Source organism: Roseateles sp. P5_E4, from assembly GCF_054049255.1.
The window spans coordinates 168,462-225,845 of sequence record NZ_JBFUMS010000013.1 but is presented as its reverse complement, the minus strand read 5'-3'; the positions used below and the strand labels follow the sequence as shown (position 1 = coordinate 225,845).

The following is a 57,384-nucleotide window of genomic DNA, read 5'->3' as shown; positions in this document are numbered from 1 at the left end:
CTTGGCCACGGCCTCGCCGGCCGGCACGACGTACTGCACCAGGCCGCGCCGTTCGCCCTCGTTCGCGTCCAGCACACGGCCGGTCAGCATCATGTCGGTCATGCAGGCGACGCCGGCCAGGCGCGGGATGCGGGCCGAGCCGCCGCCGCCGACGAAGATGCCGCGCTGGCCTTCGGGCAGCCCGAAGTAGGCGGTCTCGTCGGCCACGCGGATGTGCGCGGCGGCCGCCAGCTCCAGCCCGCCGCCCACCACGGCGCCATGCACCGCAGCGACGACCGGCGCGCGGCAGAACTGGATGGCATCCATGACGACATGCCAGCCGCGCGAATGCAGCACGCCCTCGGCGACGCTGCGCTCGGCGAGGTCCGACAGGTCCAGGCCGGCGCAGAAGTGGCTGCCCTCGCCGCTGATGACCAGGGCCTTGGTCGACACCGGCAGATTGAGCAGGGCGGTGTGCAGCTGGCGCATCAGCTCTTCGTTGATGGCGTTGCGCTTGGCCGGGCGGTTCAGGCACAGGTGCGTGACGGCGCCGGCATGCTCGATGCGCAGCAGGTCCAGCTGGGCCAGCAGGCCGCTGGCGGGGAGGAAGTCGGTGGCGGCGTTCATGCGTGGGTCTGCTTGGAGAGAGCGGCGGCCAGGCCGCCCCAGTGTTCGCTAAAAAGGCCGGCGTCCATGGTCTTCACATTGCGCATCAGCGGGCGGAATTCCATGTGGGCCAGCACGTCGCGTTCGAGGTCGATGCCGGGTGCGATCTCGGTCAGCTCCAGGCCTTCCGGGCGCAGCGCGAACACGGCGCGCTCGGTGACGAACAGCACCTCCTGGCCACGCCGTGCGGCATCGCGGCCGTTGAAGGTGATCTGCTCGACCTGCTCGACGAACTTGCGCGAGCGGCCTTCCTGGCGGATGTGCAACTGGCCGTCGGCCACGGCGAGGTCCACGCCGCCAGCGGTGAAGCTGCCGCAGAACACGAGGCGAGGCGTGGAGGCCGTGATGTTGATGAAGCCGCCGCAGCCGACGGGCCGGCCGTTGAACTTGCTGACGTTGACGTTGCCGTGGCGGTCGGTCTGGGCCAGGCCCAGGAAGCTGCAGTCCAGGCCGCCGCCGTCGTAGAAATCGAACTGCGAGGACTGTTCGATGATGGATTCGGGGTTGTAGGCCATGCCGAAGTCGCCGCCCTGGGCCGGCACGCCGCCGTTGACGCCGCACTCCACGCTGAGGTTGAGCAGGTCGGACACGCCCTCCTCGGCGGCCACCGAAGGGACGCCGGCCGGGATGCCGATGCCCAGGTTGGTGACGGCACCCGGCTGCAATTCCATGGCGGCACGGCGGGCGATGACCTTGCGCTCGTCCAGCGGCATGGCCGGCATGCTGCCCAGCGGCACGCGCACATCGCCGCTGAACGCCGGGTTGAAGGCCGTCGTGATGGTCTGTAGATGGTTCTCGGGCTTGGCGACAACGACGTAGTCCACCACCAGGCCCGGCACCTTGACGCTCTTGGGATGCAGGCTGCCAGCCGCCACGACCGCCTCGACCTGGGCGATGACGATGCCGCCGCAGGCGCGCGCGGCCTGGGCGATGGACAGCTGCTCCAGCAGCACACCTTCCTTGTCCAGGCTGAGGTTGCCGCGCTCGTCGGCATAGGTGGCACGGATGAAGGCGACGTCGATGCGCGGCGAGGGGTGGAAGAGCCATTCCTCGCCCTCGAACTCGACCAGGCGCACCAGGTCCTCGCGGGAGGCGGCATTGAGCTTGCCGCCTTCCAGCCGCGGGTCGACGAAGGTGCCCAGGCCGACCTTGGTCAGCAGGCCCGGCGAGCGGCTGGCGATGTGGCGCGTGAGGCTGGACAGCGACCCCTGCGGGAAGTTGTAGGCCTCGACCTCGCCGGCATGCACCATGGCCATCATGGCCTTGCCGGTCTGCCCGAAGTGCCCGGCGACGACGCGCTTGACCATGCCCGCATGCGCCAGGTGGGCCATGCCGCCGCTGCCGGCGTTGCCGATGGCGCCGCAGGCCCAGGTGGTGAGCTGGCGCGGGTGGCCGGTGGCCAGGAAGTGGCGCTCCAGCCCCTGCAGCGCTTCTTCGGCCAGGCCCATCATGGCCAGGCCGCCGAGGAAGAGGGTGGCGCCGTCTTTGACGAGGGGGCCGACCTGGTCGGCAGTGATGATCTTCATGCTTGTGTGTTCTCGATGAGCAAGGCCATGCCCTGGCCGCCGCCGACGCAGGCGGAGACGATGGCGTAGCGGCCGCCGCGGCGCTGCAGCTCGCGGGCCGCGGTGAGGGTGAGGCGCACGCCGGTGGCGGCGAGCGGGTGGCCGAGGGCGATGGAGCCGCCGTTGACGTTGAGCCGGTCCAGGTCCAGGCCGAGCTCCTTCACGCAGGCCAGGGTCTGGGCGCCCTGGGCCTCGTTGATCTCGAAGAGGTCGATGTCCGACAGCTTCAGCTCGCAGCGCTTCAACAGCGCGCGGATGGCCGGCGCGGGGCCAATGCCCATGATCTCCGGCGGCACGCCCGCTGCTGCAGCGCCGCGCAGCCGGGCGATAGGCTTCAGCCCGCGATCGCGCACCTGCGCGCCCGAGGCCACGACGACGGCCGCCGCGCCGTCGACCAGGGCAGCTGAGTTGCCGGCTGTCTGCACGCCGCCTTCGTAAACCGTGCGCAGGGCCGCCAGCGCTTCGGGCGACGAGGGGCGGGGATGGGTGTCGCGGTCCGCTGCGGCCACCTTGCGTGGCAGCTTGATGCCGCGCGCTTCGTAGCCATCCAGCTCGAAGCGCTCGCTGGTCACCGGCGCGATCTCATCGGTGAAGAAGCCGTCGGCCTGGGCGCGCAGCGCGCGCTCGAAAGAGGCGGCGGCGTAGGCGTCGACTTCGGTGCGGGTGATGCCGTACTTCTTGGCCAGGTTCTCGGCCGTCTGGATCATCGAGACCTTGGCGGCGGGGTCGTCGAGGGCCTCCCAGAGGAAGTCCTTGAACTCGACCGGTGCGCCGAGCTTGAAGCCGCCGCGATGCGTGTAGGCGCAGATGGGGTTGCGCGACATCGACTCCGCGCCCACCACCAGCGCGAGGCTGGCGTAGCCGAGAGTGATCTGGTCGGCCGCCTGGCGAATGATCTCGAAGCCGCTGCCGCAGATGCGTTGCACGAGGATGGCCGGCACCTCGATGGGCACGCCGGCATAAAGGCCGACGTGGCGCGGCAGCATGTAGGCGTCGAACGAGGCCTGCGCCATGGAGGCGGTGACGACCGAGTCGACCGCGCTGCCCGGCACGCCCGTACGCTCCAGCGCGGCGCGTGCCGCCTTGATGCCGAGATCGATGGGCGAGACCTCGGCGAGCGCACCGCAGTAGTCGACCCAGGGGGTGCGCGCGCCTCCAAGCAGCCAGTGGTCTTCGAATCGGGCGGAGAAGTCGGGCATGCATCCAGCTGGCAGGAGCCAGCCCCAAGGCTGTTGATGATTAATAGTATTAACTAAATAATCGACTCTGCCTCTAGGGTTTGCACGAATTCCTGAGCGTCACGATTCAACGAGATCTGCACGGATATTGCGTCTGTATGCTACTTTCGGTTCGAGGTGAGCGCTTCATGGTGCCGGCGTTATGGTGAGGAAATTGTTTTTAAAAACAACTGTTTGGCGACTGACGCGTGCTTCAAGCACCCGCTGACGACCGACGCCGCCCAATCGTCTTGAACCCCCACATCGCCATCAAGCCGCACGCCAGCAGCGCCCAGCTCGATGTCTCGGGCACCGCCGAGATGCTGTCGGCAACGATGATCCAGTTGTCGAACGAGGCCTGATTGATCGCGGTGCTGCCGAATTCCTGGATCAGGAACAGCTCGAACTGCGCCGGCTTGGCGAAAGCGCTGTCCGACTGCGTGTGCAGCGTGACGAAGCCGCTGCCGGTATCCACTTCGTCGAAGACCGTCGTGCCGACACGGCGGATTCGCAAGATCGCGTCGGTCGCATTGAGGGACGTGATGCCCGACGTCTGGCTGTGGCCTGCAACGATATTGGCGTTGATGCCGCTTTGCCGGACGAAAAAGACATCTGCGGTGCCGGTCACTTCCGGGCTGCTGCCGAAGATGGCATTGAGCCCGGCCTCCGCGGACCCCAGGCCGACCCGGTTCGCGGTGACGGTGACCGAGAAGTCGCCCTCCACGAAGAACCGGGTGCTCAGCGCGATCACCCCGTTCGGCGTTTCCGCCGCCTGGGTCATGAATGCCTTGCCACCCGAAAGCGAAAGGCTGAACCCCGGCGCCGTCGCGAAAGTGGACAACTGGGAGTTCGGCAACCCCGAGTCGAAGTTCTCGCTGAAGCTCATGCTGCTGGCATGGCCGGGAAAAAGAACGGCGGCCAGCGAGCAGGCGATGGCGGCTGCCTTGCGAGGGCAGATGGCAAGGAGGGTGAAAAGGGGCTTCATGAGTGGCTCCAGGCGGTGACAAGCACCATGCTAGGTAGCAGCCGTCTCTGAAGCGTCTCAGCGCGACTTAGTCAGGAACCGCCACCGCCCGCTGCAGCCGGTAGGCCAGTTGCGCCCGCGTGATGCCCAACCGCCGCGCGGCGGCGGCGAGGTTGCCGTGCTCGGCCTCGGTGGCTTCCTGCAACAGCTGGCGCTCGATGGCGTCCAGCTCGACATGGCCGGCGCCGCCGGGTTGCAGCGCTTCGCCCAGCAGGTCCAGCAGGCGCGGCGGCGGCGCGGCCGCCTTTTGCAGCGTGCCATGGGCGCCGATGGTCAGCAGGGCCTCATCGCTGAGCTGTTCGCGGCGGAACATGTGGGCCACGTCGATGGCTTGGTCGTCCTCGGCCGAGATGACGCCGCGCTCCACCAGGTTCTGCAGCTCGCGGATGTTGCCCGGGAAGGCGTAGTGCAGCATGGCCCGCACGGCGCGTGGCGTGAAGCCGGTCGGGTGGCGACCGTGGCGTTGCGCTTCGCGACGCAGGAAATGCGTCATCAGCAGCGGGATGTCGTCGCGCCGCTCGCGCAGCGGCGGCAGGTGGATGGGGTAGACGTTCAGGCGGTAGAAAAGATCCTCGCGGAAGCGCCCGGCGCGCACCTCGGCCTGCAGGTCCACGTTGGTTGCGGCGACGACGCGCACGTCCAGTTGCAACGTGCGCGTGCCACCCACCCGTTCGACCTCGCCCTCCTGCAGCGCGCGCAAAAGCTTCCCCTGGCTGACCAGGCTGAGCGTGGCGATCTCGTCGAGGAACAGCGTGCCGCCGTCCGCCCGCTCGAAGCGCCCCGGGCGTGACTGGCTGGCGCCGGTGAACGCGCCGCGCTCGACGCCGAAGAGCTCGCTCTCGATCAGCGTCTCGGGAATGGCGGCGCAGTTCACGGCCACGAAGGGCTGGGCGGCGCGCGCGCTGATGCGGTGCAGCCGGTGCGCGAAGGCCTCCTTGCCGACACCCGACTCGCCGGTGAACAGCACCGTGGCGCGCGTGCCGGCCACGCGGGCCAGTTGATGGCAGGCGGACGTGAAGGCCGACGACGCGCCGACGATGTCGTGGCGCTCGGCGCTGGGCCGTTCATCCGAGCCCGCGGGAGTGGCGGCCGCCGGCGCCTCGGCGGGCGCGGACTCGGCGGCGTTCAGGCGATGGAATTCCTTGGCTTCGAGATAGCGCAGGTCTTCGCTGATGTCACCCCAGGCCGCAGCGTGGCGGCCGATCACGCGGCAGGCGCTGGCGCCCATCGAACGGCACTCGATCTCGCGAAAGATCACGAGCTGGCCGAACAGGCTGGTCACGTAGCCGGTGGCATAGCCCACCTGCGACCAGCAGGCGGCCTCGGTGCCGACACCGTAGGCGCTGATGTGCTCATCGTCTTCGCTGGAGTGCTCCCACAGGAACTCGCCCTCGTAGGTGCCGCGGTGGATGTCGAAGTCGAAGGCGAGCGGCGTCACCTTGACCACGCCTTCGAGTGCATGCAGCCGCGTGCCGGCCATGAAGACGTTGGCCGCGTCGGCATTGGGCCAGCGCTCGCGCACGAGCTGGGCGTCGCGGGCGCCGGACACATAGCCGGCCCGCGTCAGCAGGCCGCGCGCTCGCTCCATGCCGAGGGTGTCGATCAGCTCGCGGCGCAGGTGACCGACGGAGGAGCTGTGCAGCAACAGCATGCGCTGGTCGTTCAGCCAGATGCGGCCATCGCCGGGCGAGAAGAACAGCGACTCGGTCAGGTCGCCCATCGTCGGCGCCTGGTCCTCGACGAAGTGCTTGCTGTCGCCCCGCTTCAGCATGGTGCCGGTCTGGCGGGCCACTTCGGCCAGGGAGATGCGAGGTAGCTTGGTCATGAGGTGATGAATTGAGCAGGTCGGCGGCTTGTCACTCCCTCGAATTGTTTTCATTTGATAAATATCAATGTCAGGGGATAACCCGCGTTTGGTGCATCTTTTCTGGGGCCAGGGAAAGTCCCGAGGGAGGTGGATGTTTTCACTCTGAAAACGATCTGTCGTGGCGCAGTGGTGCACCTCGGTGGCGCGGCGCGCTGGCACGGCGTGGCACACGCGTTGCACTGCAAGTGGGCAAGCGAGCACCGAGTTCGCGCTTTTCGCAACCCACCTCAGCAGCCCCGCCATGACCCCTCAGCCCCTACTCGACCCCACCCTGTGGCGCGAACACCTGTACAGCAGCGGCTGGCGCGCCGCGTCCCAGGCCGCCGACCTGATCGAGCCCGCGACAGGCGCCGTGCTGGTGCGCACCGGCCGTGCCGTGGCTGCCGACGTGGCGCCCGCCACCGCTGCCGCCACCGCCGCGCAAGCCGCATGGGCCGCGCTGCCGCCGCGTGAGCGCGCCGCGGTGTTCCTGCGCGCCGCCCAGCTGTTCCAGCAGCACTTCGACGAGCTGGCGCTGTTCGTCACCCGCGAGAGCGGCGCCATCCTGCCCAAGGGCCAGCACGAGCTGCGCGAGGCCATCGCCTTCTGCCAGATCGCGGCCTCAATGCCGTTGCAGTCGCAGGGCCAGGTCTTGCCCAGCACGCCGGGCCGCATGTCCATCGCCCGGCGCGTGCCGCTGGGTGTCGTGGGCGTCATCTCGCCGTTCAACTTCCCGCTCATCCTGACGCTGCGCGTCGTCGCCCCGGCGCTGGCCGCAGGCAACGCCGTCATCATCAAGCCCGATCCGCGCACGCCGGTCAGCGGCGGTTTCATGATCGCCCAGGTCTTCGAGGCCGCCGGCCTGCCCGCCGGCCTGCTGCACGTGCTGCCCGGCGGCGCCGACGTCGGCGAGGCGCTGGTCACCGACCCGGCCGTTGCGATGATCTCCTTCACCGGCTCGGCCGGCGTCGGTCGCCGCATCGGCGAGCTGGCGGGCCGGCACCTGAAGAAGGTCTCGCTCGAACTCGGCGGCAGCAATGCCCTCGTCGTGCTCGACGACGCCGACCTCGACCTCGCCGCCAGCAACATCGCCTGGGGCGCCTGGCTGCACCAAGGCCAGATCTGCATGGCCAGCAACCGCGTGCTGGTGCACGAATCCATCGCGCCGGCCATCACCGAGCGCCTCGTCGCCAAGGCCCAGCACCTGCCGGTGGGCGACGGCGCCACCGGGCAGGTGGCCCTCGGGCCCCTGATCGACGAGCGCCAGCGCGACCGCGTGCATGCCGCCGTGCAGGCCAGCGTCCAGGCCGGCGCCCAGCTGCTGGCGGGCGGCAGCTACGACCGCCTCTTCTACAAGCCCACCGTGCTGGCCGGCGTGAAGCCCGGCATGCCGGCCTTCGACGACGAGACCTTCGGTCCGGTCGTCAATCTCGTCACCTTCAAGACCGACGAGGAGGCCGTGGCGCTGGCCAACACCGGCCATGGCGGCCTGGCGGCGGGCGTGATCTCCAAGTCCGTGGGTCGCGCCCTGGCGGTGGGCAACCAGCTGCGCGCCGGTATGGTCCACATCAACGACCAGACGGTCAACGACGACGCGGTCAACCCCTTCGGCGGCCCCGGCATCGCCGGCAACGGCAACTCCCACGGCGGCCCCGGCGATTGGGAGCAGTTCAGCACCTGGCAGTGGCTCACGGTGAAGGACACGCCACCGCAGTTCCCGTTTTAGCCCCTCGCCCAGCCTCGCATCGCTGAACGCGAGCGAGTCTGGTCGGTCCCCCGAGGGGACGGCGATGCGTGCGGCATTGAGCCGCGCGCACATCGCCAGACGGGCCGGCTTGGGGCGGCCCGGCGCTCGGCCCAGAAGACAAAGCAACGAACCATCAGGAGACAAGCATGAACTTCCAAGGCAAGACCATCGTCATCACCGGCGTCAGCTCCGGCATCGGCGCCGAGACCGCGCGCTTCCTGCGCCTGAAGGGCGCCCGCGTCATCGGCGTGGACCGCAACGAGCCGCTGCTGACGCTGGACGGCTTCATCAAGGCCGACCTGTCCGAGCAGGCCGCCGTCGATGCCGCCTTCAAGCAGCTGCCCGAGCGCTTCGACGCGCTGTGCAACATCGCCGGCGTGCCCGGCACGGCACCGGTGGACCTGGTCGCTCGCGTCAACTACCTGGGCCTGCGCCACCTCTGCACGCGCGCCGTCGAGCGGCTCCCCCAGGGGGGCGCCATCGTCAACATCGCCTCCATCCTGGGCGCCGAATGGCCGGCGCGGCTGGACCTGCACAAGGCCCTGGCCGAGACGCCCAATTTCGAGGCCGGCCTGGCGTTCCTCGCCAAGAAGCCGGTGGCGCAGGAGACCTGCTACCAGTACTTCAAGGAAGCACTGATCGTCTGGACCCTGACCCAGTCGCAGAAATGGTTCCTGGGCAACGGCGTGCGCATGAACTGCGTCGCACCCGGCCCGGTGCTGACGCCCATCCTCGGCGACTTCGTGCAGATGCTCGGCGAGGAGCGCGTGCAGAAGGACTCCCACCGCATCAAGCGCCCCGCGCTGGCCGATGAGGTCGCGCCGGTGGTGGCCTTCCTGTGCGCCGACGAGTCGCGCTGGGTCAGCGGTATCAACCTGCCCGTCGATGGCGGCCTGGCCTCCACCTACTACTGACCCTCCCGCGCACCGAGGAGACACACATGCAACACCCTCCGCACGACACCGGCTACGAGCGCAAGACGCTCGTGCTGATGGGGCTGGGCTTCGGCCTGGTCGGGCTGGACCGCTGGATCATCGCGCCGCTGTTCCCGCACATCATGAAAGACCTGGGGCTGGACTACCAGCAACTGGGCAATCTGATCGGCGTCCTCAGCCTCACCTGGGGGGCCTGGGCCATCCTGATGGGGCGGCTGTCGGACAGCATCGGTCGCAAGCGGATCCTGGTGACGACGATGGTGGCGTTCTCGCTGCTGTCGGGCCTGTCGGGCCTGGCCAGCGGTTTCGCCAGCCTGATGTTGATCCGTGCCGTCATGGGCGTGGCCGAAGGCGCGTTCACGCCGGCCAGCATCGCCGCCACGGGCGAGGCCTCGCTGCCCGCGCGGCGCGGGCTGAACCAGGGGCTGCAGCTGAGCATGTTCTCGCTGCTCGGCCTGGGCTTCGCACCCATCATCGCCACGCAGCTGCTGCAGGTGCTGCCGTCATGGCACTGGGTGTTCATGGTGTCGGCGCTGCCGGGGTTGGTCGTTGCGGTGTTGATCGCGCGCACCTTGCGCGGCGATGCGCCGCCGGCACGCGCACCCGGGGCCGCCGCCGCCCCGGCGCCGCGTTGGAGCACGCTGCTGCGCTCGCGCAATGTCTTGCTGGCCACGCTGGCCGTGCTGTGCGCCATGGCCGGCATCTTCGTCATCAGCGCGATGGTGCCGATCTACCTGGAGCATGTGCTCAAGCTCAGCACGCAGGAGATGGGCTACGTGGTGTCGGCCATCGGCTTTGGCGGCTTTGTCGGTTCGTTCGGCCTGTCGGCCCTGTCGGATCGCATCGGCCGCAAGCCCGTTGCGATCAGTGCCTTCATCGGCTCGGCGGTGCTGCTGTATGCCTTCGGGCAGACCGGCGCCAACCCGCAGATGCTGTTCACCCTGCTGTTCGGCCTGTCGGTGTGCGCCTTGGGCTTGCTCGGCCTGATCTCGGGGCCCATCGCCACCGAGGCGGCCCCGGCTGGGCTCATCGCTTCGTCGGTCGGCTTCGTGTCAGGCGCGGGCGAGATCTTCGGCGGCGGGCTGGCACCCGTCCTGGCGGGCTATGTGGCCCAGCACCACGGCCTGCCCGCCACGCTGCACGTTGCCCTCGCGGGCTTCATCTGCGGGGCCATCGCGTCGCTGTTCCTGCTGGAAACCGCGCCGTGTCGCCAGCAGCGCAGCGGCCTGCCCGCGGAGGGCGGGCTGACCTCGACCTCACTCTGATTTCCCGCACGGGCCGGTGAGCCCGAGATTTCTACAAAACCGGAGACAACATGACAAGACATACCCGCCATGCGCTGGCGGTAGCGGCAGCGCTCGCCCTGCCCACCGCTTCCCACGCCTTTGACATCGAGTTGCCCAGCAGCGACTACAAGCTGCGCCTGGACTTGACGCCCAAGTACAGCACCGCCGTGCGGCTGAAGAACCCGTCCGACGCGCTGACGCGGCTGGACGTGGCCAAGGACCCCGGCACCGTCAATGAGGACGACGGCGACCACAACTTCAAGCGCGGCCAGATCTCCAACCGTTTCGACCTGCTGGCCGAGATCGACCTCGCCGGCCCCGGCTGGGGTGCCCGAGTGAGCGGCAACGCCTGGCGCGACTCGGTCTATCTGCGCCAGAACAGCTATGCCGGCACCGCGCTGTATGCCGGCGGCCATGCCCTCGGCCCGGTGATCCCGACGTCCAACACCTTTGGCGGCCAGGCCAGCAACGACTTCCTGCCCGACACCCGCCGCCAGCATGGCCAAAGCGGTGAGTTCCTCGACGCCTTCGTCTACGTGAAGGGCGAGGTCGGCGGCATGAAGAGCACCGTGCGCATCGGCCGCCACACGCTGCAGTGGGGCGAGAGCCTGTTCTTCGGCCAGAACGGCATTGCCAACGCGCAGGGGCCGGTCGACGTCGCCAAGATCGTCTCCGTGCCCGGCTGGCAGTTCAAGGAAGTGCTGCTGCCGGTCGAGCAGGTGTCGGGCTCGCTGCAGATCGCCGAAGGCATCTCGCTGGGCGCTTACTACCAGCTCAAGTGGCGGCCGAGCAAGATCCCGGGCGTCGGCAGCTTCTTCTCCAACCAGGACTACGTCGGCACGGGCACCGTCAACTTCGGCCTGACGCCGCAGGGCGCGCCCATCCTGCTGAGCTACGACAAGAGCAAGGACCTGCGGCCACGCAACTCGGGGCAGGGCGGCGTTCAGCTCCGCCTCAGCCCGACCGGCGGCGACTACGAGTTCGGCCTCTACGCGGCGCAGTACCACGACAAGACGCCGGCCGTGCCGGTGTTCGACTTCGTCAACGGCAACGTGCACCTCGCCTACGGTGACGACATCAAGACGGTCGGCGCCAGTGTCACGTCGTCGGTGGGCCAGCTGAATTGGGCCGTTGAAGGCTCGGTGCGCTGGAACGCGCCGCTGAACAGCGACCCCGCCGTGCTGGGCCTGGGCCCCGTGCTGGCCTGCGGCGGCAGCGCCAACCCCTGCTTCGCCGTCGGCCGCACGGCCCACCTGCAGGCTTCGGGCATTTACGTGCTGCAACCCGGCGCGCTGTGGCAGGGCGGTGCCCTGGTGGCCGAGCTGGCCTACAACCACCGGCTCAGCATCACCAAGGACATCTTTGCGACGCCGACCGGCGCCAGCATGGGCATTGGCGGCCTGGACCCGAACACCACCAAGGGCGCCTTCGCCTTCCGCATGCTGTTCGAGCCCCAGTACTTCCAGGTGCTGGCCGGGCTGGACCTGTCCGTGCCCATTGGGCTGGGCTACAACTTTGGCGGCCGCTCATCGTCCATCGCCAACTTCGCCGGCGGCGCCTCCAGCGCGGGCGACTACAGCATCGGCCTGAAGGGCAAGTACCAGAACGACTGGAACTTCGCGCTGACCTACAGCGACTTCTTCGGCACCGCCAAGACCTTCACCGAGACCCTCGTTGCCGGCAGCGGCTCGCCGCGCCAGCTCACCTTCGGCCAGTCGCTGCGCGACCGCGCCAACGTCAGCTTCACCGTCTCGCGCACCTTCTGAAGCCCCACGGAGCACTTCACATGAACCGCATTCATTTCAAGGCCACGTTGCTGGCCATCGCCCTGCTGCTGGCCGGCCCGGCCCTCGCCGCCGTGTCGGCCGATGAAGCCGCCAAGCTCAAGACCACGCTGACCCCGCTGGGCGCCGAGCGCGCCGCCAACAAGGACGGCACGATCCCCGCGTGGGACGGCGGCCTGACCAAGGCGCCCGCCGGCTTCAAGCCCGGCGACGCCCGGCCCGACCCCTTCGCCGCCGAGAAGCCGCTGTACAGCATCAGCGCCAAGAACATGGCGCAGTACGACGCCAAGCTGAGCGATGGCGTCAAGGCGCTGATGAAGAAGTACCCCGACTTCCGCATCGACGTCTACCCGACCCACCGCACGGCCGCCGCGCCGCAATGGGTCTACGACAACACCTTCAAGAACGCCACGCGCGCCAAGCTCGTCGATAACGGCCAGGGCACCGAAGGCGCCTATGGCGGCACGCCGTTCCCCATCCCCAAGGACGGCTACGAGGTGTTCCAGAACCACCGCCTGGCCTGGGTCGGCACCTATGCGCAGGCGCCGGTGCGGGTCTGGGTGGTGACGGCCGACGGCAAGCGCGCGATGGCGTCCGGCGGCACGCAGAGCTTTCGCCGGCAGTTCTACGACCCCGAGGGCAGCCTGGAGAAATTCGACGGCTATGCGGGCCTGGGCAAGTTCGTCGTCAGCGAGCCCGGCTCCAAGGCCGGCGAGGCCATCCTGGCGCACGACAACCTCAATGCCGGCAACCCGCGCGGCCTGTGGCAATACCTGGTGGGCCAGCGCCGCGTGCGCAAGGCGCCGTCGGTGGCCTACGACACGCCCGACTCGGTGACCTCGGGCATCGGCCTCTTCGACGAAGCCTTCATGCTGTTTGGCCCCATCGACAAGCACAACCTCAAGCTGGTCGGCAAGCGCGAGCTCTTCATCCCCTACAACAACAACCGGGCGGCAGCGGCCAAGGTGGCGGACCTCGTCACCCCCAACACGCTGAACCCCAGTGTCGTGCGCTGGGAGCTGCACCGTGTCTGGGAGGTCGAGGCCACGCTGGCCGAGGGCAAGCGCCACGTCGTGCCCAAGCGCAAGTACTACATCGACGAGGACAGCTGGCAGATCATCCTGTTCGACGGCTGGGACGCCAAGGGCGAGCTCTGGCGCACCAACTACACGCTGACGCTGCTGGCGCCGGACATCCCGGCCGTCATCGGCAGCATGTTCTGGGGCGGCTATGACCTGCAGACCGGCGCCTACTACCTGAACATGGCCAGCAACGAACTGGCCAGCCAGTACAAGATCGTCGCACCGCTGCCGCGCAGCTTCTTCAGCCCTGAAGAGCTCGCCAACGAGGGAGCACGCTGATGAAAAGGCTGGCGCTTCTCGCGCTGGCCTGCGCCGTCTCGGCCCAGGCTGCTGCGCCCGCGCCGGCCGCGTTGGCCGAGCCTGCGCTGATCAGCCCCAAGGCGCTCGGCGCGGCGACGCTGGCTGTGGCCCGCGCCGGTGAGCGGCTCGTCGCAGCGGGTGAACGCGGCACGGTGCTGTGGTCGGACGACGGCGGCAAGGCCTGGCAGCAGGCTGCGGTGCCGGTGCGTTCCGGCCTCACGGCGCTGCGTTTTGTCGATGCGCAGAACGGCTGGGCCGCCGGCCATCTGGGCGTCATCCTCAAGACCGGCGACGGCGGCAAGACCTGGCTCAAGCAGCTGGACGGCCTGCAGGCCGCTGCAAGCCTGCTCGCCGCCGCCACCGACGATGCCGGCCGCCGCGCCGCGCAACGCATGGTGGAGGAGGGCGCCGACAAGCCCTGGTTCGACCTGGACGCCATCGACGCGCGCCAGGTCATCGCCGTCGGCGCCTACGGCCTGGCCATGGTCACGCGTGACGGCGGCGCCAGCTGGCAGCCGCTGCCCACCCGCGCCGCCAACCCGCGCGGCCTGCACCTCTACGGCGTGCGCGTCGTCGATGGGCAATGGTTCATCGCCGGCGAGCAAGGCCTGCTGCTGCGCTCCAGCGACGCCGGCGCCACGTTCACGGCCCTGGCCTCGCCCTACAAGGGCAGCTTCTTCGGCCTGCTGGCCTCGCACTCCGGCGCGTTGTTGGCGTACGGCTTGCGTGGCAGCGTCTACCGTTCTGGTGACGCCGGCGCGAACTGGGACAAGGTCGATCTCGGCACGCCGCTCAGCCTGCAGGCCGGTGTCGAGCGGCGCGGCGAACTGACGCTGCTGGCCCAGACCGGCGAGCTGTTCGTCAGCGCCGACGACGGCCGCAGCTTCAAGCGCCAGCCCCCGCCCGCTGGCCCCTTGCCCGCCGCCGGCCTGGCCGCCGCACCCGATGGCGCATGGGTCATCGCCAGCCTGCGCGGCACCCGCCGTGCCTCTCCAACTCCCTGAACCGACGATGCACGCCGCCACCGACACGCTGGGCACCCAACCCGTGGTGACCCAGCTCGACGACTTCGACACCCGCTCCGGCTCCTGGGCCGAGCGGCTGCTCTTCAACCATCGGCCCTGGGTGATGCTGCTGTGCCTGCTGGCCACGCTGTGGCTGGGCCAGCAGGCCTTCAAGCTGACGCTCAACGCCAGCTTCGAGAAGACCATCCCGACGTCGCACCCCTACATCGCCAACTACCTGGCGCACAAGGCCGACCTGGGCGGCCAGGGCAATGCGCTGCGCATCGTCGTCGAGGCCAGGAAGGGCACGATCTACGACAAGCACTACCTGGAGGTGCTGCAAAAGATCAGCGACGAGATCTACCTGATGCCGGGCGTGGACCGGCCCTTCATGAAGTCGCTGTGGACCGCGAACACGCGCTGGGTCGCCGTGACCGAGGAGGGCCTGGACGGCAACACCGTCATGGGCGACAGCTACGACGGCTCGCCCGCCGCGCTGGCCGAGGTGCGCGCCAACGTCGAGCGCTCCGGCGAGATCGGCCAGATCGTCGCCGGTGACGCCAAGTCCAGCATCGTCTTCGTGCCCTTGCTCGACGTGAATCCCAAGACCGGCCAGGCGCTGGACTACGGCGAGCTGGGCCGCCAGGTCGAGGCGCTGCGCGCCAAGTACGACAGCGACGCCATCGCGCTGCACGTGACCGGCTTCGCCAAGGTCATGGGCGACCTCATCGAGGGCCTGCAGCAGGTGCTGGTCTTCTTCGCCGTGGCCCTGGTCATCTGCGCCGGCGTGCTGTGGGCCTACACCCGCTGCGTGCGCAGCACCGCGCTCGTCGTCGCCTGCTCGCTCATCGCCGTGGTCTGGCAGTTCGGCCTGCTGGCCTTGCTCGGCTATGCGCTGGACCCGTACTCGGTGCTGGTGCCCTTCCTCGTCTTCGCCATCGGCATGAGCCATGGCGCGCAGAAGATGAACGGCATCATGCAGGACGTTGGCCGCGGCACCCACCGCGTGGTGGCCGCGCGCTACACCTTCCGGCGCCTCTTCGTCGCCGGGCTGACGGCGCTGCTGTGCGACGCCGTCGGCTTCGCGGTGCTGGCCCTGATCAAGATCCAGGCCATCCAGGACCTGGCGCTCGTCGCCAGCATCGGCGTGGCGGTGCTGATCTTCACCAACCTCGTGCTGCTGCCCATCCTGCTGTCCTATGTGGGCGTGGGCGCGGCGGCAGCCAAGCGCAGCCTGCGTGACGACCCCGAGTTCAACCCCAAGGCCGGCAGCTCCTGGATGTGGCGCCAGCTCGACCGCTTCACGCAGCGCGGCCCGGCGCTGGTGGCCCTCGGCGCGTCGGCAGCACTGGCCGTGGCGGGCTATGCCGTCAGCACGCGGCTGCACGTTGGCGACCTGGACCCCGGCGCCCCCGAGCTGCGCGCCGATTCCCGCTACAACCGCGACAACGACTACGTCACCCAGCACTACGCCGCGTCCAGCGACATCCTCGTCGTGATGGTTGCCACGCCGGAAGACCAGTGCACCCGCTACGGCACCTTGGCCAAGGTCGACCAGCTGGCCTGGCAGCTGGAGCAGCTCCCCGGCGTCGAGTCCACCAACTCCATGGCCGCGCTGTCCAAGCTTGCGATGGTGGGCTACAACGAGGGCCAGCTGAAGTGGTACGAGCTGATCCCGAATGACAGCGCACTAGGCGGCGTGCAGACGCGCGCACCGCGCGAGCTGTTCAACCAGGGCTGCTCCTTCCTGTCGCTCTACGTCTACCTGAAGGACCACAAGGCCGAGACGCTGGGAACCGTCGTCGCCACGGTCGAGGACTTCATCGCTAAGAACTCGACGAAGGACGAGCGCTTCATGCTCGCGGCCGGCTCGGCTGGCATCGCCGCGGCGACCAACATCGTCGTCAAGCAGGCGATGAACCAGATGCTGTGGTGGGTCTACGGCGCCGTCGTCGTGCTGTGCTGGGTGACCTTCCGCTCCTGGCGGGCCGTCGTCGTCGCGGTGCTGCCGCTGGTGCTCACGTCCATCCTGTGCGAGGCGCTGATGGTGGGCCTGGGGATGGGCGTCAAGGTCGCCACGCTGCCGGTCATCGCGCTGGGCGTGGGCATTGGCGTGGACTACGCGCTCTACGTGCTCAGCGTCATGCTGGCCCGGCTGCGCGCGGGCGAAAGCCTGTCGGCGGCCTACCTGCACGCGCTGCAGTTCACGGGCCGCGTCGTCATGCTCACCGGCGTCACGCTGGCGCTCGCCGTGGGCACCTGGGCGCTGTCGCCGATCAAGTTCCAGGCCGACATGGGCATCCTGCTGGCCTTCATGTTCGTGTGGAACATGGTGGGAGCGCTGGTGCTGGTGCCGGCGCTCGCGCACTGGCTGCTGAAGCCCGCCAGGATCGCTTGAGATGGCACGGCGGCGGGTCCAGCGTTGGGTGGTGCTGCTGGCACCCCTCCTGCTGGAATTTTGTTTGTCGGTTGCATCGGCGGCCGAGCAGGCGCCGCTGGTGCTGGGCCAGTCGCTGCCGCTGACCGGCGCCGCCTTCCCCATCAGCAATCGCGTGCAGGCCGGTGCCAAGGCGCTGGTGGATCGCGTCAATGCCGGCGGCGGCATCGGCGGACGCTTGCTGGAGTTGGTGACCCTGGACGATGGCGGCGACCCCCAGCGCCGCGCGGCCAACCTGCGCAAGCTTGCCCGCGAGCACCATGCGCTGGCCTTCGTCAACTGCCTGGGCGAGCGCGCCTGCCTGCAGACGGCCGGCCTGGCGCGCGAGCTGAACGTGCCGCTGGTCGGCCCGTTCTCGGGCGCCGCCGCGCTGCATCAGCCGGCCCAGACTATGGTGTTCAGCCTGCGGCCCGATGACCGGCGCGAGGCCGAGGCGCTGGCTGCGCAATTGCGAGCCATCGGTATCGAGCAGGTCGCACTGCTCGGCGACGGTGACGAGCCGGCCCGCGAGCGAGCCCTGTCGGCGGCGTTGCAAGCCGCTGGTATCCGGACCCATGCGCTGGCGATGCAGGCAGATTCCGCCGCCACGCTGCGCGAGCTGGCCGCCGTTGCGCCGCAGGCCCTGGTGCTCAATCTCGGCCCCGAGTCGCTGGACCTGCTGACCCGCCACGAGGCCGCCTGGCGCGCCGCGGTGCCGCTCACCGTGGCGGCACTGTCGTCGCCGGGGCTCACGCAGCTGACGCGGCTGCTGCGCGACCGGCTTATCGGCTTCACCAGCGTCGTGCCCAACCCCGAGATCTCGCAGCTGCCGCTGGTGCGCGAGTTCGAGCGCGACGCGGAAAGCCACGTCGGCCCCGAGGCCATCAGCCTGGAGGGCCTGGCGGCCTACCTGCATCTGCGCGTCTGCGTCGAGGCGCTGCGCCGCGCCGGCAACCGCGTCGACGGGCCTGCGCTGGCGGCCGCGCTGGAGAACCTGGGCGTGCTCGACCTTGGCGGCTTCAGCGTGCGCTTCAGTCCCCGCCAGCACCGCGGCTCCGAGCACGTCGAGATCGGCCTGCGTGGCCGCGACGGGCGCCTGCGTCGATGAACTTATCCACCCCCTCAAAGGAGACCTTCCATGCTTGATCTGCATCTGCAACACGTCCTCGCCCAGGCGGCCGGCGCCCCCGACCTCTGCGACCTGCCGCCCGAGGCCTGTCGCGGCCTGTACCGGCAGATCTGCACGGCAGCCACCGTGCCGCCCGCCGACGTCGACGTGACGCCGCACGAGACCCACTTCGCCGGCCAGGCCGTGCGCGTGCGCATCTACAAACCTCGCGATGCGGCGGGCGCCTTGCCGGTGGCGCTGTACTTCCACGGCGGCGGCTTCGTGCTCGGCGATCTCGAAAGCTATGACGCCGTCTGCCGCCAGCTCTGCGCTGACAGCGGCGCGATGATCGTCAGCGCCGCCTACCGCCTGGCACCTGAGCATCCCTATCCGGCGGCCATCGAGGACAGCTACGCCGCACTCGGCTGGGTGGCCGAAGCCATCCGCAGCTTTGGCGGCGACCCGACCCGCCTGGCCGTGATGGGCGACAGCGCCGGTGCCGCACTGGCCGCCAGCGCCGCTTTGCTGGCGCGCGATGCGGGCGGGCCGTCTATTGCCTTCCAGCTCCTCGTCTATCCGCCGGCGGCCGGCGGCCACGACGGCGACTACCCGTCGCGCGAGCAGCATGCCGCCGGCCCCACGCTGACGAAGCGGACCATGGACTATTTCAGCCGCCACTACTTTGGCGCCACCGGCAAGGCGCCCGACTGGCGCGGCGCGCCGCTGCTCGCGCCCAGCCTCGCCGGCCTGCCGCCCACGCTGCTGCTGCTGGCGGCCCATGACGCGCTGCGTGACGAGGGCATGGCCTACGGCGAGGCGCTCGGCGCGGCTGGCAATGCCGTCACCGTCATCGAGTACCACGGCCTGGCGCACGGCTTCATCAGCATGGCCGGCGCTGTGCCGGCGGCGCGGCTGGCGTTGGGGCAGATGGCGGCGGCGTTGCGGCAGGCCTTGCAGCCGTGATCGGCTGGCGCCGCCCAAGCCATATCGAAACTGGCATGGCTTGAGAGGAAATCGCCATTGGATTGTTGTCGTGGAATGCCGTACACCCGGCAACCACGATAAACGAGACAAGAGACATCCCATGGCATTGAATCGAAGGGGCCTGATCGGCGCCGGCCTCACCGGCATCGCTGCGTCCACGCTGCCCGCCCAGGCGGCCACCACCGCTGCAACGCCGGCCAAAGGCCTGCTGGCTCCCACGCCGCCGATGGGCTGGAACAGCTGGAACAGCTTCGCCACCACCATCAACGAAGCCCAGGCGCGCGAGACCGCCCGCATCATGGCGGACAAGCTGCTGCCGGCCGGCTACAACATCTTCACCATCGACATCCAGTGGTACGAGCCCGGGGCGTCGAGCTACACCTATGCCGCCAACCCCGAGCCGGCGATGGACGGCCACGGCCGGCTGATCCCCGCCGAGAACCGTTTCCCGTCCGCCGCCGGTGGTCGCGGCTTCGCGCCGCTGGCGGCCGACGTGCATGCCATGGGGCTGAAGTTCGGCATCCACCTGATGCGCGGCATCCCGCGCCTGGCCGTGAAGCGCAACCTGCCCATCCTGGGCACGCCCTACCGCGCCGCCGACATTGCCGACACCAGCAGCGTCTGCACCTGGAACCCCGACATGTACGGCGTGGATGTGCGCAAGCCCGGTGCGCAGGCCTACTACAACAGCGTCTTCGCGCTCTATGCGTCGTGGGGCGTGGACTTCATCAAGATGGACGACATGAGTCGCCCCTACGACGCCCATGCGCCAGAGATCGAGGCCGCCCACCGCGCCATCGTCCGCACAAAGCGGCCGATGGCGCTCAGCCTGTCGCCCGGCGAGACGCCCGTGAGCCGCGCCGAGCACGTACGCCAGCATGCGCAAATGTGGCGCATCTCCGACGACTTCTGGGACGACTGGCATGCCCTGGACGCCCAGTTCACGCGGCTGGAGAACTGGAACCCCTGGCGCCGGCCCGGCGCCTGGCCGGACCCGGACATGCTGCCGCTGGGCCGCCTGGCCCTGGGTGAGCGCGACACCAAGTTCACTGCCGATGAGCAGCGCACTCTGATGACGCTGTGGGCCATCACCCGCTCGCCGTTGATCATGGGCGGCGACCTGCGCCACCTGGACGAGCCGACGCTCGCGCTGCTCACCAATCCCGAGGTGCTGGCCGTGGACCAGGCGAGCGCCGACAACCGGCCGCATTTCGTCGAGGACTTCGTGCGCATCTGGTCAGCCCGGCCGGCCGACGGCAAGGGCCGCTACGTCGCGCTGTTCAACCCGACGGACAAGGCCCGCGAGGTCGGCATCGCGCTGCGGGACCTGGGTCTGGACGGCGTGCGCCAGGTGCGCGATCTGTGGGCGCGCAAGCCTCTCGATGCGGCATCGGGCCGGTTCGCCCAGCAGCTGCCGTCGCATGGCGCCGGGCTCTACCGGCTCAGCTGACAGTTCAGCGCGCGACCTTGGCCAGTAGCTCCTGCAGCAGAAGGCGCTCGCCGCTGGACAGCACACGGTCGAGCGCTCCTTCAGCGACCTGCAGCGCCGCGAGGCTTTCGCCGGCCAGGCGCTCGCCTTCGGGCGTGAGCCGCAGGTGCAGCGCGCGGCGGTCGTTGGCGTCGCGTTCGCGCTCGACCCAGCCGCGCTCCTGCAGGCGGTCGAGGATGAGCGTCATCTGCGGTGCCGGCACGCGCAGCAGGTCGCACAGGCGCTTCTGCGTGGTGTTGCGATTCGAGAGGATCAGCTGCAGCAGCGTGAACTCCACCGGCCGCAGGCCAAGCAGCTCGCCCACGCCCTGGCTGAACAGCTGGTTGGTCGTGACGGCCGCGCGCGCGATGGCGTAGCCCAGCGTGTGGGCCAGGCGGGACTGATCGAGGGGAGGGGACTTCTCGCGGGTCGGGCTCATGGGTTCGCAGGATAACCATGGCCTGCCGGTCGCCGTGGCGGTCAAAACTCCTCGGTATCGATCTCGGTCTGTGTGGCGGCGCTGTAGCGCGCGCCGCTGACCGTGTGGCGGTTGATCAGGGCGTCGAGCCGGGCGAGTGTGGCGGCGTCGAGCGCCAGCTGCGGCGCCGCGAGCAGGTCGCCCAGGTGATCGGGGCGCGAGGTGCCGGGGATGGGGACGATGTCGTCACCCTGGTGCAGCAACCAGGCCAGCGCCAACGTGGCCGGCGCGCAGCGCAGCCGGGCCGCTTCTGCTTCGAAAGCGTCCAGCAGGCGCAAGTTGGCGCTGTAGTTCTCGGGCGAGAAGCGCGGCATGGCGCGGCGGATGTCCCTGGGCTCCAGCTTGCTGATGTCGCGCAGCTCGCCGCCGAGAAAGCCGCGCGCCAGCGGGCTGAAGGCGACGAAGGCGGTGCCCAGCTCACGGCAGGCTTTCAACACGGCGATCTCGGCGTTGCGAGTCCACAGCGAGTACTCGGTCTGCAGCGCGGCAATCGGGTGCACCGTATGGGCGCGCTTCAAGGTGGCGGCAGAGACCTCGGACAGGCCCAGCGCGCGAACCTTGCCCGCCTTCACCAGCTCGGCCATCGCGCCGACGCTGTCCTCCACCGGCACCTTGGCGTCGAGCCGGTGCAGATAGAGCACGTCGATGACGTCGGTGCGCAGCCGCTTCAGGCTGGCCTCGACGCTCGCTCGGATCGTCTCCGGCCGACCGTCGATGACGCGCACACCGTCCACGCCTTGCATGCCGCATTTGCTCGTCAGCACGATCCGCTCGCGATGCGGCGCCAGCAGACCACCGAGCAGTTCCTCGTTGGCGCCGAAGCCGTACAGCGCCGCGGTATCGAACAGCGTGACGCCGCCATTGAGCGCGCCGTCCAGCACGGCTGCCGCGACGTCGCGCGATGGCGGTGTGCCATAGGCGTGGCTGAGGTTCATGCAGCCCAGGCCGATGGCCGAGACCTCGAAGGGACCGATGCGGCGTGTCTTCATGCGGCGGCGTTCAGCTGTTGCTCCAACTGGTGCAGCACCCGGTAGCAGGGCAGCACTTGCGCCACGCTGCTGTTGGGCTCGCGGCCCTCGCGGATGGCCGCGAAGAACTCGCGGTCCTGCAGCTCGATGCCGTTCATGGACACGTCCACCGCCGACACGTCGATCTTGTTCTCCTTGCCGTCGAACAGGTCGTCGTAGCGCGCCAGATAGGTGCCGGTGTCGCCGATGTAGCGGAAGAAGGTCCCCAGCGGGCCGTCGTTGTTGAAGGACAGACTCAGCGTGCAGATGGCGCCGTTGGCGGCCTTGAGCTGGATGCTCATGTCCATCGCGATGCCCAGCGTCGGGTGGATGGGGCCTTGCAGCGCATGAGCCTGGACGACCGGGCTCTGCGCCTGGTAGGCGAACAGGTCCACCGTGTGCGCGGCGTGGTGCCACAGCAGGTGGTCGGTCCAGCTGCGCGCCTGGCCGAGTGCATTCATGTTGGTGCGGCGGAAGAAGTAGGTCTGCACGTCCATCTGCTGGACGTTGAACTCGCCGGCCGTGATCTTCTTGTGCACCCACTGGTGGCTGGGGTTGAAGCGCCGCGTGTGGCCGCACATGGCGACCAGGCCGGACTGCTTTGCCACGCTGATGACCTCCTCGCCATCGGCCAGCACGTCGCACAGCGGAATCTCCACCTGCACATGCTTGCCCGCCTTCAGGCAGGCCAGGGTCTGGCTGGCGTGCATCTGCGTGGGCGTGCAGAGGATGACGGCGTCGACTTCGGGCAGAGCCAGCGCATCGGCCAAGTCGGTGGTGACGTGACCGATGCCGTATTTGTTCGCCACCTCGCGGGTCTTGTCCAGGTCACGGCTGATCAGCGAGACGACTTCGACGCCGGCTATGTTCTTGATGCCGTCCAGGTGCTTGATGCCGAAGGCGCCGGCGCCGGCCAGCGCAACACGAATTGGTTGAGTCATGTGTTCTCCAGAATCAGATGGCCGACCGCCGTGTTCGAGGCAGGCACGTGATAGAAGCGATGCGCGACGCGCGGTGCCGAGCCACCGTTGACGTCGGCCATCGCGCCGCGGGCGATCAGCCACATCACCAGCTCGATGCCTTCCGAGCCGGCTTCGCGCACGTACTCGTCGTGCGGTACACGTGACAGGGCGTCGGGCTCGGCGATCAGGCGGTCCAGGAAGCGGTTGTCCCACTCACGGTTGATGAGGCCGGCGCGCGGCCCTTGCAACTGGTGGCTCATGCCGCCGGTGCCCCAGATCTGCACATTCAGGTCCGGCCCGAACGACTCGACCGCGCGGCGGATGGCCTGGCCCAGCATGAAGCAGCGCCGCCCCGACGGCACCGGGTAGTGCACGACATTGACCGCGAACGGGATGACGGTGCAGGGCCAGGCGCCTTTCACCGGGTCGGGCTGGCCGCACATCAACGACAGCGGCACGGTCAGGCCGTGGTCCACGTCCATCTTGTTGACGATGGTCAGGTCGAAATCGTCCTGGATGACGCTGTGCGCGATGTGCGCGGCCAGCTCCGGGTGGCCGATGACGGTCGGCACCGGGCGCGGGCCCCAGCCCTCGTCGGCCGGCTCGAAGCGGGCCGCGGTGCCGATGGCGAAGGTGGGAATCAGGTCGAGGCTGAAGGCCGTCGCGTGGTCGTTGTAGACGAGGAAAACGACGTCCGGGCGGTTGTTGTCGAACCAACGCTTGGACGGCTCATAGCCGGCGAAGACAGGCTGCCAGTAGGGCTCGGTGGTCTTGCCCAGGTCCAGCGCGGCGCCGATGGCGGGCACATGCGAGGTGTAGACGGATGCGGTGATGCGGGCCACGGTTATTTGTTCCCTGCTTTGCCTTGCGGCTGGCGGTGCGCCTGCGCGTCGCCGTCCTCGCCGATGCGGCGGTTGCCTTCCACCGAGCGACCGCCGGAGATCATCATGTTGCGGTACTCCTCTTCGGTCATGCCCGTCATGCTGCCTGCCATCTGCTGGAAGCTCTTGCCGTCGGTCGCGCCGATCTTGGCCAGGAAGTAGATGTTGCCGCCCAGGCGGATGCACTCGTTCAGGTCGCGTGCCAGCACCGCCGCCTTCTGCGCATCGGTCATCGGCCACTCGTCGAGATAGGCGCGCTCGTCGGCCTTGAAGCGGGCGCGGTTGTCGGCCTTCATCAGCGACATGCAGAACTGGTTGAGCCAGTAGCCCTTGCGGGATTGTTCGGCGTCGAAGATGGTGGTGCCGGGGATGTCGGTGTAGGACTTGTCGAGCGGCATCAGCTTTCCTCCGGCCAGTACAGGCGCATGGGGTTGTCCACCAGCAGCCGGCGTTGTAGCTCAGGCGTCGGGGCGATGTGGGGGATGAAGTCGACCAGCAGCCCGTCGTCGGGCATGTGGTCCTTGAGGTTGGGGTGGGGCCAGTCGGTGCCCCACAGCACGCGGTCAGGGAACTCGTCCATGACGCGGCGGGCAAAGGGCAGGACGTCACGATAGGAGGCCTGTTCGCCGTCCAGCGCGCGCGGGCCGGTGACGGACAGGCGCTCGGGGCAGCTGAGCTTGCTCCACACGTTGTCGTTCTCGCGCATGAACTTCAGGAAGAGCTCGAACTCGGGGCCGTCCACTGGTTTGCTCACATCCGGCCGGCCCATGTGGTCGACGACGACGGTGGTGGGCAGCGCGGTGAAGAAGTCCCACAGCTCGGGCAGGTCGGCCGCCTCGAAGTAGATGACGACATGCCAGCCCAGCTTGGCGATGCACGTGGCGATCTCCTGCAACTCATCCTTGGGCGTGAAGTCCACCAGCCGCTTGACGAAGTTGAAGCGAACGCCGCGCACGCCGGCCTCGTGCATGCGTTGCAGCTCGGCATCGCTGATGCCGCGCTTGATGGTGACAACGCCGCGGGCCTTGCCGCCCGAGCTTTGCAGCGCGTCGATCAGCGCGCTGTTGTCGGCGCCATGGCAGGTCGCCTGCACGATGACGTTGCGCGCAAAGCCGAGGTGGTCGCGCAGTGCGAACAACTGTTCCTTGCTGGCGTCGCAGGGCGTGTACTTGCGCTCCGGCGCGAACGGGAACTGCGCGCCGGGGCCGAAGACATGGCAGTGCGCGTCGACGGCGCCGGCCGGGACTTGGAAACGCGGTTTGGAAGGAGCGGCGTACCAGTCCAGCCAGCCGGGGGTCTTGGTGAAGTCCATGGTTTCAGTCGATGTAGCGCAGGCCGGCTTTTTCCAGCGGCTCACGCATCTTGTACATGTCGAGGCCAAGCACGCCGGAAGCCAGCTTGGCGCGCTTCTCGCCTTCGAAGCTCTCGCGCTTGAGGGCGGCTTCCAGCGTGTCGACCGCACGTGCGGACGGCACGCAGACGACGCCATCGTCGTCCGCCACGATGACATCGCCCGGCGTGACCCACATGCCGGCGCAGACGACGGGGATGTTGACCGAGCCCAGCGTGGCCTTGATGGTGCCCTTGCTGCTGATGCACTTGCTCCACACCGGGAAGCCCATCTGCTGCAGCGTCTTCACGTCGCGCACGCCGGCGTCGATGACGAGAGCCCGCGCGCCGCGGGCCTGGAAGGAGGTGGCGAGCAGGTCACCGAAATAGCCGTCGGTGCAGTCGGCGGTGACCGCCGCGACGACGATGTCGCCGGGCTGGATCTGCTCGGCGGCGACATGCATCATCCAGTTGTCGCCGGGTTGCAGCAGCACGGTCACGGCTGTGCCCGAGACCTGCACGCCGGCGTAGATGGGCCGCATATAAGGCTTGAGCAGGCCGACGCGGCCCATGGCCTCGTGCACAGTGGCCGAGCCTAAAGCGGCCAGACCGTCGGCGGCCGTGCGGTCAGCACGGTTGATGTTGCGGTAGACGACGCCGAGTTCGTACATATCAAAGGCCTTTCGCTTTCAATTGAGCATCCAGGCGCGGGAACACGCGGCGGGCATTGCCCTCGTAGACGGCGTGGCGGTCCTCTTCACTGAGGTTGGCCGTGGCCTCGACGTAGCGCTTGGTGTCGTCGTAGTAGTGGCCGGTCTCGGGGTCGATGCCGCGCACGGCGCCGATCATCTCGGACGCGAACAGGATGTTCTTGACCGGGATCACCTTGGTCAACAGGTCGATGCCCGGCTGGTGATAGACGCAGGTGTCGAAGAAGATGTTGTTCAGCAGGTGCTCGCTCAGCAGCGGCTTCTTGAGCTCCTGCGCCAGACCGCGAAAGCGCCCCCAGTGGTAGGGCACCGCGCCGCCACCGTGCGGGATCAGGAACTTCAGCGTCGGGAAGTCCTTGAACAGGTCGCCGGTCAGACACTGCATGAAGGCCGTCGTGTCGGCGTTCAGGTAGTGGGCGCCGGTGGTGTGGAAGCAGGCATTGCAGCTGGTCGACACATGCACCATGGCCGGGATGTCGTACTCGACCATCTGTTCGTAGATGGGGTACCAGTGCCGGTCCGACAGCGGCGGCGACGTCCAGTGGCCGCCGGAGGGATCGGGGTTGAGGTTGATGCCGACATTGCCGTACTCCTCCACGCACTTGACCAGTTCGGGGATGCAGGTCGCCGGGTCCACGCCGGGGGACTGCGGCAGCATGGCCGCGGGCACAAAGTGATCTGGGAAGAGCTGGGCCACGCGGTAGCAGAGCTCGTTGCAGATGGCGGCCCAGGTGGCGGAGGTGTTGAAGTCACCGATGTGGTGGGCCATGAAGCTGGCACGCGGGCTGAAGATGGTCAAGTCCGAGCCGCGCTGCTTCATCAGCTTGAGCTGGTTGGTCTCGATGGACTCGCGCAGCTCGTCGTCGCTGATCTTCAGCTCGCTGGCCTTGGGGGCGCGCGACGGGTCCTTGAGGCCGGCGATCTGCAGGTCGCGCCAGGCGCCGAGGGCCGCCGGTGCGGTGGTGTAGTGGCCGTGGACGTCGATGATCATCAGAGCTTCTCCTTGTTGTCAGTGCGCGAGCGCCGTGCGGGCATCGCGATCGTCGGCGAAGCCATCGGCGTCACGCTTGATCCACAGCGCTGCGGCGGCGAGGGCGCCGGGCACGGCCAGCACCAGGAACACGGTGCCGATGCTGGCATGCATGGCAGCCATTTGGGCCACCAGCAGCGAGCCCAGGATGCCGCCGAAGCGGCCGATGCCCAGCATCCACGACACGCCGGTGGCGCGGGCGTTGGTGGGGTAGAAGGCCGCGGCCAGCGCCGGCAGCGACGACTGCGCGGTGTTCATCAGCACGCCGGCCAGGAAGACGCAGACGACCAGCGCGGCCACGTTGCCCGTCATCTGGCCGATGGACCAGATGGCCACCGACGTCAGCGCAAAGCCCAGGGCGACGATGCGGTTGGGCTCCACGCGGTCCATCAGCCAGCCGAAGAACACGGCGCCCACGCCGCCGAGCGGGAAGAGGGCGGAGATCAGCGTCGCGGTGCGGGGCTCGATGCCGGCCTCCTTGAACAGCAGCGGCATCCAGTTGATCAGCGCATAGAAGATCACCAGGCCCATGAAGTAGGCCACCCACAGCATCAGCGTGCCCAGGCGGTAGGAGCGGGCCAGCACTTGCGCCAGGCCGCCGCGCTCGTTGGTAACGACGCGGGTCTCGCTGAGCGTGAAGCGCTCGATCTGGTGCACCTGCGGGCCGGCAATGCGGGCCAGTGCGGCGCGGATGCGCTCGACCGGCTGGCGGCGCGTGACCATGAAGCGCACCGACTCGGGCAGCAGCGTCAGCAGGCCGACCGTCAGCAGCAGCGGCGCGATGCCGCCCAGCACCAGCACGCTCTGCCAGCCCCATTGCGGGATCATCCACGCGGCCAGGAAACCACCGAAGGCCGCGCCGAGCGGGAAGCCGCAGAACATCAGATTGGTCAGCGTGGAGCGGCGCGCCGTGGGGCAGTACTCGCTCATCAGCGTGACGGCGCTGGGCATGGCCGAGCCCAGGCCCAGGCCGGTGATGAAGCGCAGCACGCTGAGCTCTGTGAGGTTGGTGGCAAAGGCCGAAGCCAGCGTGGCCACGCCAAAGATAAGCACGGTCACCGTCAGCACACGCTTGCGGCCCAGCCGGTCGGCGATGGGGCCGGACAACAGCGCGCCGGCGGCCAGGCCGAAGAGGGCGGCGCTCAGCACCGGCGCCAGCATGGGCTTGGTGACGCCCCAGTCCTTGATCAGCGACGGCGCGATGTAGCCGATGGCCGCGGTGTCGAAACCGTCCAGCAGCACGACGAAGAAGCACAGCGCGAAGACCACCCACTGCCAGCCGGACAGCGGGTGGTCGTCGATGAGGCGCTGCACGTCCACGGCACGCGTGCCGGGAGCGGGGATCGGTGAGGTCTGCAAGCTTGTCTCCTGTTGTCGTTGGGGTCAGCGCGCGTCCGAAGTCGCGCGCATGCCGTGTTGCCGTTTGATCGCCTCGGTGGCGGGGCTGGCCATGAAGTCCAGCAGGGCCAGTGCCGCTTCGGGCTGGGTCGCACGGGCCGTGATGGCGCCGCTGAAGCGGCTGACGATGTCGACCCCCGGCGGCATGCCGCCGAGCAGCGTGATGCCGGAAACATCCATCAGCTCGCTGTACTGCTGGAAGCCCAACTCGACCTCGCCGCTGGCCACCAGGCTGCCGACCGGCACGCCGGGGCGGGCCTGCACGAGGCGGGCCTTCAAGCTGTCGGCCAGGCCCCAGCGCTCGAAGAGCTTCATCAAGGCCGTGCCGCTGGGGCCGGTCGAGTAGCCGATGGTGCGGGCTTGCAGCACGGCGGCGCGCAAGGCGGTTTCCGTGCTGATATCCGGTTGGGCCGAACCGGCACGCACGGCAATGGCGACGCTGGAGTCGGCGATGGCGCGCACGCTGCCGGGCAGCAATCGACCGGCGGCGTCCAGCTTGGCGATGGCATCGCTGGCCAGCACAACCACGTCGAAGGCCTCGCCGTCGTGCACGCGACGCGCGGCATCCACGCCGCCGACAGACTCCAGATGCACGGCGGGCGCGCCGGTCTGCGCATGCGCCTGAGCGAGTGCCGTCAGCAGATGGCGCGTGGCCATGGACGAGATCAGGGTGAGGGCGGTGCTCATGGGGCGCGATTCTTCGCAGTGAAGCTCTGTCACGCTAGGTCTGGCTGCTGCTATCAGCTATAGCGATCCGGCATGGGCTCTGACAAGATGCGGCCCATGACGCTGAACCAGATCGAGTACTTCATCCAGGTGGCCGAGCACGGCAGCTTCAGCAAGGCCGCCTTGGTGCTGGGGGTGGCCCAGCCGGCGCTGAGCCGGCAGGTGAGGGCGCTGGAGACGGAACTGCACGAAACGCTCTTCCTGCGCAACGGCCGCGGCGTGGCGCTGACCGACGCCGGGCGCCGCTTGTTCGAGCATGGCCAGGGCATCCTGCACCTGGTGACGCAGGCGCGCGAGGACCTCAGCGAGCACCGCAACGAGCCGGTGGGCCAGATCGTCGTGGCCATGCCGCCAACCCAGGCGCGCATGCACACGCTGCCGTTGATCAAGGCCTTCAGCGCCAGCTGCCCGCGGGCGCGCCTGGTCATCATGGAAGGCTTCTCGACCCATCTCACCGAGTGGCTGGTGTCGGGCCGGGCGGACCTGGCGCTGGTCTACAACCCCGAGCCGCTGCCGTCACTGGAGATCCTGCCGCTGCGCGAGGAATCACTGCTGCTGCTGAGCCCGCCCGAGGCGGCGCCGAGTGGGCCGCTGACGCTGGCCGAGCTGTCGCGCCTGCCGTTGATCATGCCGCAGCGGGGCCATGTGTTCCGCAAGCGCATGGAGGAGGCCGCTGCGATGGCCGGTGTGCAGCTGCGGGTGGACTGGGAGGTGTCCAGCGTGCCGGCCATCCTCGACCTGGTCGCCGCCGGCCTCGGGCATGCGGCCCTCGGCGAGGACGTGCTGCGTGCCTTCGAACACCCTGAGCGACTGGCCGTCACCCGCTTCAAGGCCAGCGATGTGAAGACGACGCTGTGCCTAGTCACGCCGGCGCTGAAGCGCTCGACGCCGCTGACCCAGCGGACCGCGGCGCTGCTGATGAAGCTGGTGCGCGAGCCCTACCAGGGCAGGCCGACGTAGTTCTCCGCCATCGACGTCATGGCAGCTTCGGAGCTGACGACGTATTCCAGCTCGGCGCGGTGCAGCTTGGCGTCGATCTCGGGCTCATGCGGCAGGTTGTGCATCAGGCTGGTGAACCACCACGAGAAGCGCTCGGCCTTCCAGATGCGCGACAGGCAGCGCGACGAGTAATGCTCGATGCCGGCCTCGCTGCGTTCGCGGTAATGCTCAATCAGCGCCTGCGACAGATAGCGCACGTCGGACGCTGCGAGGTTCAGCCCCTTGGCGCCCGTGGGCGGCACGATGTGGGCGGCGTCGCCCGCCAGGAAGAGCCGGCCAAAGCGCATCGGCTCGGCGACAAAACTGCGCAGCGGCGCGATGCTCTTTTCCAGTGACGGGCCGGTGACGAGAGCGGCTGCCGCCGCGGGGTCCATGCGCGCGCGCAGCTCGTTCCAGAAGCGCTCGTCGCTCCAGTCGCCCACTTGCTCGGTCAGCGGCACCTGCAGGTAGTAGCGGCTGCGCGTGCTGGAGCGCATGCTGCACAGCGTGAAGCCGCGCTCGTGGCGGCCGTAGATCAGTTCGTGCGAGACCGGCGGCGTGTCGCTCAGCATGCCTAGCCAGCCAAAGGGGTAGACCTTCTCGTGCGTCTGGATGGCCTTGGTCGGCACGCTGGCGCGGCTGACGCCGTGATAGCCGTCGCAGCCGGCGATGTAGTCGCACAGGATCTCGATGCGTTCGCCGTCCACCGTGCAACGAGCACCCGGTGCATCGCCGTCGAAGCCGAACAACTCGACGTCGGATGCCGAGTACAGCGTCTGCTCGCCCACCGCCGCGCGGGCTTCCATCAAGTCGCGCGTCACCTCGGTCTGGCCATAGACCATCACCGACTTGCCGCCGGTCAGCCGGCTCAGGTCGATGTGATGGCGCTGGCCGTCGAACATCAGCTCGAAGCCGTGGTGCACCAGACCTTCGGCATGCATGCGCGCGCCGACGCCAGCTTCATCCAGCAGATCGACGGTCGTCTGTTCCAGCACGCCGGCGCGGATGCGGCCGAGCACATAGTCGCCCGTCTGGCGTTCGACGATCAGGTTGGCCACGCCGGCCTTGTGCAGCAATTGGCCGAGCAGCAAACCCGACGGCCCCGCGCCGACGATGAGCACCTGGGTGCGCAATGTCTTCATGTCTCGCTCCGTTCTTGTCAGATACCTGTGAGCGTAGGCCGGTGGGGGTGTAGGAACAATGGACGACAGGAACGTGCGCTTGCACAATTCGAACCTATGTCAAGGTCTCAAGCCCGTTCCTCACCACCTCTGTATGAGCTTTATGGCGAGCTGGGGCGGGATGAAGCGCTGGATGGTCTCCACATGGAGTCCATCGCCGATCGCAGCCGATTGCACAATTGGGAAATCCAGCCGCATCGGCATGCGGCGCTGGTGCAGCTGCTGCTGATCGAGTCCGGCACGGCGCGCGTGCAGATCGACGGGCAGCTGCTGGAGCTGCGTGCGCCCGCCGTCGTCTGGGTACCGATGCTGGTGGTGCATGGCTTCGCGTTCTCGCCGGAAACTGAGGGGCACGTCATCACGCTGGACCAGGCGCGGATCAGGAGCCTGATCGGCGGCTCGCGCGGCCTCTGGGAAGGCTTGGGAGCCTCGCGCGGCGTGGCATTGGAAGCCGGCTCACCCCACGCGCAGACGCTACTTGCGATTGCCCGCGTGCTGCGTGCCGATTACGCCTGCACGTCGCCCTGGCGCGCCCAGGTGCTTGACGGCGCTGTGCTGATGGCTGCCGCCCTCATAGCCCGGCTGCCTGCGCTTGCTGCGGAAGCGGCGGAAACTGCCGAGCCCGAAGGTCGGGCCATGCAGCATCTGGCGCGCTACCGCGAGCAGGTCGAGCGCCACTACCGCAGCCACCCGACGCTGGACATGCTGGCGGCGCCGCTGGGCATCACGACGACGCAGCTCACCCGCCTGTGCCGCCAGCATCTGCACTGTTCGGCGCTTGACGTGCTGCACCAGCGGCTGTTGCTCGAGGCCAAGCGCGAACTGAGCTATACGACGTTGCAGGTGCGCCAGATCGCCGATGGTCTGGGCTTTGCGGACCCGGCCTACTTCACGCGCTTCTTCCAGCGGCTGACGGGGCAGTCCCCGAGTGGCTGGCGGGCCGACATGGCGTCGCGCTCGATGGTTACCCGACATCATTGAGCGCTGCCAGAACCCTGCGAATTTGCATACCTTCTCAGATGCGTGGCCGTCTCACCTGAGCCCGTCGCGGCCATCTCCGCCACGGGGCCCTCGAACACCACGCGACCGCCGAATCGGCCAGCTTCCGGCCCCATGTCGATCAGCCAGTCTGCCTGGGCGATCATGTCCAGCTGATGTTCGATCACGACAACGGTGGCGCCGCGTTCGATGAGTTGGTCGAGCAATCGAAACAATCGATCGATGTCCGAAAGATGCAGGCCTGAGGTGGGTTCGTCGAACACATAGATTCGGCCCGACTGGCCCAGCTCCGTGGCCAGCTTCAGGCGTTGCCGTTCCCCGCCCGACAGGCTGGACAAAGGTTGGCCGAGCGACAGGTAGGCGAGCCCGACTTCATCGAGGCGGGCCAGCGCAGGCGCGATCTCCGGTTCGGCAAAGAAGGCGCTTGCTTCAGCCACGCGCATCGCCAGCACTTCGGCGATGTTCTTGCCGCGCAGGCGGTACTGAAGAGCTTCGTCAGTGAACCGGCGCCCTCGGCAGCGCTCACAGATGCTGACGATGGGCTCCATGAATGCGAGGTCTGTCTCCGTGGTGCCAAGGCCTTTGCACACGGGACAGGCGCCGCCCGAGTTGGCGCTGAACAGCGACGCGCTGGCCGCATTCGCCTGGGCAAAAAGGCTCCGGATGGGATCGAGGATGCCTGTGTAGGTCGCCGTGTTCGAGCGACGCGAACCTGTGATGGCACCCTGGTCGATGCACACGACCTCGGGGTAGGTGCGGGCGAAAGCGGCGTTGATCAGGCTGCTCTTGCCCGAACCGGCCACGCCTGTCACGACCGTCAGGACGCCCATCGGGATCGATACGCTCACGTCCTTCAGGTTGTGCTGAGTGGCGTGCGTGATCGGCAGCCAACCCGATGGAGTGCGCGGTGTGGTGTTGATGCGCGCCGGGCGAGCCAGGCTGCGCCCCGTGGGCGTGTCGGCCTGCCGCAGGGCCTGCACATCGCCCTCGAAGACCACGGTGCCGCCTGCGTCCCCAGCGCCCGGGCCAATGTCGGCGACGTGGTCCGCCGCCACGATGACGTCGGGGTCGTGTTCCACCACCAGCACCGTGTTGCCCTTGTCGCACAGGTGGCGCAACAGCTTGTTCAGGCGCGCAACGTCGCGCGGGTGCAAGCCCACGCTGGGTTCGTCGAAGATGTAGCTCATGTCGCTGAGGCCGCTGCCCAGGTGGCGAACCATCTTCACGCGTTGGGATTCCCCGCCCGACAGGCTCGTCGTTTCGCGACCGAGGCTCAGGTAGCCCAAACCGATGTCAACCAGATGCTGTACCCGGTAGGCCAGCGCCGGCACCATGCTGGCGGCAAGCGGCGCATCGACCTGGCCGATGACGGCCAGCAACTCACCCACCTCCATCTCGCACCAGTCGGCGATGTTCCTGCCGTCAATGCGGCAACTCAACACCTTCTCGTTGAGGCGCGCCCCGTGGCACCGCGGGCAAGGGCCGGCCGTCACCAACCGATCCCATTCGGCGCGGTCCAGCCCTTTGACCTCGCTGATGTTGCGGGTCAGGAAGTTGCGGCGGATGCGCGGCAGCACGCCCTCGTAGCGGCTGGTCGGTGGCCAGCCTGGCCCGGGGTTCAGGATGGGTACGTCCTGCGCATGGAGCAGCGTCTCCCACTCCTCGTCGGTGTAGTCCTTCAGCGGCTTGTCGTTGTCGAACAGGCCGCTGTGGACATAGCGCTTCCAGCGGTAGCCGCCGACGGCGAACGCGCTGAAGCGGATTGCTCCCTGGTTGAGCGAGCGCTGCCTGTCGAACAGCCGGTCGATGTCGATGGTGTCGACCTTCCCCAGGCCCTCGCATCGCGGGCACATGCCGTCAGGGTGGTTGAACGAGAAGATGTTGGAGTAGCCGACGAAGGGCTGCCCCACCCGCGAGAACAGCAGGCGGATCAGCGCGAGGATGTCGGTGGCCGTGCCGACCGTGGAGCGCGCATTGCCACCCAGGCGGCGTTGATCGATGACGATGGCCGCACAGAGGTTCTCCAGCACGTCGGCATCGGGCTGGGCGTGGTGCGGCAGGCGGTGCCTCACGAAGGTGGAAAAAGTGTCGTTCAGCTGCCGCTGCGACTCGGCTGCAATGGTGTCGAAAACGAGTGAAGACTTGCCCGAGCCCGAGACTCCTGTGAACACGGTGATGTGCTTCTTCGGGATGTCGACGCTGACGTTGCGCAGATTGTTCTCTCGGGCACCGACGATGCGGATGAAGTCGGTGGACGGCGATGGATGTTTCAGCACGGAGGAGCTCTTTGCCTGCATGGACAGCGGCGGCAATCAATGTGCCCAGCTGCGGCGAATGCCTAGCAAACGTTCGTCCTGCCTCTGCCAGGGCAGAGCGCTGCCTGACCCTGCGGGGGTGCTCGACTGCTGGAAGCGATTTGGCCCTGACGTGAACATCGTCCAATGAAACCTCACCTCGCGCGCCAGTCGGATTGACGAGAGGTTTGCAGACCTTCTCTAGCGCCTGGTGCCGGGCGATGACCAGGATTGCGACTCCGCTGTGGCGCGCTCAAAATGATTCAGATGGACCTGGGGCCTTCAATTGTTCATCGTCGGTTGATCAGCCGTCGTGCCGCGATGCTGGGCTTGGGTGCCACCCTCGCTGCCCCGTCCATCGCAGGCCAGCTTCTTGAAGTCGTGTATCCACGTACGCACGAACGGCCCACCGACGGTACGCCGTTCAAATTGCTGACAGCCGCGTTGGAGGCTTCTGGACGTCCCCACACTCTTCGAGTGAGCGAGGCGCCGCTGCCGTCGATGAGGGCTTTTTTGGAACTCAAAGGCGGCGGTGTCAATGTCATGGACACGGGTGCATCGCCAAAGGTGGCTGAGCGTACTCGGATCCTCCCCTTTCCACTGGATCTAGGACTGAGCGGCTACCGCCTCATGCTGGTACGTCGCGATCGACTCGACCGCCTGAGGGCCGTGCGTGAACACGATGACCTTCGGCAATTGGTTTTCGGTCAGGGGCCTGATTGGGTGGACTCCAGCATTCTGCGAGCCGCTGGGCTCAAGGTGCAGGAGGCAGAGTTCTTGCACCTGTTCCGTATGCTGCAGGCGGGTCGATTCGATGCCTTCCCGCTGGGAGCCGATGAGGCTGGCATGTTGCTGGACATGTTCGGCCACCTGGCGCCATCGGTAGTGTTGTTCGAGGATTGGTGTGTTCACTACCGGTTCGCGCGCGTCTTCGCTGTGCGTCGAGACGAACCGGCGCTGGCTGATGCTTTGAACGAAGGCCTGAGCAGACTTTTCGTCACGGGCCGCGCGAGAGAAATCCTGGCTCGGGATGCTCGCATCGGCCCGCTGCTCGACGGCCGCAGACGGCTACCTGCGTCAGTCTTTGAACTCGACAACCCCCTCTGGACGGCGCCCTTCCGGGCGATTCCCGAAGCATTGTTTTTCAAGCCGCACTGACCAACGGCCGCGGCGAAATCCGTTCCTTCCCCGGTAGGCAGCGCAAAACGGCGGGCTGGCGCCCCTCAAAGCCTGTCATGCGGGTCGGCCCGCCGAATCGGCTTGTTGGTCGTGGACCCGGGGCCCCGAAGCCTTTTTCCGGTGGCCCCCCTTGGAGCCTTTCCGCGGCCACAAAGGAAAACGGCCTAGCTGCCGAAGCTGCTAAGCCGTTGATTCTCTTATTGTTTTATGGTCGGGACGGCGGGATTCGAACTCGCGACCCCTTGCACCCCATGCAAGTGCGCTACCAGGCTGCGCTACGCCCCGACTGAGCCAAAAAGTATAACCGAGGAATTGCGCTTTCAGCCCAGAAGGCTGGCTCGGATCGCAAGAAGTTCGGCTCGAACCTGCTCCAGAGAGGTCAGCGGGTCCACGGCGAGCACCGGCAGTGTCAAGGATGCCCCGGAGGCCTTCAGCGGCTGGGCATGTGCATGCGATGCCAACCGGACGGCGGGCAGATGCGCCAGTTCGACCGGCGCGCTGGCGTCGTCGTCACCGTCGAGTTCCCCATCCATGGCTTCGAGCGCCTGTGCGGCCTCGGCTTCATCTCGGAAGTTCTGCGCCGCGGCCGCCGATGGCAGGCCTTCGCTGAGCTGGTTGCGCGCGCCGCTGATGGTGAAGCCCTGGTCGTAGAGCAGGTCGCGGATGCGGCGGATCAGCAGCACCTCGTGGTGCTGGTAATAGCGCCGGTTGCCGCGCCGCTTCATGGGCTTGAGCTGGGTGAACTCCTGCTCCCAATAGCGCAGGACATACGGCTTCACACCGCACAGCTCGCTGACCTCACCAATGGTGAAGTAGCGTTTGGCGGGAATGGAAGGCAGCGCTTTGTCCATTGAAATCAAGGGCTTCGGAGCGAAAGCTGAGGCAAGGCGTCAGACTCTACTCGAAGTCTTCGCCGCTGGGCGTATCGCCTTGCACCAACCCCTTGAGCTTGTGGGAGGCGTGAAAAGTCACGACGTTGCGGGCCTTGATCGGGATGGACTCGCCGGTGCGCGGGTTGCGCCCCGGGCGTGGCGCCTTGCGGCGGATGTTGAAGTTGCCGAAGCCCGAGAGCTTGACGTCCTGGCCCTTGACGAGGCTGTCGTGCAGCATGTCGAAGAAGGCCTCGACCATGTCCTTGGACTCGCGCTTGTTCAACCCGAGCTTGTCGAACAGCAGCTCGGCCAGCTCGGCCTTGGTCAGGGTGGGCGTTTCCAGGCTGCCGATGACGACCGCAGCGGATTCGGATTTCTTGGCGTCGTTCGCGTCCATTCGTGTTCCTGTTCCTGGGGTCAGCCGCGCAGGCGGCCGCCGAGCTGGTCGCCGACAGCGGCCACGATGGCGGCCACGGCCGCATCGATGCGCTCATCGGTCAATGTGGCTTCGTCGTCGAGCAGTTCCAGGCGCACGGCCAGGGAGCGCTCGTCGGGTTGCAGATCCATGCTGGCGCCAGCAGCGGGTTTGAAGACGTCGAAGAGCTTGGCTGAACGCAGCAGCGCGCCGCCAGCGGCCGTGATGGTGGCCATCAGTGCGTCGTGGGGCGTGCTGTCCTTGACGACCAGGGCCAGGTCGCGCTGCACGGCCTGCTGGCGCGGCAGCGGCTGGCCTTGCGGCAGCGTGCGAGTCAGCGCGGCGTCGAGATTGAGCTCAAAGACGACGGGGGCGCTGCCGCTGATCTCATAGGCCTGGCGCCAACGCGGGTGCAGTTCGCCGACGATGCCGATGGCGACGCCGTTCAGCTTGACGCTTGCGCTGCGGCCGGGGTGCAGGGCAGGGTGCTCGGCGGTTTCGAAGCTCAGCGTCTGCGGTGCGAATAGCGCTTCGAGGTCGCCCTTGACGTCGAAGAAGTCGACGGCGCGGTCGCGCTGGCTCCACTGCTGCTGATCCGCCGGCCCCCAGGCCAGGCCGCCCAGGCGCAGCGGCTGTTCGATGCCGGCGACCGACAGTGGGCCATTGGCGACTGCGGCATCGCGCTTGAACACGCGGCCCAGCTCGAACACGCGTACGCGCGTCGCGCGGCGGGCCTGGTTGTGGCGCAGCACCTGCACGAGGCTGCCGATCAGGCTGGTGCGCATCACCGACAGCGGCGCGGCAATGGGGTTCAACAGCTTGATGGGGTCGGTGACACCGGCCAGCTCGCGCTCCCAGCGTTCCTCGACGAAGCTGAAGTTGATCGTCTCGAAGTAGTCGCGTGCGGCGACGGCGCGGCGCAGCGCATGCGTGCTCTGGTGCGATTCCGAGCCCGTGCGGCCCACGATGGGCGCCAGCGGCGCGGTGGACGGGAGCGTCGGATAGCCCAGCACACGGATGACTTCCTCGATGAGGTCTTCCTCGATCAGGATGTCGAAGCGCCAGCTTGGCGGGGTCACCGTAATCACGCCGTCAGCGGCCGTGAATGGCAGGCCCAGGCGCGTGAACGCGCCTTCGCATTGCGTCTGCGTCAGTGGCATGCCGATGACCTTGGCCGCACGGGCCACGCGCATTGCGACGGGCTTGCGCGCGGGCACGTTGGGCGACTGGTCGTCCATCGGGCCGACCTGGGTGCCAGACGTGCCGCAGATGTCGATGATGAGCTGCGTGACGCGTTCGATGTGCTCGACGGTCTGCGACGCATCGACGCCGCGCTCGAAGCGGTGGCCGGCATCGGTGGAGAAGTTGTAGCGGCGGCCACGGCCCATGACGGCCTCGGGCCACCAGAAGGCGGCCTCGACGTAGACGTTGCGCGTGTCGTCGGAGACAGCGGTGTGGTCGCCGCCCATGATGCCGGCGAGGGACTCGACCTCGCGTGCATCCGAGATGACGCCGACCTTCTCATCCACCGTGATGGTGTTGCCATTCAGCAGCTTGAGCTGCTCGCCGGCCTTGCCCCAGCGCACGACCAGCTCGCCGCTGATCTTGTCGAGGTCGAAGATGTGCGACGGGCGGCCGTACTCGAACATCACGTAGTTGGAGATGTCGACAAGGGCAGTCACCGAGCGTTGGCCGCAGCGCTCCAGGCGCTGGACCATCCAGGCAGGCGTCTTGGCCTTGGTGTCGATGCCCTTGACGATGCGGCCGGAGAAGCGGCCGCACAGGTCGGGCGCCTCGATACGGATGGGCAGCTTGTCGTCGATGCCGGGCTTCACCGGCGGAAACTCGGCCTTGAGCAGCGGCACGCCGGTCAGCGCAGCCACCTCACGGGCCACACCGAAGACGCTCAGCCCATGGCCCAGGTTGGGCGTGAGCTTCAGCGTGAAGAGGGTGTCGTCGAGATTCAGGTGTTTGCGGATGTCTTCGCCAATGACGGCATCGGCGGGCAGTTCCAGCAGGCCGCCGTGGTCTTCGCTGAGCTTGAGCTCGCGGGCCGAACACAGCATGCCGAAGCTCTCGACGCCGCGCAGCTTGCCGACACCGATCTTGAAGGGCTTGGCTGCGTCATCGGTGGGCAGCTCGGCGCCGACGGTGGCCAGCGGCACCTTGATGCCGACACGGGCGTTGGGTGCACCGCAGACGATCTGCAGCGGTTCGGCGCCGCCGGCGTTGACCTTGCAGACACGCAGCTTGTCGGCGTTGGGATGCTGCTCGGCTTCGAGGATTTCGGCGACGACGATGCCGTGGAAAGGCGGCGCCACGGGGCGCAGCTCTTCAACCTCCATGCCGGACATGGTCAGCAGTTCGGCCAGTTTTTCAGTGGACAGCGGCGGATTGCAGAACTCGCGCAGCCAGGACTCGGGGAATTGCATAACGATTTACTTGAACTGCGAGAGAAAGCGGAGGTCGCCGTCGAAGAAGGCGCGCAGGTCGTTGACGCCATAGCGCAGCATGGCCAGGCGGTCGATGCCGGAACCGAACGCGAAGCCGATGTAGCGCTCGGGGTCCAGGCCCATGTTGCGGATCACCTGCGGGTGCACCTGGCCGGAGCCCGACACCTCCAGCCAGCGGCCCTTCAGCGGGCCGCTCTCGAACATGATGTCGATCTCGGCGCTGGGCTCGGTGAAGGGGAAGTAGCTGGGGCGAAAGCGCAGCTGCAGCTGGTCGGTCTCGAAGAAGGCGGTGATGAAGTTCAGGTAGACCGCCTTCAGGTCCTTGAAGCTGATGTTCTCGCCCACCCACAGGCCTTCGACCTGGTGGAACATGGGCGAGTGGGTGGCGTCGCTGTCGACGCGGTAAGTGCGGCCCGGCGCGATGACGCGGATTTCGGGCATGGTGTCCTGGCCCGCGTAGCACTTGGCGTGGGCCTGGGCGTAGCGGATCTGCATCGGGCTGGTGTGCGGACGCAGGTTCAGCCAGGCACCGTTCTCGTCCTTCATGTCGACGTAGAACGTGTCCTGCATGGAGCGGGCCGGGTGGTTCTCGGGGTTGTTCAGCGCCGAGAAGCTGTACCAGTCGGTCTCGATCTCGGGGCCGTCCGCGACGTCGAAGCCCATGGAGGCGAAGATGGCCTCGATGCGCTCCATCGCGCGCGTGATCGGGTGCAGGCCGCCGGTGCCGCGGCTGCGGCCGGGAAGCGTCACGTCGAGGGCCTCGGCCTTGAGTTGCTTCTCGAGCTCTGCGGCGGCGAGCGCGTCGCGGCGTGCAGTCAGGGCGGTTTCGATGCCGACCTTGAGCTGGTTGATCTCGGCGCCGCGAGTCTTCTTTTCCTCGATGCTGAGGGCGCCCAAGCCCTTCATCAGTTCGGTCACACGGCCGGACTTGCCGAGGAAGCGCGCCTTGGCGTTTTCGAGTTCAGCGGGCGTTGGCGCGGCGGCAAAGTCGCTGCGTGCCGCTTCAAGAAGAGCGTCGAGATCAGACATTCGGAATTCGGAATGAAAAAGGGCCGACCCTGGTGGGCCGGCCCTGAAAGTTTGCGTGCCCCGACGCGAGCCAGGGCGAATCGCAATCAGGCGAGCGCGGCCTTCACCTTGGCGAAGATGCTGGCAAAACCAGCCGGGTCGTTCACGGCCAGATCGGCGAGGACCTTGCGGTCGATCTCGATCTGGGCCTTCTTCAGACCCGCCACGAACTTGCTGTAGGACAGACCCAGACCACGCGATGCAGCGTTGATACGGGCAATCCAGAGCTGGCGGAAGACGCGCTTCTTGGTACGACGGTCACGGTAGGCGTATTGGCCCGCCTTCATCACCGCCTGCTTGGCGATGCGGAAGACGTTCTTACGACGACCCCGGAAGCCCTTGGCCAGAGCCAAGACCTTCTTGTGACGGGCACGAGCGGTTACACCACGTTTGACGCGAGGCATGTGTTTCTCCTTGAGTCAGTGATGAATTACAGGCCAGCAAAGGGCAGCATCTGAGCGATGTGACCCATGTTGGTTTCGTGCACGGTGACGGCGCCGCGGAGCTGACGCTTGTTCTTCGTGGTCTTCTTGGTCAGGATGTGGCGCTTGAACGCCTGACCGCGCTTGACGGTGCCACCCGGACGAACGCGAAAACGCTTTTTCGCGCTGCTCTTGGTCTTCATTTTGGGCATGTTGATGCTCCTTCTAAGTGCGTCCCTGGGGCGGCGCCGGTGAGCCCGGCGCGCTTGTTGGCCTCAGGAGACTAATGAACCCGTCGGCGACCAAACCGGCGGGTTGAACTCTTCGGTCTTTAGCGCTTTTTGGGCGCCAGGACCATGATCATCTGCCGACCTTCGAGCTTCGGCATGTTCTCGACGATCGCCACGTCGGCCAGTTCGTCGCGAATCCGCTCCAGCAGGCGCATACCGATGTCCTGGTGGGTGATTTCACGGCCCCGGTAGCGCAGCGTGACCTTGCCCTTGTCACCGTCTTCGGCGATGAAGCGGCGCAGATTGCGCATCTTGATCTGGTAGTCGCCTTCGTCCGTGCCCGGACGGAATTTGACTTCCTTGATCTCGATGATCTTCTGCTTGGACTTGGCTTCGGCAGCGCGCTTTTGCTCCTGGTACTTGAACTTGCCGTAGTCCATCAGCCGGCAGACCGGCGGATTGGCGGTGGCAGAGATCTCGACCAGATCCACATCCATGTCGCCCGCCATACGCAGGGCTTCCTGGATGCTGACGACGCCGATGGGTTCGTTCTCGGGGCCGTTCAGACGGACTTCGGGAGCCATGATTTCGCGGTTCAACCGGTGCTTGCGCTCCGGAATCGCACGACGGTCAGCAAACGTAGCGATGGTGTAGACCTTTCAACGGGCCCCCAGGCGAGAGGCCCAAACAAAACAAATCGCGCCCGAAAGGCTTCAGACCTTGTTGGTGATGTCTGCGGAGATCCGAGAGAGGAAGTCCTGCAGGGGCATCACGCCGAGGTCCTGGTTGCCACGGGCGCGTACCGCAACGCTGCCATTCGCCTTTTCCTTGTCGCCTACGACGAGGATGTACGGCAGCTTTTGCATGGAATGCTGGCGGATTTTATAGGTGATCTTCTCGTTGCGCAAATCTGCCGAGGCCCTAAGCCCTTGTTTTTGCAGCGATTTCACAATTTCAGACACGTAATCGGCCTGCGCGTCGGTGATATTGGCCACCACGACCTGCGTCGGAGCCAGCCAGACGGGCAGCGCGCCGGCATGCTGCTCGATCAGGATGCCGATGAAACGCTCCAGGCTGCCGACGATTGCGCGGTGCAGCATGACGGGTGTCTTGTGCTGGCCGTCCTCGTCGACGAACTCGGCGCCCAGGCGCCCCGGCATCGAGAAATCGACCTGCATCGTGCCGCACTGCCATTGGCGGCCGAGGGCGTCCTTGAGCGTGTACTCGATCTTGGGGCCGTAGAAGGCGCCGTCTCCGGGGGAGATGATGAAGTCCACGCCCGAGGCACGCAGCGATTCCATCAGCGCGTGCTCGGCCTTGTCCCAGACCTCGTCGGAGCCGATGCGGGCGTCAGGGCGCGTCGCGACTTTGTAGATGATGTCCGTGAAGCCGAAGTCCGTGTAGACCTTCTGCAGCAGGGCCGTGTAGGCCACGCACTCGGCCAGGATCTGGTCTTCCGTGCAGAAGATGTGGCCATCGTCCTGCGTGAAGCCGCGCACGCGCATGATGCCGTGCAGGCCGCCGGTGGGCTCGTTGCGATGGCACTGGCCGAACTCGCCGAAGCGCAGCGGCAGGTCGCGGTAGCTCTTGACGCCGTGCTTGAAGATCAGGATGTGGCCCGGGCAGTTCATCGGCTTGAGCGCGTAATCGCGCTTCTCCGACTCCGTCGTGAACATGTTGTCGCGGTACTTGTCCCAGTGGCCCGTGGCCTCCCACAGCGTCTTGTCGAGCAGCTGCGGGCCCTTGACCTCCTGGTAGCCGTTGTCGCGGTAGACGCGGCGCATGTACTGCTCCACCTCCTGCCAGACCGTCCAGCCCTTGGGATGCCAGAAGACGACGCCGGGGGCGTGCTCGTCGATGTGGAAGAGGTCCAGCTCCCTGCCGAGGCGGCGGTGGTCGCGCTTCTCGGCTTCCTCCAGCATCACCAGGTACTTCTGGAGGTCGTCCTTGGTCGCCCAGGCCGTGCCGTAGATGCGTTGCAGCATCTCGTTGCGATGATCGCCACGCCAGTAGGCGCCGGCCACCTTCATCAGCTTGAAGTGCTTGAGCTTGCCCGTGCTGGGCACGTGGGGGCCGCGGCACAGGTCTTCGAAGGCACCTTCGGCATACAGCGACACATCCTGGTCGGCCGGGATGCTTTCGATGATCTCAGCCTTGTAGGCCTCGCCCATGGCCTTGAAGTGCGCCACCGCCTCGTCGCGCGGCAGCACGCGGCGCGAGACCTTCTCGTCCTTCTTGGCCAGCTCGGTCATCTTGGCCTCGATGGCGGCCAGATCGTCGGGCGTGAACGGGCGCTTGTAGGCAAAGTCGTAATAGAAGCCGTTCTCGATGACCGGGCCGATGGTGACCTGGGCGTCGGGGTAGAGCGACTTGACCGCGTAGGCCAGCAGGTGGGCCGTCGAGTGGCGGATCAGCTCCAGGCCGTCGGCGTCCTTCTCGGTGACGATGGCGAGCTGCACGTCGTGGTCGATGACGTGGCTGAGGTCGACGACCTTGCCGTCGACCTTGCCGCCGAGGGCGGCCTTGGCCAGGCCGGCACCGATGCTGGCGGCGACGTCGCCGACCGACAGCGCGGCGGGGTATTCACGGCGCGAGCCGTCGGGGAGTTGAATCGAAATCATGGGTGCTCCGAAGAGGCGACAAACAAAAAAGCGCGGCCACTTGCCGCGCTTTGTTTGTGCCCGAAGGCGAGAAGACGTGACGAGCCGCGGCCGACTAACTACCGGTAAACGGGAACGTAGTTCGCGGTGTCATAACCAGGGTGCCTTTCTCGCTCTTGTGAGGGGAGGAAGGCGAGATTCTAAAGCGGCAGGGCGGAAATGGAGTCGCGCTGGGCCAACGCAGCGAATTCATCGGCCAGGCGCTGGCTTTCCGTCACGGCGACGCGCCAGCGGCGGCGGCGCTCGGTGGCGTCCAGCGCCATGAAGTCATTGCGGTCGGGCAGCTTGGCGCCGGGCAGCCTGGCGATGAAATCGGGCGACGGGCACAGCAGCACGACGTTGTCGAGGAAGTCCGTCGAGCGGTGGCGGTGCTTCAAGGCCTTGTCCAGCCAGCCCGGGACGACCTGGCGCTGGAAATGCGGGTAGAGCACCAGCGGCGCGGTGGACGACTGCAGTGCGCGGTAGTCCAGGTGCAGGTGGTAGTCGGTGATGCCTCCGTCCCAGTAGGCGCCGCGCGGCGCGCCGGGCAGGTCGTGCTGGGCCTGCAGCCAGAAGGGGATGGAGCAGCTTGCCAGCAGCGCGCCGCGCAGGTTGGCGCGCGACAGATGCACCTCGCGGCTCGTGAAGTCGTTGAGCTTCAGCGGCAGGCGGTCGCGCGGGTCGGAGAAGACGACGCGCTCCAGGAAGCGGCCCAGCAGCGGGCGTGACATGGCGTTCGCCGCGAACGCGCCGAGGTAGCCCAGAGGCGTGCGCAGCTTGCCTTCTCGCGCCAGCAAGCCAGCGCGGCCTCGCGACGTGACCACGTGCAGGCGCAGCCGCGGGTGGGCCAGCACTTCGGCCTCGCGGCCCTCGAAGATATCGCCCAGGATCTCGCCGAAGCGCTTGCTGACACCCTCGGGCCGCGGGCGCTTCTCGCCGGGCAACACGTCGTACTCCTGTGTCACATAGGCCTCGGCCATGGTGTTGAACGCATCCGGCACGTCGCGGTGCGCCAGCGCAGCCGTGGCCATGCGCCAGGCACCGATGCTGGCGCCGACGAGATGCACCGGATGCTGGCTTTGCGGCAGCCATTCACCGAAGACGAAACGGTCCAGCCCGTTGAGGATCAGCCCCTTGGGACCGCCGGCGGCAGCGGGAATCAAGCCAATGTCCTCGGCGCGCAGGCCGCGCTCGGCCAGTCGCGCTTTCGCGGCCGGGCCGGCAAAGACCTGCAGGGTGCCCGAGCTCATGCGCTGAAGATAGCCCGGATCAGAACTTGTGTTCCCAGTTCACTGCCCACCATGGCACCGGATCGCGACGGTTCAGGTTGTAGTCGGGCGTGTTGATGATGACGACCCGCGTGCCCTGTTGGGGCTGGAACAGGCCGTTGACGCTGACGCGCACGCTGTCCTGCTTGCTGACCTGCATCGCCGCGAAGGCGTCCAGCGAGCGCGAGGCCAGCGAAGTCTGGCTCTGCAGCACGCTCTGGCGTACGTCGAACTCCGGTGCGATCTGTGCGCTGAATCCCATGTTGATGGGCAGAGTCTTGAACCGATAGTCCGCACCGAAGTTGAATTGCCATGGCTGCTGGCCTTCCAGACGGTTGTCGGGGCCGGGGATGTCGGCGACCGTGGACCGGTACAGGTTCAGCGACGCACGCAGATTGAGGTTGGTGCTGGGCTCGAAGAGGCTGGGGAAGAGTTCGCCGGCGCGGCCCTTGACCTCCAGCTCCAAGCCCTGGGTCGTGGCCTTGCTGAGATTGATCTGGGTGATGACGTAGCGCTGCGTGTCGGCATAGTCGACGGTCATCAACCGCGGGCGGTCGGTGCGGATCAGGTTGGTGATGCGGCGATGGAAAACGCCAACGGAGATCAGCCCCCCGGCCGGAAGGTACTTCTCGTAGGCCACGTCCAGCCCCGTGGCCAGTTCAGGCTTGAGCTGCGGGTTGCCGATGCGGTCGGGACCAAGCTCGGTGTTGATGTGGGCATTGGGACCGCGCACCTCGTAATCGGTGTTGACGGTCGGCCGGGCGATGAGCTGCTGGACGTCGGCAGCCTTGTAGCTGCGCGTGAGGCTGGCGCGCACCAGGTCGCGGCCCTTGGGGTCGGGCTTGAAGTTCAGGTGCAGCAATGGCGTGGTGACCTTGCTGGTGCTGGCGAACTGGCTGCTTGCGCCTTCGCTGGCCATCTTGATCTGCTCGTGGCGAACGCCGGCATAGGCCGACCATTGCGGGTTGATCTCCCACTCGTCCTGCACATACAGGGCCGAGCGCGTGATCGTCGCGTCGAAGGGCTGGCCTTCGACGCCGGTCAGCAGGTCCTCCCATTTGGGGTTGGCCTTGCGGTAGTCGAACTGCTGGGTGCGACGGCTTTCGTCACGCGTGCGACGTTCCAGTTCGGCGCCGGTGGTCACGGTGTGGGCATCGCCAGCGTACTGGCTGTATTTGCCCGACAGCGTCGTGTTGCGATTGCGGTTTTCGCCGGTAGTGAGGCGGTCGATCGCCGGCGTGCCGTCCTTGTTGCGGCCGAAGAAGCCGGAGTTGAAGTCCGCGCCGCCACTGCCCGCACCGGCGCGCAACTCGATGCGGCGATCCTCGCCGAAGCGGTTGTTGTATTGCAGATTGACCCGCTGGGCCGAGAAGGTGCCACGGTTGCGGGTGGTGTCGAGCAGGCTGGGCGGCAGCACGCTCTTGCTCGGCGTGGCCGGGTCTGCGAACAGCACCTCGGTGGTGTTGGCGCCTTCGCTGCGGAAGCGGTTCTGGATGAAGAAGCCCTGCACGCTCAGCGTCTCGTCGTCGCCGAGCTTCCAGTTCAGGCGCGGCGCCATGTTGAAGCCCTGGCCGAACGAGCGGTCGCGCCCGCTGTTGCGCAGGCCGGTGAGGCCGCGGTCACGCACGCGGTCGCCCTCGTTCTCGTTGACGAAATTCCACTGTTGGACATTGATCGGCAGCACGAAACCCAGGCCGCCGATGACGCGGTCGCCATAGGTGAAGCCGGCGTTGATGACGGGCTTTTCCGACGCATAGGCCATTCCCAGCCGCAGGTCCTTCTGCACGACGCGCGGGGCGTCCTTCAGGATGATGTTGAGCGTGCCGGCAATGGCCTGGGCGCTCTGGTCGGCCGTCGGGGCCTTGCTGACCTCCAGCCGCTCGACCTGGGCGGGGTTCAGGTTGTCCAGGCTGAAGCCCGGGGGCGCCGGCTCGCCGTTGACGAGGATCTGCGTGTAGGCGCCGCCCAGGCCGCGCATGCGCAACTGGCCGCCGGAGACATTGATGCCCGGCAGGCGCTTGAGCACATCGCTGAGCTGGGTGTCGCCGTATTTGTCCAGCTCGTCGCGGCCATAGAGCTGCTTGGCCACGGGCTCGCGGCGGCGCAGGTCGGTGTCGGTCTGCTGGCGCGTCACCGAGACGCGCTCGAGCTGGTTGTTGCTGGGCGTGGGTGAGTTGTTCGAGGCGCGGTCGACCTCCTGCTGGGCCAGGACCAGGGCTGGGCTGAGCAGAAGCAGCAAGGCGAGGGCGGGGGTTTTCAAGACGGACTCCGAGAGATGCGATTCAGCGCGCGGCGCGCACCATAGCGGCAGCGCTGTCATGGCGCGGCGGTGCTGCGACCAGTTGCGGGTTCAGGGGCACCAATCGACGCCCCGCGGTGCGGGCCGCGATCATGGCAGCTCGCTGTGGCAATGACGAAGGTCAGCGCTTGAGCTTGGCAAAGGCCGCGGCCATCGCACCGCCGGCAGGGGCCTGGAAGTCCTGAGACTGGCGCGGGCCACGTTCGTTGCGCGCCGCGGGGCGGAAGTTGTTGTCCGGCTTCGGGCCTCGCGGTGCCTGGGTGTCCAGCTTCATCGTCAGGGAAATGCGTTGGCGCGCCAGGTCCACTTCCAGCACCTTGACCTTGACGATGTCGCCGGTCTTGACCACCTCTCGCGCGTCGCTGACGAACTTGTTGGACAGCTGGCTGACGTGGATGAGCCCGTCCTGGTGCACGCCCAGGTCGACGAAGGCGCCGAACTGCGCAACGTTGCTGACCGTACCTTCAAGCAGCATGCCCGGCTGCAGGTCCTTGACGTCCTCGACGCCGTCATTGAAGCGCGCCACCTTGAAGTCTGGGCGCGGGTCGCGGCCGGGCTTTTCCAGCTCGGCCAGCACGTCCTTGACGGTGATGAGGCCGAACTTCTCGTCGGCCAGCAGTTCGGGCTTGAGCGTGCGCAGCACCTCGCTGCGGCCGACGACGTCAGCGGCCGGGCGCTTGAGGATGCTGAGCGCCTTCTCGACCAGCGGATAGGTCTCGGGGTGGACGCCGCTGAAGTCCAATGGGTTGTCGCCGCCACGGATGCGCAAAAAGCCTGCCGCCTGCTCGAAGGTCTTGGGGCCGAGGCCGCTGACGTCCAGCAATTGCTGGCGGCTCTTGAAGGCGCCATTCGCGTCGCGCCAGCGCACGATGCTGCTGGCGACCGACGCCGACAGGCCCGACACGCGGGCCAGCAGGGCCTGCGAGGCGGTGTTCAGGTCCACACCGACCTTGTTCACGCAGTCCTCGACGACGGCGTCCAGCGTGCGCGCCATCTCGCTCTGGTTCACGTCGTGCTGGTACTGACCGACGCCGATGCTCTTGGGGTCGATCTTGACCAGTTCGGCCAGCGGGTCCTGCAGGCGGCGCGCGATGGATACGGCGCCGCGCAGGCTCACATCCAGGTCGGGCAGCTCCTTGGAAGCGAACTCCGACGCCGAGTAGACCGAAGCGCCCGCCTCGCTGACGACGACGCGCTCGATCTGCACCGAGGCGTCCAGCGCCTGCAGCTTCTTGATCAGCTCGCCGGCCAGCTTGTCGGTCTCGCGGCTGGCCGTGCCATTGCCGATCGCGATCAGGTTGACACCGTGCGTTGCGCACAGCTTGGCCAGCGTGTGCAGGCTCCCATCCCAATCGCGGCGGGGTTCGTGCGGGTAGACGGTGGAGGTGTCCAGCACGCGGCCGGTGTCGGAGACGACCGCCACCTTCACGCCGGTGCGGATGCCCGGGTCCAGTCCCATGACGACGCGCTTGCCGGCGGGTGCGGCCAGCAGCAGGTCGCGCAGGTTCTCGGCGAAGACCTTGATGGCGGTCGCTTCCGCCGCCTCGCGCAGCCGGGCGAACAGGTCGCGCTCCAGGCTCAGCGACAGCTTGACCTTCCAGGTCCAGCCCACGGTCTTGCGGATCAGCGCGTCACCGGGGCGGTTGGCATGGCGCCAGCCGAGGTGGCTCGCGATGCGGCCTTCAGCGAGGGTGGGCTGGCCGGCGATGACTTCTTCGTCCAGCACCAGCTTGGCATCCAACAGCTCCAGCGTGCGGCCGCGAAAGACGGCGAGCGCGCGGTGCGACGGCACCGTCTTGATGGTTTCGGCGTAGTCGAAGTAGTCGCGGAACTTGGCGTTGTCCGGCGTGTCCGGGCTCTTGCCGTCCATCAGCTTGGACTGGAAGAGACCGACGTCCCAGAGCCATTCGCGCAGCTTGCCCACCAGCACGGCATCCTCGGCCCAGCGCTCGGCAAGCAGGTCGCGCACGCCGTCCAGTACCGCGTGGGCATCGGCAAAACCGGCCTCGGCGTTGATGAAGCTCGCGGCTTCATCGAGCGGCGTCAGTGATGGGTCTGCGAAGAGCTTGTCCGCCAACGGCTCCAGCCCCGCCTCACGGGCGATCAGGCCCTTGGTGCGACGCTTGACCTTGTAAGGCAGGTAGAGGTCTTCCAGCTCCTGCTTGGTCGGTGCCATGCGGATGGCGGCTTCGAGCTCCGGCGTCAGCTTGCCCTGCTCGGCGATGGACTTGAGCACGGCCTCGCGGCGCTCGGCCAGCTCGCGCAAGTAGGCCAGGCGCGCGTCCAGCTCACGCAACTGGATGTCGTCGAGACCGTCGGTGGCCTCCTTGCGGTAGCGGGCGATAAAGGGCACGGTGGCCCCACCATCCAGCAGCTCGACGGCAGCCTGCACCTGGGCGGGCCTCACCTTCAGCTCGGCGGCAATCTGGGAAACGATCAGCTTGTTGTCCAAAACGGGCTCTGGAAATCGGGCGAAAAGCCTGCGATTTTCCCACACGGGTTTCCTGCAACGGGATACCTGAAACCCGTCGCGCGACTTCTCCAGGTTTTCCGTCGCGCAGGGCCCGCCCGCTGCCGCGGACCGGCGGGCCCTGAGTGTCAGCAGCGCAGGCGGCGGCGCGTGGCAAGACCCAGGCCGATGAGGCCGGCCACAAGCATCGCAGCCGATGCCGGCTCGGGCACGGCTGAGACTGCGTTGAAGGGCTGTGGCGCGTCGTTGCCGATGCGGATGCTCGTGACGTCGAGCGTGTGCGAGAAATCGGCGGCGCCGCCGTTCTGCGCACCCGTGAACAGGAAGGCGCCCACCATGTAGAAGTAGCGGCCGCAGGCGGGCGAGATGGGAGTCTGGCAGTCGATCCGCGTGCCATTGGCGCTCACGTGGAGGGTGGTGTCGACGTCCAGCGAGCGGCTCATGGTGTCGCTTTGCACACCGAACACGTCGAGATGGGTCTGCGTGCTGGGGTGGGCGGCAATGAGTTGCTGCAGCAGGGGATCGCCCCCGACTTCGAAGGCATCGAGCCCCGCGGCCTTGAACAAGGCGTACTGGCTTTCGGCCGTGAAGTTGGCTTGCGAGCCGACGACGAAGGCGGTGACGGCAGCGCCCGAGCGGTCGGCGCCCAGGGCGCGGTCACCCGTCGTCGCCAGATGGCCATCAAGCTTCAGGTCAAACTGAACGGTCGTGTCCTGGTCCAGCATGGCCCAGTAGCCCACGAAGGAATGGCCGACTGCAACGCTGCTGATGGCGGTCGGATTCAACGGCGCCAGCGCGGAGGCCGACGCACCGAGGCTGGTCGGTCCGACGCGGGCGAAGGCCGAGGCCAGCTTGTCATTGACGGCTTGCGAGTCAGTCGCGCTGCGGCTCAGCTGGGCAGCGGACGGAAAGTTCAACCAGGCGCCGTCCTGGCTGAGCGTGCCGTCGATGATCGTGCCGGCCGTGGCCTCGTTGGTGGCGACAAACCACTGGTTCAGTTCCAGCCCGTACAGGTTGGACGCATTGGGCATGCCCAGGGAAATGGGCGGCAAGGTCGCGTCGGCCGATGCTGGGAGGTGGGCGAACGCGGCGGTCAAGCTCAGGGCCAGGGTGGCGAGGCGCAGGGACGTCATGAGATGAGGCGTTAGCAGGGACGGCGGAGTCTAGGAGTCGCTTCGGCTCACTCCGTCCCCGTGGCACCCAAGGGCTAGGGATGCCTGCCGGTTGGATTGCAACCAGCTGTGACTGTCAGGACGTCAGCCAAGCCGCAAGCCCGGCGGCTGCTGCGCGCCCGCTTGCCATGCTGGCCGTCAGCAGATAGCCGCCGGTGGGCGCCTCCCAATCCAGCATCTCGCCGGCGACGAAAACGCCGGGCAGGGCGGTCAGCATCAGGCCACCGGTCAGCGCCTCGAAGCGCACGCCGCCGGCCGTGCTGATGGCTTCGGCCACGGGGCGGGGCGCGTGCAGCGTCAGCGGCAGATGCTTCAGCGCGGCAGCCAGCGTAGTGGCGTCCAGCATCTGCTCACGCGTCAGCAACTCGTGCAGCAGGCCGAGCTTGAGTGGGTTCAGGTGCAGGCGGCTCTTCAGGTGCGAGGACAGGGATCGGCTGCCGCGCGGGTGCCTGACCTCGGCGAGCACGCGCTCGGGCGCCAACTGGGGCAGCAGGTCCAGGTGCAGCGTGGCGACGCCGTCACGCGCGATCTGCTCGCGCAATGTGCTGCTCGCTGCATACACCAACGAGCCCTCGATGCCTGTGGCCGTGAAGACGAACTCTCCAGCGCGATTCGCGAAGCCTTCGGTCTCGAGTGCGACCGGCTTGATCGGTTGGCCGGCGAACTCGGTGGCAAAGCGTTCGCTCCAGCCGGGGCCTCCGGCGTGGGCCGCGGTGGGCCCCACGTCGAAGCCGCAATTGGCGGGATGCAGCGGCGCGATGTCGACGCCGCGCGCGGCGAGCCGCTCGACCCAGGCGCCGTCCGAGCCGAGTTGGGGCCAGGAAGCGCCACCCAGCGCGAGCAGCGTGGCGCGTGGTGTCACCAGGCGTTCACCGTCGGGCGTGTCCAAGCGCAGCGCGCCATCGTCAGCCCAGCCCGTCCAGCGGTGCCGCATCGCGAACTTCACGCCGGCCGCGCGCAGCCGGTGCAGCCAGGCGCGCAGCAGCGGCGCAGCCTTCAGGTCTTTCGGAAACACGCGGCCCGAGGTGCCGACGAAGGTCTCGACGCCCAGTCCCGAGGCCCAGTCGCGCAGCGCGTCGCCGTCAAAGGCGCGCAACAGCGGCTCGATCTGCGCGGCGCGCTCACCGAAGCGGCCGATGAAGGGCTCGAAGGGCTCGGAATGGGTCAGGTTGAGCCCGCCCTTGCCGGCGAGCAGGAATTTGCGGCCCACGCTGGGCTTGGCGTCGAAGACGGTGACCGCCAGGCCGGCGGCGGCCAGCACTTCGGCCGCCATCAGCCCGGCAGGGCCGCCGCCGATGATGGCGATATCGGCCGTGAGATCTTTGGGATGCATGCCCGATTCTAGGAACCGGTGCTCGCGGCGCTGTGTTTGGGCCGTGCAGCCTACGGAGCTCCTCGCCCGTCAGGCCCGTACCGCCGGTTTCGCCCCCGCCGGCGCCAGGGCGTTGTTGCCCCAGCACTGCTCGTACTTCCATCCGGTCAGTTCCTCGGCCACGGCGCGGGCCTGCGCAGGGGCGTCGGCGATGCGGCCACCGGCCTTGATGCGGGCGACTTCTTCCAGCAGGACGGCGTGGTTCTTGCGGTCGAGCTTCATCTGGGTGGTGTAGTAGATGCCGCCCAGCGCCAGGCCGATGACGCCCAGCGTGAAGATGCCGACGATGGCGTTGATCGCGCTCTCCGGCTGTGTGGCCTGGCCGGAAAGGAAGCCGAACTGGCCGAGGATCCAGCCCATGACAAAGACGACAGCCGAGCGCGTGATCTTGCCCGCGAAGGTCATGGCGCCGGCATAGATGCCTTCACGCCGCCGCCCGGTCAGCACCTCATCGACGTCGGCCAGGAAGGTGTAGACCGTCCAGGGGATGTAGTAGACCCCGCCGGTGCCCAGGCCGAACACGGCCGTGACGGCGAAGAGGGCGATGGCCGTGGTCTGCTTGCTCCAACCCAGGTAGAACAGCGCCGTATAGGCCAGCACGCTGCCGCAAACGATGAGCAGGGCAATACGGTAGGGGCGCGCAAAACCGAACTTGATGCACAGGCCGATGAATAGCATGGTCGATATCAGCTGCATCACCGAGCTGAAGCTGTTCAGATAGCCGACAACCGACTTGTCCTGCCCCATGCAGAAGACGATGAAGTAAGTAAATATCGAAGCAAACAGCCATTCCGCCCCAAACCCCAGCAGATACATGCCGAGGTGTTTGCGGAAGATCTTCAGATGGAAGGTGGACAGCATGTCCATGCCGAGTTTCTTGAGCGCCTGGCCCAGGCTGCCGGCACGCTCCTGCGCCACTTCATGCACGGGCCGCTCCCAAGAGGAGAGGTAGAGGGCGGTCATGGCGCCGCACATGATGAGGGCGTAGATGATGCCGGTCAGCAGGAAGGGCGTGGCCGATTCCTTGCTGTAGACCAGGAAGAGCTGGGCCGGGATGAAGGCGGCCAGGAAGTTGGCCGCCTTGCCGAACATGGCCTTGGCGCCGGTGAGTTTGGAGCGGGCCGAAAAATCCGTGGTCATCTCGGTCGCCAGGGTTTCATACGGCACCATGATCGAGGTATAGACCAGCTCGAAGAGGGCATACATGCTCAGGTAGTACCAGAACCCGAAACCCTCGATCCACATCAGTGGATAGAGCAGCACCAGGGGTATGCCCGTCAAGATGAAAAAACGCCGGCGCCCGAACTTTCGGCCCAATCGCGTGTTGTAGAAGTTGTCGCTGATATACCCCATCACGGGGTTGCTGATGGCGTCCAGGATGCTGGCCAGGGAGAAGATCGTGGCCGCCTCGACGACCGTCAGACCGCAGAAGGTCGTGTAGAAATAGAGCAGCCATGCGGCCGCAATGGCCAGGGCACCGCTGCCCAGCAGGTTGGCGCCGCCGTAGCTCAGCGTGTGCCTCATCGAGATCGTTTTGCTCATGACTTGCTGTCTCTCATTTAACTGGAAGACAGTTTCATTTTTTGTGGCCTGCCGTTCCGTGAAGCAAGTATCCCATTTACAGATGCTTTGGGACCTGCCGTCAACCCTGGGCTGAACCGGTCGCAGGTGGCCTGAACTTCTCGTTCCCCCATGCACTGAGCCCTGCCGGCTGGGGCCGGCAGGGCTCAGTGCAGCTGCAGTCGCTGCGCAAGGGGGCCCGCGAGGCCGACGCGATGGTCAGGCCCCGCTGGGCGGGCTCAATCGGCGCGCAGCTTGGCGCGCAGGCCGGCGCCGATCTCGGGCCGATCGAGGAAGGGATCGGTCGGGTTGCGCAGCAGCATGACGTCCTCCAGCCGCGTCTGTACGCCGGCCAGGGCCTGCGGGTGGCTGAAGATGTAGAACTTGTTGTGGTCGATGGCGTCGAACACCATGGCCGCCACATCGGCCGCGGTCAGCTTGCCCGAGGACACAGCCTTGTCGCTCTGGGCCTGGGAAATCATCTGGCTCTTGGTCGGCTTGCTCGCCGCGAACTCGCCGGGGCGGTTGCGGTGGCTCTGGCTGATGCCGGTGGGCACGAAGAAGGGGCAGAGCACCGAGGCATGGATCTGGTCGGTCACCAGGGACAGGTCCTGGTACAGCGTCTCGGACAGCGACACGACGGCGTGCTTGGACACGTTGTAGACACCCATGTTCGGCGGGTTCAGCATCCCAGCCATGGAGGCGGTGTTGACGACGTGGCCCGAGTAGCCCGGGTCGGCCTTGGCCGCAGCCAGCATCATGGGCGTGAACAGGCGCACGCCATGCACGACGCCCATCACGTTGACACCCATGACCCATTCCCAGTCGGCCAGGGAGTTCTCCCAGATCAGGCCGCCCGAGCCGACGCCGGCGTTGTTGAAGACGAAGTGGGGTGCGCCGAAGCGTTCCTGCACGGCCGCAGCCAGTGCTTCCATCTGATCGGCCTTGGCCACGTCGACGACCCGGGCCAGCACCTCGACGTCCTTGAACTCGGAGGCGGCCTTGTCCAACGCATCGGCCTGCACGTCGACGAGGACGAGGTTCATGCCGCGCCGGGCGGCGAGGCGGGCGGTTTCCAGGCCGAAGCCGGAACCGGCGCCGGTGATGACTGCGGTTTTCTTGGTCATGTTCAGGTCTCCTAAGAAGGCGAAGGGCCGCCCCGAGGCTTCTTAACCCCCTCGGGGGGCTGAGGCGCTTGCGCCGATTGGGGGCTACGTTTCTGCATCTCTTGGTGAGCGATGCCGTCTTCCATGTATTGCTCGCCAATGGGCGAGAAGCCGAAGCTTGCGTAGAAGCGCTCCAGGTGCGCCTGCGCATGCAGCGTGATCGACTGGCCGGGCCACAACTGCTCGCACTGCGCGACGGCTTCGGCCATCAGCGCGCGGCCCATGCCACCACTGCGTGCCGCGGGCGATGTGACGACGCGGCCGATGAGGGCGTCGGGCGCCTTCAGTCCCGGTGGGATCAGCCGCGCATAGGCCTTGAGCTGGCCGTCATCGCCGTGACCAAGCAGATGCCAGGTCTTGGCGTCGAGGCCGTCGATGTCAAGGAACACGCAGTTCTGCTCGACGACAAAGACCTCGGAGCGCAGGGCCAGCACACTGTAGAGCTGCTGCACGCTCAGTTCGTCAAAGCGCAGGCAGGTCCAGCGCATCAGATCAACTTGACGAGCTGCTTGCCGAAGTTCTTGCCCTTGAGCAGGCCGATGAAAGCCTCGGGCGCGCTGGCGATGCCTTCGGCAATCGACTCGCGGAACTTGAGCTTGCCCGTGGCGACCATCGTGCCCAGTTCCTTCAGCGCCTCGGGCCAGACTTCCATGTGCTCGGACACGATGAAGCCTTCGACTTTCATGCGGTTGACGAGGATGAGCTGGGGCGCCGCCATCGGGATGGGCTGGCCGTCGTAGCCGGAAATCATGCCGCACATCGCGATGCGGCTGAAGGCGTTGGCGCGCAGCAGGACGGCGTCCAGGATCATGCCGCCGACGTTTTCGAAATAGCCGTCGATGCCGTTCGGGCACTCGGCCTTCAGCGCGGCAGACAGCGAGCGCACGTCGGGGTGCTGCTTGTAGTCGATGCAGGCATCAAAGCCCAGTTCCTCGACGACATAGCGGCACTTGTCGGCGCCGCCGGCGAGGCCCACCGCGCGGGCGCCGCGCGCCTTGGCGAGCTGGCCGACCACACTGCCGACCGCACCGCTGGCGGCGCTGACGACGACGGTTTCACCGGCCTTCACGTTGATGATCTTCGTCAGGCCATACCAGGCCGTCACGCCGGGCATGCCGACCGAGCCCAGGTAGGCGGACAGGGGGATGTGGGCGGTGTCGACCTTGTTCAGCACGCCGCGCTGGGTGGCGTCGACGGTCTGGAATTCCTGCCAACCGCCCATGCCGACGACCTTGTCGCCGACGGCGAAATTGGCGTTTTTCGACTCGACCACTTCGCCGACGGTGCCGCCGATCATGACTTCATCGAGCGGCTGCGAGGCCGCATAGCTCTTGCTCTCGTTCATGCGCCCGCGCATGTAGGGATCGAGGCTGAGGAAGTGGTTGCGCACGCGCACCTGGCCCTCGGTCAGCGCGGTGAGCGGCGCTTCGACGAGGCGGAAGTTGGCGGGCGTGACCTCGCCCTTGGGGCGGGAGGCGAGGACGATCTGGCGGTTGATGGGGCTCATGGGGCTGCTGGTTCACACGACAGCCGCCATTGAAGCACCCCGGGGGAGGCCCCTGCGTCCCAGGCGCGACAACGCTTTAGAGCGGTCGACTCACGGTGCGATCGTGATCGGGTAGCTGGTGCAACCCAGCTTTTCGGAGATGTCCTTGCTGGCCGTCTGCAGCATCCTGACGACCTCGGGCGCCTTCTCGACATCGAAGCGGAAGGTCGGGAAGGACACGCTCATGCCGGCGATGGGCTGGCCGAGGCGGTCGAAGATGGGCACGCCCAGGCAGCGGATGTGATCGTCGAACTCTTCGCGGTCTTCACCGAACCCCTGCTTCTTGACCTGCTCCAGCTCGGCCAGGAAGGCCGGGCGTTCCGTGATGGTCTTGTCGCGAAAGCGCTTGAACTCGGCACCGTCGAGGATGCGGTCGCGGCGCTCGGGGTGTTCCCAGGCCATCAGCACCTTGCCGATGGCCGTGCAGTGCAGCGGCGCGCGGCGGCCGATGCGCGAGTACATGCCCAGCATGTGGCGCGAATCGACCTTGTGGATGTAGATGATCTCGCTGTCGATGAGGCTGCCCAGGTGGACGGTCTCGCCAGTGGCGTCGGCCAGCATCTGCATGTGGTGCTTGGACAGGTCCACGAGTTCGGGCGAGGGCAGGGCCTTGGCGCCGATCTCGAACATGCGCATGGCCAGGCCGTAGCGCTCGCTGTCGGCTTCCTGGCGCACATAGCCCAGGCCCTTCATCGTCTGCAGGAAACGGTAGACCGTGGCCTTGGGCATGGCCAGGCGCACCGACAGGTCGGTGATACCGATGTCACTGCGCTCACCCAGGGCGTTCAGGATCGCGAACACCTTGAGTACCGCGGCAACCGACTCCGGCTGCTTGGAATCAGCAATGTCGTCGTCCATCGTTTCGATTC

48 protein-coding genes and 1 tRNA gene (1 of these 49 cut by a window edge) are annotated in these 57,384 nt (G+C 67.3%); 13 read left to right on the top strand and 36 right to left on the bottom strand.

Annotated elements, in window-relative coordinates:
- The 5 genes from ACXJLH_RS23750 to ACXJLH_RS23730 all read right to left on the bottom strand — a co-directional run.
- Positions 1-606: the 5' portion of a crotonase/enoyl-CoA hydratase family protein gene (locus tag ACXJLH_RS23750; RefSeq protein ID WP_457446681.1), read on the bottom strand. 210 nt of this gene lie to the left of the window's left edge; 606 of the gene's 816 nt are visible here — the first part of the coding sequence; the start codon lies at positions 604-606; its stop codon lies beyond the left edge, outside the window.
- Positions 603-2,171 (bottom strand): acyl CoA:acetate/3-ketoacid CoA transferase, encoded by a 1,569-nt coding sequence (locus ACXJLH_RS23745; protein ID WP_457446680.1) that lies wholly within the window; start codon positions 2,169-2,171, stop codon positions 603-605. The genes ACXJLH_RS23750 and ACXJLH_RS23745 overlap by 4 nt, the downstream gene beginning before the upstream one ends.
- Positions 2,168-3,409, bottom strand: a complete 1,242-nt coding sequence (locus ACXJLH_RS23740) for a thiolase family protein (RefSeq protein WP_457446678.1) — start codon at positions 3,407-3,409, stop codon at positions 2,168-2,170. The genes ACXJLH_RS23745 and ACXJLH_RS23740 overlap by 4 nt, the downstream gene beginning before the upstream one ends.
- 232 nt (positions 3,410-3,641) lie before the next feature.
- Positions 3,642-4,412 carry a hypothetical protein gene (locus ACXJLH_RS23735; protein ID WP_457446676.1) on the bottom strand — a complete coding sequence of 257 codons (771 nt, stop codon included), beginning with the start codon at positions 4,410-4,412 and terminating at the stop codon, positions 3,642-3,644.
- A gap of 67 nt (positions 4,413-4,479) precedes the next feature.
- Positions 4,480-6,276, bottom strand: coding sequence for a sigma 54-interacting transcriptional regulator (locus tag ACXJLH_RS23730; protein WP_457446675.1), 1,797 nt, complete (start codon positions 6,274-6,276; stop codon positions 4,480-4,482).
- A 283-nt stretch (positions 6,277-6,559) separates the two neighbouring features.
- Here ACXJLH_RS23730 and ACXJLH_RS23725 point away from each other — a divergent pair, with 283 nt between their 5' ends.
- From ACXJLH_RS23725 to ACXJLH_RS23680, 10 genes are all read left to right on the top strand, one after another.
- Positions 6,560-8,023: a benzaldehyde dehydrogenase gene (locus ACXJLH_RS23725; RefSeq protein WP_457446673.1), complete on the top strand. Its 1,464-nt coding sequence runs from the start codon at positions 6,560-6,562 to the stop codon at positions 8,021-8,023.
- A 167-nt stretch (positions 8,024-8,190) separates the two neighbouring features.
- Positions 8,191-8,958 carry a coniferyl-alcohol dehydrogenase gene (locus ACXJLH_RS23720; RefSeq protein WP_457446671.1) on the top strand — a complete coding sequence of 256 codons (768 nt, stop codon included), beginning with the start codon at positions 8,191-8,193 and terminating at the stop codon, positions 8,956-8,958.
- Between the two features lie 26 nt (positions 8,959-8,984).
- On the top strand, positions 8,985-10,244 hold the full coding sequence (locus ACXJLH_RS23715; RefSeq protein ID WP_457446669.1) for an MFS transporter: 1,260 nt from the start codon (positions 8,985-8,987) through the stop codon (positions 10,242-10,244).
- Positions 10,245-10,294: 50 nt separating this feature from the next.
- Positions 10,295-12,031 (top strand): DUF1302 domain-containing protein, encoded by a 1,737-nt coding sequence (locus ACXJLH_RS23710; RefSeq protein WP_457446668.1) that lies wholly within the window; start codon positions 10,295-10,297, stop codon positions 12,029-12,031.
- A gap of 20 nt (positions 12,032-12,051) precedes the next feature.
- On the top strand, positions 12,052-13,410 hold the full coding sequence (locus tag ACXJLH_RS23705) for a DUF1329 domain-containing protein (protein WP_457446666.1): 1,359 nt from the start codon (positions 12,052-12,054) through the stop codon (positions 13,408-13,410).
- Entirely contained in the window at positions 13,410-14,435 is a 1,026-nt protein-coding gene (locus ACXJLH_RS23700; protein WP_457446664.1) for a WD40/YVTN/BNR-like repeat-containing protein, read from the top strand. The genes ACXJLH_RS23705 and ACXJLH_RS23700 overlap by 1 nt, the downstream gene beginning before the upstream one ends.
- 7 nt (positions 14,436-14,442) lie before the next feature.
- Positions 14,443-16,833 carry an efflux RND transporter permease subunit gene (locus ACXJLH_RS23695; RefSeq protein ID WP_457446662.1) on the top strand — a complete coding sequence of 797 codons (2,391 nt, stop codon included), beginning with the start codon at positions 14,443-14,445 and terminating at the stop codon, positions 16,831-16,833.
- Between the two features lie 64 nt (positions 16,834-16,897).
- Entirely contained in the window at positions 16,898-17,959 is a 1,062-nt protein-coding gene (locus tag ACXJLH_RS23690) for an ABC transporter substrate-binding protein (RefSeq protein WP_457446661.1), read from the top strand.
- A gap of 30 nt (positions 17,960-17,989) precedes the next feature.
- Positions 17,990-18,922 carry an alpha/beta hydrolase gene (locus ACXJLH_RS23685; protein ID WP_457446659.1) on the top strand — a complete coding sequence of 311 codons (933 nt, stop codon included), beginning with the start codon at positions 17,990-17,992 and terminating at the stop codon, positions 18,920-18,922.
- Between the two features lie 121 nt (positions 18,923-19,043).
- Positions 19,044-20,393: a glycoside hydrolase family 27 protein gene (locus ACXJLH_RS23680; RefSeq protein ID WP_457446657.1), complete on the top strand. Its 1,350-nt coding sequence runs from the start codon at positions 19,044-19,046 to the stop codon at positions 20,391-20,393.
- A gap of 4 nt (positions 20,394-20,397) precedes the next feature.
- On the opposite strand, the gene ACXJLH_RS23675 is transcribed toward ACXJLH_RS23680, so the two are convergent.
- Genes ACXJLH_RS23675 through ACXJLH_RS23630 form a run of 10 tightly spaced genes read right to left on the bottom strand, consistent with a single transcriptional unit; the run spans position 20,398 to position 28,893 of the window.
- Positions 20,398-20,850 carry a MarR family winged helix-turn-helix transcriptional regulator gene (locus tag ACXJLH_RS23675; RefSeq protein WP_457446656.1) on the bottom strand — a complete coding sequence of 151 codons (453 nt, stop codon included), beginning with the start codon at positions 20,848-20,850 and terminating at the stop codon, positions 20,398-20,400.
- Positions 20,851-20,891: 41 nt separating this feature from the next.
- The gene (locus tag ACXJLH_RS23670; protein ID WP_457446654.1) at positions 20,892-21,878 is read right to left on the bottom strand and encodes an aldo/keto reductase; all 987 of its coding nucleotides are present in this window, start codon (positions 21,876-21,878) and stop codon (positions 20,892-20,894) included.
- Complete coding sequence (locus ACXJLH_RS23665; protein WP_457446652.1) at positions 21,875-22,837, bottom strand: Gfo/Idh/MocA family oxidoreductase; 963 nt, start codon at positions 22,835-22,837, stop codon at positions 21,875-21,877. The genes ACXJLH_RS23670 and ACXJLH_RS23665 overlap by 4 nt, the downstream gene beginning before the upstream one ends.
- Positions 22,834-23,700, bottom strand: coding sequence for a class III extradiol dioxygenase subunit beta (locus ACXJLH_RS23660; protein WP_457446650.1), 867 nt, complete (start codon positions 23,698-23,700; stop codon positions 22,834-22,836). The genes ACXJLH_RS23665 and ACXJLH_RS23660 overlap by 4 nt, the downstream gene beginning before the upstream one ends.
- Before the next feature lie 2 nt (positions 23,701-23,702).
- A complete protein-coding gene (gene ligA, locus ACXJLH_RS23655) occupies positions 23,703-24,137 on the bottom strand; it encodes a protocatechuate 4,5-dioxygenase subunit alpha (RefSeq protein WP_457446649.1) in 435 nt (144 codons plus the stop codon).
- Positions 24,137-25,051, bottom strand: coding sequence for an amidohydrolase family protein (locus tag ACXJLH_RS23650; protein ID WP_457446647.1), 915 nt, complete (start codon positions 25,049-25,051; stop codon positions 24,137-24,139). Before ACXJLH_RS23650 ends, ligA begins: the two co-directional genes overlap by 1 nt.
- A gap of 4 nt (positions 25,052-25,055) precedes the next feature.
- Complete coding sequence (gene ligK, locus ACXJLH_RS23645) at positions 25,056-25,739, bottom strand: 4-carboxy-4-hydroxy-2-oxoadipate aldolase/oxaloacetate decarboxylase (protein ID WP_457446645.1); 684 nt, start codon at positions 25,737-25,739, stop codon at positions 25,056-25,058.
- Between the two features lies 1 nt (position 25,740).
- Positions 25,741-26,769: an amidohydrolase family protein gene (locus tag ACXJLH_RS23640; protein WP_457446644.1), complete on the bottom strand. Its 1,029-nt coding sequence runs from the start codon at positions 26,767-26,769 to the stop codon at positions 25,741-25,743.
- A gap of 18 nt (positions 26,770-26,787) precedes the next feature.
- The gene (locus ACXJLH_RS23635) at positions 26,788-28,167 is read right to left on the bottom strand and encodes an MFS transporter (RefSeq protein ID WP_457446642.1); all 1,380 of its coding nucleotides are present in this window, start codon (positions 28,165-28,167) and stop codon (positions 26,788-26,790) included.
- 24 nt (positions 28,168-28,191) lie between these two features.
- Complete coding sequence (locus ACXJLH_RS23630) at positions 28,192-28,893, bottom strand: substrate-binding domain-containing protein (RefSeq protein ID WP_457446640.1); 702 nt, start codon at positions 28,891-28,893, stop codon at positions 28,192-28,194.
- 72 nt (positions 28,894-28,965) lie between these two features.
- Between ACXJLH_RS23630 and ACXJLH_RS23625 the strand changes: the two genes are divergently transcribed.
- A complete protein-coding gene (locus tag ACXJLH_RS23625; RefSeq protein ID WP_457446638.1) occupies positions 28,966-29,892 on the top strand; it encodes a LysR family transcriptional regulator in 927 nt (308 codons plus the stop codon).
- Here the strand turns inward: ACXJLH_RS23625 and pobA are convergent.
- Positions 29,871-31,043 (bottom strand): 4-hydroxybenzoate 3-monooxygenase, encoded by a 1,173-nt coding sequence (gene pobA / locus ACXJLH_RS23620; RefSeq protein WP_457446694.1) that lies wholly within the window; start codon positions 31,041-31,043, stop codon positions 29,871-29,873. The two genes, ACXJLH_RS23625 and pobA, sit on opposite strands and share 22 nt — an antisense overlap.
- 192 nt (positions 31,044-31,235) lie before the next feature.
- Here pobA and ACXJLH_RS23615 point away from each other — a divergent pair, with 192 nt between their 5' ends.
- A complete protein-coding gene (locus ACXJLH_RS23615) occupies positions 31,236-32,072 on the top strand; it encodes a helix-turn-helix domain-containing protein (RefSeq protein ID WP_457446637.1) in 837 nt (278 codons plus the stop codon).
- Here the strand turns inward: ACXJLH_RS23615 and ACXJLH_RS23610 are convergent.
- Positions 32,066-34,366 (bottom strand): ATP-binding cassette domain-containing protein, encoded by a 2,301-nt coding sequence (locus ACXJLH_RS23610; RefSeq protein ID WP_457446635.1) that lies wholly within the window; start codon positions 34,364-34,366, stop codon positions 32,066-32,068. The two genes, ACXJLH_RS23615 and ACXJLH_RS23610, sit on opposite strands and share 7 nt — an antisense overlap.
- A gap of 276 nt (positions 34,367-34,642) precedes the next feature.
- Here ACXJLH_RS23610 and ACXJLH_RS23605 point away from each other — a divergent pair, with 276 nt between their 5' ends.
- Positions 34,643-35,542 (top strand): hypothetical protein, encoded by a 900-nt coding sequence (locus tag ACXJLH_RS23605; RefSeq protein ID WP_457446633.1) that lies wholly within the window; start codon positions 34,643-34,645, stop codon positions 35,540-35,542.
- A gap of 229 nt (positions 35,543-35,771) precedes the next feature.
- On the opposite strand, the gene ACXJLH_RS23600 is transcribed toward ACXJLH_RS23605, so the two are convergent.
- The 19 genes from ACXJLH_RS23600 to kdgR all read right to left on the bottom strand — a co-directional run bounded on the left by ACXJLH_RS23600 (position 35,772) and on the right by kdgR (position 57,373).
- Positions 35,772-35,848: transfer RNA gene (locus tag ACXJLH_RS23600), tRNA-Pro, on the bottom strand.
- A gap of 35 nt (positions 35,849-35,883) precedes the next feature.
- The gene (locus ACXJLH_RS23595; RefSeq protein WP_056197417.1) at positions 35,884-36,414 is read right to left on the bottom strand and encodes a MerR family transcriptional regulator; all 531 of its coding nucleotides are present in this window, start codon (positions 36,412-36,414) and stop codon (positions 35,884-35,886) included.
- A 46-nt stretch (positions 36,415-36,460) separates the two neighbouring features.
- Positions 36,461-36,832, bottom strand: coding sequence for an integration host factor subunit alpha (locus ACXJLH_RS23590; RefSeq protein ID WP_056197414.1), 372 nt, complete (start codon positions 36,830-36,832; stop codon positions 36,461-36,463).
- 20 nt (positions 36,833-36,852) lie between these two features.
- Positions 36,853-39,282, bottom strand: a complete 2,430-nt coding sequence (gene pheT / locus ACXJLH_RS23585; protein WP_457446632.1) for a phenylalanine--tRNA ligase subunit beta — start codon at positions 39,280-39,282, stop codon at positions 36,853-36,855.
- Between the two features lie 6 nt (positions 39,283-39,288).
- Positions 39,289-40,332 carry a phenylalanine--tRNA ligase subunit alpha gene (gene pheS / locus ACXJLH_RS23580; protein ID WP_457446630.1) on the bottom strand — a complete coding sequence of 348 codons (1,044 nt, stop codon included), beginning with the start codon at positions 40,330-40,332 and terminating at the stop codon, positions 39,289-39,291.
- An 86-nt stretch (positions 40,333-40,418) separates the two neighbouring features.
- A complete protein-coding gene (gene rplT, locus ACXJLH_RS23575) occupies positions 40,419-40,775 on the bottom strand; it encodes a 50S ribosomal protein L20 (protein ID WP_025564000.1) in 357 nt (118 codons plus the stop codon).
- Positions 40,776-40,801: 26 nt separating this feature from the next.
- Positions 40,802-41,005 (bottom strand): 50S ribosomal protein L35, encoded by a 204-nt coding sequence (gene rpmI, locus ACXJLH_RS23570; RefSeq protein WP_056197410.1) that lies wholly within the window; start codon positions 41,003-41,005, stop codon positions 40,802-40,804.
- A gap of 119 nt (positions 41,006-41,124) precedes the next feature.
- Positions 41,125-41,670, bottom strand: coding sequence for a translation initiation factor IF-3 (gene infC, locus ACXJLH_RS23565; RefSeq protein ID WP_082532663.1), 546 nt, complete (start codon positions 41,668-41,670; stop codon positions 41,125-41,127).
- Between the two features lie 66 nt (positions 41,671-41,736).
- Positions 41,737-43,644 carry a threonine--tRNA ligase gene (thrS, locus tag ACXJLH_RS23560; RefSeq protein ID WP_457446628.1) on the bottom strand — a complete coding sequence of 636 codons (1,908 nt, stop codon included), beginning with the start codon at positions 43,642-43,644 and terminating at the stop codon, positions 41,737-41,739.
- Positions 43,645-43,823: 179 nt separating this feature from the next.
- Positions 43,824-44,912 carry a patatin-like phospholipase family protein gene (locus tag ACXJLH_RS23555; RefSeq protein WP_457446626.1) on the bottom strand — a complete coding sequence of 363 codons (1,089 nt, stop codon included), beginning with the start codon at positions 44,910-44,912 and terminating at the stop codon, positions 43,824-43,826.
- A 19-nt stretch (positions 44,913-44,931) separates the two neighbouring features.
- Entirely contained in the window at positions 44,932-47,190 is a 2,259-nt protein-coding gene (locus tag ACXJLH_RS23550) for a TonB-dependent receptor plug domain-containing protein (protein WP_457446624.1), read from the bottom strand.
- Positions 47,191-47,350: 160 nt separating this feature from the next.
- A complete protein-coding gene (locus tag ACXJLH_RS23545) occupies positions 47,351-49,681 on the bottom strand; it encodes a Tex family protein (protein WP_457446622.1) in 2,331 nt (776 codons plus the stop codon).
- Positions 49,682-49,827: 146 nt separating this feature from the next.
- The gene (locus tag ACXJLH_RS23540) at positions 49,828-50,832 is read right to left on the bottom strand and encodes a PEP-CTERM sorting domain-containing protein (RefSeq protein ID WP_457446620.1); all 1,005 of its coding nucleotides are present in this window, start codon (positions 50,830-50,832) and stop codon (positions 49,828-49,830) included.
- 115 nt (positions 50,833-50,947) lie between these two features.
- A complete protein-coding gene (locus tag ACXJLH_RS23535) occupies positions 50,948-52,204 on the bottom strand; it encodes a TIGR03862 family flavoprotein (protein ID WP_457446618.1) in 1,257 nt (418 codons plus the stop codon).
- Positions 52,205-52,273: 69 nt separating this feature from the next.
- The gene (locus tag ACXJLH_RS23530; protein ID WP_457446617.1) at positions 52,274-53,785 is read right to left on the bottom strand and encodes an MFS transporter; all 1,512 of its coding nucleotides are present in this window, start codon (positions 53,783-53,785) and stop codon (positions 52,274-52,276) included.
- A gap of 257 nt (positions 53,786-54,042) precedes the next feature.
- Positions 54,043-54,930 (bottom strand): SDR family oxidoreductase, encoded by an 888-nt coding sequence (locus ACXJLH_RS23525; RefSeq protein WP_457446615.1) that lies wholly within the window; start codon positions 54,928-54,930, stop codon positions 54,043-54,045.
- Between the two features lie 11 nt (positions 54,931-54,941).
- Complete coding sequence (locus tag ACXJLH_RS23520) at positions 54,942-55,457, bottom strand: GNAT family N-acetyltransferase (protein ID WP_457446613.1); 516 nt, start codon at positions 55,455-55,457, stop codon at positions 54,942-54,944.
- A complete protein-coding gene (locus ACXJLH_RS23515; protein WP_457446612.1) occupies positions 55,457-56,476 on the bottom strand; it encodes an NADP-dependent oxidoreductase in 1,020 nt (339 codons plus the stop codon). Before ACXJLH_RS23515 ends, ACXJLH_RS23520 begins: the two co-directional genes overlap by 1 nt.
- 90 nt (positions 56,477-56,566) lie before the next feature.
- Positions 56,567-57,373 (bottom strand): DNA-binding transcriptional regulator KdgR, encoded by an 807-nt coding sequence (kdgR, locus tag ACXJLH_RS23510; protein WP_457321418.1) that lies wholly within the window; start codon positions 57,371-57,373, stop codon positions 56,567-56,569.
- Positions 57,374-57,384: the final 11 nt, after the last annotated feature.

Bases quoted from the DNA above. Each gene is read 5' to 3' on its own strand.
- ACXJLH_RS23700 (WP_457446664.1), top strand. From the start codon at position 13,410: ATGAAAAGGCTGGCGCTTCTCGCGCTGGCCTGCGCCGTCTCGGCCCAG.
- ACXJLH_RS23625 (WP_457446638.1), top strand. From the start codon at position 28,966: ATGGGCTCTGACAAGATGCGGCCCATGACGCTGAACCAGATCGAGTAC.
- ACXJLH_RS23535 (WP_457446618.1), bottom strand. From the start codon at position 52,204: ATGCATCCCAAAGATCTCACGGCCGATATCGCCATCATCGGCGGCGGC.
- ACXJLH_RS23650 (WP_457446647.1), bottom strand. From the start codon at position 25,051: ATGGACTTCACCAAGACCCCCGGCTGGCTGGACTGGTACGCCGCTCCT.
- ACXJLH_RS23725 (WP_457446673.1), top strand. From the start codon at position 6,560: ATGACCCCTCAGCCCCTACTCGACCCCACCCTGTGGCGCGAACACCTG.
- ACXJLH_RS23605 (WP_457446633.1), top strand. From the start codon at position 34,643: ATGATTCAGATGGACCTGGGGCCTTCAATTGTTCATCGTCGGTTGATC.
- ACXJLH_RS23720 (WP_457446671.1), top strand. From the start codon at position 8,191: ATGAACTTCCAAGGCAAGACCATCGTCATCACCGGCGTCAGCTCCGGC.
- ACXJLH_RS23665 (WP_457446652.1), bottom strand. From the start codon at position 22,837: ATGACTCAACCAATTCGTGTTGCGCTGGCCGGCGCCGGCGCCTTCGGC.
- ACXJLH_RS23615 (WP_457446637.1), top strand. From the start codon at position 31,236: ATGGAGTCCATCGCCGATCGCAGCCGATTGCACAATTGGGAAATCCAG.
- ACXJLH_RS23735 (WP_457446676.1), bottom strand. From the start codon at position 4,412: ATGAAGCCCCTTTTCACCCTCCTTGCCATCTGCCCTCGCAAGGCAGCC.
- ACXJLH_RS23740 (WP_457446678.1), bottom strand. From the start codon at position 3,409: ATGCCCGACTTCTCCGCCCGATTCGAAGACCACTGGCTGCTTGGAGGC.
- rplT (WP_025564000.1), bottom strand. From the start codon at position 40,775: ATGCCTCGCGTCAAACGTGGTGTAACCGCTCGTGCCCGTCACAAGAAG.
- ligA (WP_457446649.1), bottom strand. From the start codon at position 24,137: ATGCCGCTCGACAAGTCCTACACCGACATCCCCGGCACCACCATCTTC.
- ACXJLH_RS23595 (WP_056197417.1), bottom strand. From the start codon at position 36,414: ATGGACAAAGCGCTGCCTTCCATTCCCGCCAAACGCTACTTCACCATT.
- ACXJLH_RS23555 (WP_457446626.1), bottom strand. From the start codon at position 44,912: ATGAGCTCGGGCACCCTGCAGGTCTTTGCCGGCCCGGCCGCGAAAGCG.
- ACXJLH_RS23530 (WP_457446617.1), bottom strand. From the start codon at position 53,785: ATGAGCAAAACGATCTCGATGAGGCACACGCTGAGCTACGGCGGCGCC.
- ACXJLH_RS23640 (WP_457446644.1), bottom strand. From the start codon at position 26,769: ATGATCATCGACGTCCACGGCCACTACACCACCGCACCGGCGGCCCTC.
- kdgR (WP_457321418.1), bottom strand. From the start codon at position 57,373: ATGGACGACGACATTGCTGATTCCAAGCAGCCGGAGTCGGTTGCCGCG.
- ACXJLH_RS23590 (WP_056197414.1), bottom strand. From the start codon at position 36,832: ATGGACGCGAACGACGCCAAGAAATCCGAATCCGCTGCGGTCGTCATC.
- thrS (WP_457446628.1), bottom strand. From the start codon at position 43,644: ATGATTTCGATTCAACTCCCCGACGGCTCGCGCCGTGAATACCCCGCC.
- ACXJLH_RS23695 (WP_457446662.1), top strand. From the start codon at position 14,443: ATGCACGCCGCCACCGACACGCTGGGCACCCAACCCGTGGTGACCCAG.
- ACXJLH_RS23525 (WP_457446615.1), bottom strand. From the start codon at position 54,930: ATGACCAAGAAAACCGCAGTCATCACCGGCGCCGGTTCCGGCTTCGGC.
- ACXJLH_RS23710 (WP_457446668.1), top strand. From the start codon at position 10,295: ATGACAAGACATACCCGCCATGCGCTGGCGGTAGCGGCAGCGCTCGCC.
- ACXJLH_RS23515 (WP_457446612.1), bottom strand. From the start codon at position 56,476: ATGAGCCCCATCAACCGCCAGATCGTCCTCGCCTCCCGCCCCAAGGGC.
- pheS (WP_457446630.1), bottom strand. From the start codon at position 40,332: ATGTCTGATCTCGACGCTCTTCTTGAAGCGGCACGCAGCGACTTTGCC.
- ACXJLH_RS23630 (WP_457446640.1), bottom strand. From the start codon at position 28,893: ATGAGCACCGCCCTCACCCTGATCTCGTCCATGGCCACGCGCCATCTG.
- rpmI (WP_056197410.1), bottom strand. From the start codon at position 41,005: ATGCCCAAAATGAAGACCAAGAGCAGCGCGAAAAAGCGTTTTCGCGTT.
- ACXJLH_RS23680 (WP_457446657.1), top strand. From the start codon at position 19,044: ATGGCATTGAATCGAAGGGGCCTGATCGGCGCCGGCCTCACCGGCATC.
- ACXJLH_RS23705 (WP_457446666.1), top strand. From the start codon at position 12,052: ATGAACCGCATTCATTTCAAGGCCACGTTGCTGGCCATCGCCCTGCTG.
- ACXJLH_RS23675 (WP_457446656.1), bottom strand. From the start codon at position 20,850: ATGAGCCCGACCCGCGAGAAGTCCCCTCCCCTCGATCAGTCCCGCCTG.
- ACXJLH_RS23715 (WP_457446669.1), top strand. From the start codon at position 8,985: ATGCAACACCCTCCGCACGACACCGGCTACGAGCGCAAGACGCTCGTG.
- ACXJLH_RS23540 (WP_457446620.1), bottom strand. From the start codon at position 50,832: ATGACGTCCCTGCGCCTCGCCACCCTGGCCCTGAGCTTGACCGCCGCG.
- ligK (WP_457446645.1), bottom strand. From the start codon at position 25,739: ATGTACGAACTCGGCGTCGTCTACCGCAACATCAACCGTGCTGACCGC.
- pheT (WP_457446632.1), bottom strand. From the start codon at position 39,282: ATGCAATTCCCCGAGTCCTGGCTGCGCGAGTTCTGCAATCCGCCGCTG.
- ACXJLH_RS23520 (WP_457446613.1), bottom strand. From the start codon at position 55,457: ATGCGCTGGACCTGCCTGCGCTTTGACGAACTGAGCGTGCAGCAGCTC.
- ACXJLH_RS23685 (WP_457446659.1), top strand. From the start codon at position 17,990: ATGCTTGATCTGCATCTGCAACACGTCCTCGCCCAGGCGGCCGGCGCC.
- ACXJLH_RS23745 (WP_457446680.1), bottom strand. From the start codon at position 2,171: ATGAAGATCATCACTGCCGACCAGGTCGGCCCCCTCGTCAAAGACGGC.
- ACXJLH_RS23730 (WP_457446675.1), bottom strand. From the start codon at position 6,276: ATGACCAAGCTACCTCGCATCTCCCTGGCCGAAGTGGCCCGCCAGACC.
- ACXJLH_RS23670 (WP_457446654.1), bottom strand. From the start codon at position 21,878: ATGAAGACACGCCGCATCGGTCCCTTCGAGGTCTCGGCCATCGGCCTG.